General features: G+C 52.2%; 43 protein-coding genes, 3 tRNA genes and 1 riboswitch (1 of these 47 running past the window's edge). Of the genes, 22 read left to right on the top strand and 24 right to left on the bottom strand.

All coding sequences use genetic code 11. The features are described from left to right. The first annotated feature begins 62 nt into the window (after positions 1 to 62). Complete coding sequence (locus ACO0LM_RS16575; protein ID WP_423038359.1) at positions 63 to 6,149, top strand: hypothetical protein; 6,087 nt, start codon at positions 63 to 65, stop codon at positions 6,147 to 6,149. 573 nt (positions 6,150 to 6,722) lie between these two features. Here the strand turns inward: ACO0LM_RS16575 and ACO0LM_RS16570 are convergent. The 3 genes from ACO0LM_RS16570 to ACO0LM_RS16560 all read right to left on the bottom strand — a co-directional run bounded on the left by ACO0LM_RS16570 (position 6,723) and on the right by ACO0LM_RS16560 (position 8,224). Further along, positions 6,723 to 6,798, bottom strand: a tRNA-Asn gene (locus ACO0LM_RS16570). 76 nt (positions 6,799 to 6,874) lie between these two features. Beyond that, positions 6,875 to 6,950 (bottom strand) — tRNA-Asn (locus ACO0LM_RS16565). 59 nt (positions 6,951 to 7,009) lie between these two features. Further along, on the bottom strand, positions 7,010 to 8,224 hold the full coding sequence (locus tag ACO0LM_RS16560) for an aromatic amino acid transaminase (RefSeq protein WP_423038358.1): 1,215 nt from the start codon (positions 8,222 to 8,224) through the stop codon (positions 7,010 to 7,012). 98 nt (positions 8,225 to 8,322) lie between these two features. Here ACO0LM_RS16560 and uvrB point away from each other — a divergent pair, with 98 nt between their 5' ends. Continuing rightward, entirely contained in the window at positions 8,323 to 10,428 is a 2,106-nt protein-coding gene (gene uvrB / locus ACO0LM_RS16555; RefSeq protein WP_422990533.1) for an excinuclease ABC subunit UvrB, read from the top strand. A 9-nt stretch (positions 10,429 to 10,437) separates the two neighbouring features. After that, positions 10,438 to 10,935 (top strand): DinB family protein, encoded by a 498-nt coding sequence (locus ACO0LM_RS16550; protein ID WP_422990531.1) that lies wholly within the window; start codon positions 10,438 to 10,440, stop codon positions 10,933 to 10,935. 44 nt (positions 10,936 to 10,979) lie between these two features. Here ACO0LM_RS16550 and ACO0LM_RS16545 read toward each other — a convergent pair whose 3' ends face one another. Then, positions 10,980 to 12,284, bottom strand: a complete 1,305-nt coding sequence (locus ACO0LM_RS16545; protein WP_423038357.1) for a GGDEF domain-containing protein — start codon at positions 12,282 to 12,284, stop codon at positions 10,980 to 10,982. Between the two features lie 336 nt (positions 12,285 to 12,620). On the opposite strand from ACO0LM_RS16545, the gene ACO0LM_RS16540 reads away from it, so the two are divergent. Together ACO0LM_RS16540 and ACO0LM_RS16535 are read left to right on the top strand one after the other, a co-directional pair. Continuing rightward, on the top strand, positions 12,621 to 13,202 hold the full coding sequence (locus ACO0LM_RS16540) for a DJ-1/PfpI family protein (RefSeq protein ID WP_423038356.1): 582 nt from the start codon (positions 12,621 to 12,623) through the stop codon (positions 13,200 to 13,202). 58 nt (positions 13,203 to 13,260) lie between these two features. After that, complete coding sequence (locus ACO0LM_RS16535) at positions 13,261 to 13,605, top strand: ribbon-helix-helix domain-containing protein (protein ID WP_423038365.1); 345 nt, start codon at positions 13,261 to 13,263, stop codon at positions 13,603 to 13,605. 97 nt (positions 13,606 to 13,702) lie between these two features. Here the strand turns inward: ACO0LM_RS16535 and cphA (ACO0LM_RS16530) are convergent, their stop codons facing one another. Together cphA (ACO0LM_RS16530) and cphA (ACO0LM_RS16525) are read right to left on the bottom strand one after the other, a co-directional pair. Further along, positions 13,703 to 16,273, bottom strand: a complete 2,571-nt coding sequence (gene cphA, locus ACO0LM_RS16530) for a cyanophycin synthetase (protein ID WP_423038355.1) — start codon at positions 16,271 to 16,273, stop codon at positions 13,703 to 13,705. A gap of 240 nt (positions 16,274 to 16,513) precedes the next feature. After that, positions 16,514 to 18,691: a cyanophycin synthetase gene (gene cphA, locus ACO0LM_RS16525; RefSeq protein ID WP_423038354.1), complete on the bottom strand. Its 2,178-nt coding sequence runs from the start codon at positions 18,689 to 18,691 to the stop codon at positions 16,514 to 16,516. Positions 18,692 to 19,286: 595 nt separating this feature from the next. Between cphA (ACO0LM_RS16525) and ACO0LM_RS16520 the strand changes: the two genes are divergently transcribed. Further along, positions 19,287 to 21,407, top strand: a complete 2,121-nt coding sequence (locus ACO0LM_RS16520) for an ABC transporter ATP-binding protein (RefSeq protein WP_423038364.1) — start codon at positions 19,287 to 19,289, stop codon at positions 21,405 to 21,407. 4 nt (positions 21,408 to 21,411) lie between these two features. Then, complete coding sequence (locus tag ACO0LM_RS16515; protein ID WP_423038353.1) at positions 21,412 to 21,882, top strand: DUF1854 domain-containing protein; 471 nt, start codon at positions 21,412 to 21,414, stop codon at positions 21,880 to 21,882. A gap of 9 nt (positions 21,883 to 21,891) precedes the next feature. Here ACO0LM_RS16515 and ACO0LM_RS16510 read toward each other — a convergent pair whose 3' ends face one another. The 3 genes from ACO0LM_RS16510 to ACO0LM_RS16500 all read right to left on the bottom strand — a co-directional run bounded on the left by ACO0LM_RS16510 (position 21,892) and on the right by ACO0LM_RS16500 (position 25,175). After that, positions 21,892 to 22,407, bottom strand: a complete 516-nt coding sequence (locus tag ACO0LM_RS16510; RefSeq protein WP_423038352.1) for a GNAT family N-acetyltransferase — start codon at positions 22,405 to 22,407, stop codon at positions 21,892 to 21,894. A 174-nt stretch (positions 22,408 to 22,581) separates the two neighbouring features. Continuing rightward, positions 22,582 to 23,346 (bottom strand): exodeoxyribonuclease III, encoded by a 765-nt coding sequence (gene xth, locus ACO0LM_RS16505; protein WP_423038351.1) that lies wholly within the window; start codon positions 23,344 to 23,346, stop codon positions 22,582 to 22,584. A 320-nt stretch (positions 23,347 to 23,666) separates the two neighbouring features. Further along, positions 23,667 to 25,175, bottom strand: a complete 1,509-nt coding sequence (locus tag ACO0LM_RS16500; RefSeq protein ID WP_423038350.1) for a leucyl aminopeptidase — start codon at positions 25,173 to 25,175, stop codon at positions 23,667 to 23,669. A gap of 50 nt (positions 25,176 to 25,225) precedes the next feature. Here ACO0LM_RS16500 and lptF point away from each other — a divergent pair, with 50 nt between their 5' ends. From lptF to ACO0LM_RS16480, 4 genes are all read left to right on the top strand, one after another. Next, the gene (lptF, locus tag ACO0LM_RS16495) at positions 25,226 to 26,359 is read left to right on the top strand and encodes an LPS export ABC transporter permease LptF (RefSeq protein WP_423038349.1); all 1,134 of its coding nucleotides are present in this window, start codon (positions 25,226 to 25,228) and stop codon (positions 26,357 to 26,359) included. After that, positions 26,356 to 27,489, top strand: a complete 1,134-nt coding sequence (lptG, locus tag ACO0LM_RS16490) for an LPS export ABC transporter permease LptG (protein ID WP_423038348.1) — start codon at positions 26,356 to 26,358, stop codon at positions 27,487 to 27,489. The genes lptF and lptG overlap by 4 nt, the downstream gene beginning before the upstream one ends. Further along, complete coding sequence (locus ACO0LM_RS16485) at positions 27,489 to 27,857, top strand: sirohydrochlorin chelatase (RefSeq protein ID WP_423038347.1); 369 nt, start codon at positions 27,489 to 27,491, stop codon at positions 27,855 to 27,857. Before lptG ends, ACO0LM_RS16485 begins: the two co-directional genes overlap by 1 nt. Before the next feature lie 86 nt (positions 27,858 to 27,943). Beyond that, positions 27,944 to 28,708 (top strand): substrate-binding periplasmic protein, encoded by a 765-nt coding sequence (locus tag ACO0LM_RS16480; RefSeq protein ID WP_423038346.1) that lies wholly within the window; start codon positions 27,944 to 27,946, stop codon positions 28,706 to 28,708. A gap of 58 nt (positions 28,709 to 28,766) precedes the next feature. Here the strand turns inward: ACO0LM_RS16480 and cobA are convergent, their stop codons facing one another. From cobA to ACO0LM_RS16445, 7 genes are read right to left on the bottom strand one after another with little or no spacing between them, the layout of a single operon-like run. Further along, positions 28,767 to 29,486, bottom strand: coding sequence for a uroporphyrinogen-III C-methyltransferase (cobA, locus tag ACO0LM_RS16475; protein WP_423038345.1), 720 nt, complete (start codon positions 29,484 to 29,486; stop codon positions 28,767 to 28,769). A 28-nt stretch (positions 29,487 to 29,514) separates the two neighbouring features. Continuing rightward, positions 29,515 to 30,831 (bottom strand): sulfate adenylyltransferase subunit 1, encoded by a 1,317-nt coding sequence (locus tag ACO0LM_RS16470; protein ID WP_423038344.1) that lies wholly within the window; start codon positions 30,829 to 30,831, stop codon positions 29,515 to 29,517. Beyond that, entirely contained in the window at positions 30,831 to 31,766 is a 936-nt protein-coding gene (gene cysD / locus ACO0LM_RS16465; RefSeq protein WP_423038343.1) for a sulfate adenylyltransferase subunit CysD, read from the bottom strand. The genes ACO0LM_RS16470 and cysD overlap by 1 nt, the downstream gene beginning before the upstream one ends. Before the next feature lie 11 nt (positions 31,767 to 31,777). Beyond that, on the bottom strand, positions 31,778 to 32,491 hold the full coding sequence (locus ACO0LM_RS16460) for a phosphoadenylyl-sulfate reductase (protein ID WP_423038342.1): 714 nt from the start codon (positions 32,489 to 32,491) through the stop codon (positions 31,778 to 31,780). Continuing rightward, complete coding sequence (locus tag ACO0LM_RS16455; RefSeq protein WP_423038341.1) at positions 32,488 to 33,009, bottom strand: DUF934 domain-containing protein; 522 nt, start codon at positions 33,007 to 33,009, stop codon at positions 32,488 to 32,490. Before ACO0LM_RS16455 ends, ACO0LM_RS16460 begins: the two co-directional genes overlap by 4 nt. A gap of 17 nt (positions 33,010 to 33,026) precedes the next feature. After that, a complete protein-coding gene (locus ACO0LM_RS16450) occupies positions 33,027 to 34,733 on the bottom strand; it encodes a nitrite/sulfite reductase (RefSeq protein WP_423038340.1) in 1,707 nt (568 codons plus the stop codon). 49 nt (positions 34,734 to 34,782) lie between these two features. Beyond that, positions 34,783 to 35,556 carry a sulfite exporter TauE/SafE family protein gene (locus ACO0LM_RS16445; RefSeq protein ID WP_423038339.1) on the bottom strand — a complete coding sequence of 258 codons (774 nt, stop codon included), beginning with the start codon at positions 35,554 to 35,556 and terminating at the stop codon, positions 34,783 to 34,785. 462 nt (positions 35,557 to 36,018) lie between these two features. Then, positions 36,019 to 36,234, top strand: a riboswitch (FMN riboswitch). 324 nt (positions 36,235 to 36,558) lie between these two features. Here ACO0LM_RS16445 and ribB point away from each other — a divergent pair. From ribB to ACO0LM_RS16430, 3 genes are all read left to right on the top strand, one after another. Continuing rightward, complete coding sequence (ribB, locus tag ACO0LM_RS16440) at positions 36,559 to 37,188, top strand: 3,4-dihydroxy-2-butanone-4-phosphate synthase (RefSeq protein ID WP_423038363.1); 630 nt, start codon at positions 36,559 to 36,561, stop codon at positions 37,186 to 37,188. A 45-nt stretch (positions 37,189 to 37,233) separates the two neighbouring features. Then, positions 37,234 to 37,446: a hypothetical protein gene (locus ACO0LM_RS16435; RefSeq protein WP_423038338.1), complete on the top strand. Its 213-nt coding sequence runs from the start codon at positions 37,234 to 37,236 to the stop codon at positions 37,444 to 37,446. A gap of 277 nt (positions 37,447 to 37,723) precedes the next feature. After that, positions 37,724 to 38,647 (top strand): methyltransferase domain-containing protein, encoded by a 924-nt coding sequence (locus ACO0LM_RS16430; RefSeq protein ID WP_423038337.1) that lies wholly within the window; start codon positions 37,724 to 37,726, stop codon positions 38,645 to 38,647. Between the two features lie 117 nt (positions 38,648 to 38,764). On the opposite strand, the gene ACO0LM_RS16425 is transcribed toward ACO0LM_RS16430, so the two are convergent. Further along, on the bottom strand, positions 38,765 to 39,316 hold the full coding sequence (locus ACO0LM_RS16425; protein ID WP_423038336.1) for a hypothetical protein: 552 nt from the start codon (positions 39,314 to 39,316) through the stop codon (positions 38,765 to 38,767). Positions 39,317 to 39,441: 125 nt separating this feature from the next. Between ACO0LM_RS16425 and ACO0LM_RS16420 the strand changes: the two genes are divergently transcribed. Beyond that, positions 39,442 to 40,386: a peptidylprolyl isomerase gene (locus ACO0LM_RS16420; protein WP_423038335.1), complete on the top strand. Its 945-nt coding sequence runs from the start codon at positions 39,442 to 39,444 to the stop codon at positions 40,384 to 40,386. Between the two features lie 99 nt (positions 40,387 to 40,485). Here ACO0LM_RS16420 and ACO0LM_RS16415 read toward each other — a convergent pair whose 3' ends face one another. From ACO0LM_RS16415 to aat, 5 genes are all read right to left on the bottom strand, one after another. Further along, positions 40,486 to 40,827: a hypothetical protein gene (locus tag ACO0LM_RS16415; RefSeq protein ID WP_423038334.1), complete on the bottom strand. Its 342-nt coding sequence runs from the start codon at positions 40,825 to 40,827 to the stop codon at positions 40,486 to 40,488. A 138-nt stretch (positions 40,828 to 40,965) separates the two neighbouring features. Next, positions 40,966 to 42,009 (bottom strand): aldo/keto reductase, encoded by a 1,044-nt coding sequence (locus tag ACO0LM_RS16410; RefSeq protein WP_423038333.1) that lies wholly within the window; start codon positions 42,007 to 42,009, stop codon positions 40,966 to 40,968. A 57-nt stretch (positions 42,010 to 42,066) separates the two neighbouring features. Continuing rightward, the gene (locus ACO0LM_RS16405) at positions 42,067 to 43,113 is read right to left on the bottom strand and encodes a quinone-dependent dihydroorotate dehydrogenase (RefSeq protein ID WP_423038332.1); all 1,047 of its coding nucleotides are present in this window, start codon (positions 43,111 to 43,113) and stop codon (positions 42,067 to 42,069) included. Positions 43,114 to 43,199: 86 nt separating this feature from the next. Then, positions 43,200 to 43,931, bottom strand: a complete 732-nt coding sequence (locus tag ACO0LM_RS16400) for an arginyltransferase (RefSeq protein WP_422987536.1) — start codon at positions 43,929 to 43,931, stop codon at positions 43,200 to 43,202. Beyond that, positions 43,928 to 44,644: a leucyl/phenylalanyl-tRNA--protein transferase gene (gene aat / locus ACO0LM_RS16395; protein ID WP_423038331.1), complete on the bottom strand. Its 717-nt coding sequence runs from the start codon at positions 44,642 to 44,644 to the stop codon at positions 43,928 to 43,930. Before aat ends, ACO0LM_RS16400 begins: the two co-directional genes overlap by 4 nt. Positions 44,645 to 44,832: 188 nt before the next feature. Between aat and ACO0LM_RS16390 the strand changes: the two genes are divergently transcribed. Continuing rightward, positions 44,833 to 46,035: an ammonium transporter gene (locus ACO0LM_RS16390; RefSeq protein ID WP_423038330.1), complete on the top strand. Its 1,203-nt coding sequence runs from the start codon at positions 44,833 to 44,835 to the stop codon at positions 46,033 to 46,035. 94 nt (positions 46,036 to 46,129) lie between these two features. On the opposite strand, the gene ACO0LM_RS16385 is transcribed toward ACO0LM_RS16390, so the two are convergent. Beyond that, positions 46,130 to 46,699 carry an NUDIX hydrolase gene (locus ACO0LM_RS16385; protein ID WP_423038329.1) on the bottom strand — a complete coding sequence of 190 codons (570 nt, stop codon included), beginning with the start codon at positions 46,697 to 46,699 and terminating at the stop codon, positions 46,130 to 46,132. A gap of 127 nt (positions 46,700 to 46,826) precedes the next feature. On the opposite strand from ACO0LM_RS16385, the gene ACO0LM_RS16380 reads away from it, so the two are divergent. Then, positions 46,827 to 46,903: transfer RNA gene (locus ACO0LM_RS16380), tRNA-Met, on the top strand. Positions 46,904 to 47,168: 265 nt separating this feature from the next. On the opposite strand, the gene ACO0LM_RS16375 is transcribed toward ACO0LM_RS16380, so the two are convergent. After that, the gene (locus ACO0LM_RS16375; protein WP_423038328.1) at positions 47,169 to 47,339 is read right to left on the bottom strand and encodes a hypothetical protein; all 171 of its coding nucleotides are present in this window, start codon (positions 47,337 to 47,339) and stop codon (positions 47,169 to 47,171) included. Positions 47,340 to 47,550: 211 nt separating this feature from the next. Here ACO0LM_RS16375 and ACO0LM_RS16370 point away from each other — a divergent pair, with 211 nt between their 5' ends. From ACO0LM_RS16370 to rimP, 5 genes are all read left to right on the top strand, one after another. Beyond that, entirely contained in the window at positions 47,551 to 48,222 is a 672-nt protein-coding gene (locus tag ACO0LM_RS16370; RefSeq protein ID WP_423038327.1) for a lysozyme inhibitor LprI family protein, read from the top strand. Between the two features lie 172 nt (positions 48,223 to 48,394). Next, positions 48,395 to 48,784, top strand: a complete 390-nt coding sequence (locus ACO0LM_RS16365; protein ID WP_423038326.1) for a VOC family protein — start codon at positions 48,395 to 48,397, stop codon at positions 48,782 to 48,784. A gap of 547 nt (positions 48,785 to 49,331) precedes the next feature. Further along, positions 49,332 to 50,429: an SMC-Scp complex subunit ScpB gene (gene scpB, locus ACO0LM_RS16360; RefSeq protein ID WP_423038325.1), complete on the top strand. Its 1,098-nt coding sequence runs from the start codon at positions 49,332 to 49,334 to the stop codon at positions 50,427 to 50,429. 139 nt (positions 50,430 to 50,568) lie between these two features. Continuing rightward, positions 50,569 to 52,269 carry a pseudouridine synthase gene (locus tag ACO0LM_RS16355; RefSeq protein ID WP_423038362.1) on the top strand — a complete coding sequence of 567 codons (1,701 nt, stop codon included), beginning with the start codon at positions 50,569 to 50,571 and terminating at the stop codon, positions 52,267 to 52,269. Between the two features lie 298 nt (positions 52,270 to 52,567). Beyond that, positions 52,568 to 52,728, top strand: partial view of a ribosome maturation factor RimP gene (gene rimP, locus ACO0LM_RS16350; RefSeq protein WP_186949349.1) — the start only. Its footprint extends 325 nt past the window's final position; the window shows 161 of its 486 coding nt (coding positions 1-161); its start codon is at positions 52,568 to 52,570; its stop codon lies beyond the right edge, outside the window.

Here is a 52,728-nt window from a genome sequence, read left to right as displayed (position 1 = left end):
ACGAAACACTGACAGTCAACAGCGCAGGCGCCAACAACTTCATCGGCACACTGAACCTGCCAATGGACACAGGCTCTGCTGGTAAAGTCATCATCACAGGCAACACCAACCTGAACCTGGGTTCTACAACAAACGTTGTCAGCTCCGTAGGCACGATCGAATCCGTCAACTACCAAGGCGGCATCCTGCAAGCAGCAGGTCGTCTGGCTACTGTTGATGCATCCGCCTTCACTGGCAACCTGCAGATCAACCTCGGCAACGGCATCTTCACCACGGGTAAAGCAGACACATCTGGTCAAACCCAAGACGTCTCCATCATCGGCGGCAAAGGTGCTGACACCTTCATCCTGGCTGACACCGTCGAAGCGGGCGACAGCATCACTGGCGGCGACGGCAACGACACCCTGATCGTGGTCAATGGCGGTAACGTCACAGCCACCTCCAGCGTCGTCACCAAAGTTGAAGCAGTGCAAATGTTGTTGAACGGCGTTACACAATCCCTCGACTTCAGCAAACTGCCAGATGTCACAGGCGTATTGGTTCGCAACGTCTCCAACACCAATTTGCTCGCACCACTGGATTCCGCACCAGTCACTGGTATTGATCAGTTCAACCTGAACAAACTGACAGTGGTCCAGGGCACAGCGATTACTGTTCAGCACAGTGACACAGGTTCCAACGGCATCACCCAAACAATCATCAATGCCCGTCTGGCCACAGACACAGGTACCAGTGACACCATTGGCGTGACCATCAATGATGGTAAAAACTTGGATCCACGTTTCAACTTCACCCTGTCCACAGGCGCGGCTGAAAACGTCATCATCACAGATGCTGATTCTGAATCCAACACCATCGCCCTGCAAAGCGTTGCTGCACACACAGGCACCATCACCATCGGTACAGCAACAGGAACCGGCGTTGCAACTGGCTTCATCAACTTTGATACCACCACTGCTGGCGCCAATGGCGGCCTGAACCGTCTCGACGTTTCCACAGGCGTACAAGTTCCTGGCGCACTGAGTGTCCTGACAGACGGCTCTGGCGTACAAGACCTGTCCCTGACAGCGGGTCAAGTCAAACTGGTTGCTGGCACGATCGACGCTTCTGCAGAACTGGCCAACGTGACTATTCGTGTATCGACTAGCTCCGCTGTGAATGGCGCACAAAAAATCACCATGGGTGCCGGTAACGACACCGTGATCTTCGATAACATCCAGGACACACGTGCTGGTCTGTCTATCTCCGACACCGTAGCCGGTGGCGCAGGTACAGGCGACACCCTGGTGATCGACGGTGATTTGACCGGTGCCAGCCTGGGCGACACCATCGCTCTGGGCGCGTCTGAATGGACCAACGTATCTGGTTTCGAAACCATCCGTCTGGTCGGTACTTCCAACAACGCTGGTACAGCAGGTGCTGGTAACTACCGTCTGACATTGACTGATGCCCTGATCGCTGCCAACAACAACGGCGGTGTACTGGCCATCGTGAATGACAACGACACAGCCAATGACACAGGTGCAGCAGCTGGTACAGCTGACACAGCTGGTACAGGTATTGAAAGTGCAGTTGTGATCGACGCCCGTACCCTGAGCGCGACTAGCCGCTTCAGCTACAACGGCGAAGAAGGTGCATCCCGTACAGCCGACCGCATCATCTTCACTGATGCCAACTTCAATGGCTCCCACGCTATTGACGGCGGTGCGGTGGACAACAACACGAGCAACTTTAGTCAAAAGAACGACGACGTCATCGAACTGCGTAATGCAACCAACGCATCCATCGGCGACTTCAACGGCATCAAAAACATCGGTAACATTGAACTGACCAACGACACAGCCATCACCCAAGTGTCCCAAATCCAGTTGAATGACACCATCGTTGGTGCTCTGGTTGACAGCTACCAAGCTGCTAACACTACAACCCACCTCGAACGTCTGACGATTCGTGCCATCGACAACTTCAACGTTGCGAACGCAACTGTTGGTGTATCCATCGATGCCGGTGCCTTGACAGCACAATCTTCACTGGACGTCACACTGGGCCGTGGTGCCAACTTCCTGAGTCTGGGTGCAGGTGCTGACCGCGTTGTGTTGCTGGGTAACTATGTTGCCGGTACTTACAACGTGACAGAAAACGGTGTTGCTCTCAATACAGAAGCTACAGCAACAGGCGTGGCACGTATCGTGACAGACACCATCAATCTGGGTGCAGGTAACGATACATTGGTCACTTACGGTGCGCTCAACCTGGCTGGCGCTACCTTGTCCGGTATCGAAAACATCACAGCGAACTCTGCTGTTGTGATCACTGCTTCTCAGTACGCTGCACTGGTGGCTGCGCGTGCTGCATTGAGCTTGACTGGCCCGGTGCTGACGTTCTCTGGCGCGGGCCCACATCAACTGACGATTGTGGATGATGTCGCCGGTGCGAATAACATTGATTTGTCCCTGATCTCTGTAACAGGTGGCGCACTGGTCTATGATGTGACTTCGTCTTCGAATGCGACAGGTGGCGGTGTCAACAACATCACGACGTCGAATGCGGTCACGCTTTCTGGTAGTGGCACCGCTAGTTCTGGCACGATAGGTACAAGTCCAACGAATGGCATTGGCAATGGCGGAGCCGCCAACGCTATCGCAGTGACTACAGGTGGTGTATTCAACGGTACGCCCGGCACCAACGATAACTTTACCGCCAATGTGGCCGGACTGGTGGGAACGACCGTCAATGGTAATGGTGGTGACTCCGACACCATCACCCTCTCTGGCGGTGGTACTGTCAATATCGGTGGCGGCAATACCATTACCAATATCAAGACGCTGGCGACCGATAATACGGCAACCAATATTGGTTTCACCGTGACCACATCCGGTATTTCCACCATTAATACGGGAAGTGGCGATGATACTGTCAACCTGAATAACTCTGGCAGTTCCATGTTGGCCGGCAATGTCAATCTGGGGGGCGGTAATAATACCTTGACCATGGAAGGCAAGGCATACACAGGCAGCTTTGTTGCCGGTTCGGGTAGTGATACCCTGAATTTGGTCAATGGCAGCAATATCAGCGCGGCCAATGTCAGTGGTTTTGAAATCGTCAACATCGCCAGCAATGCGTCTGTCACCATGACTGCGGCACAATTTGGCGGCTTTGTCACTATCAACGCACCGGCGACGGAGACGGTCACCTTCACGACTGCTGCTAATTTCAGCGGCAACGCTAATGTGGAAAATTATGTGCTTGCCAACGGCAGCAACACCTTTACTGCGGCAAGTGGATTGGGATTGCTGATTGGTGGTGCGGGTAACGATACCTTCAATGCCAGTTCAGCCATTGTCAATGCTGCCACCACGATTCTCGGCAATGCAGGTACCGATACCCTCAATGTTGACGCTATTACTGCGGCTTTGAACATGTCTACCAAAGTAATAGGTGTAGAAACAGTGAATGTCACTGGCGGTACCAATGCTGCATGGACAGTCACCAACGAAAACGGTGCTGGCGTGACTTTGAACTTCACCAAGTCTGCTGCTACGCCAATCAGTAATATCACTCTTGGTTCTGGTGGCCAGACTCTGAATATTTTGGGTACGGGCACAGGTTCAACGACTATCACTGGCGGTTCCGGTGTCGATACCATCAATTTGTCGACTACCGCAGCCGGGGCAGATGTGATTACAACTGGTTCGAATATCAATGCCATTGATACTGTCAATAATTTCAAGGCGGTTGGTGCAGACAGTTTCAGTACCGGGATTCAGGCGACATCTCTGGTTAACCTGACGATAGCCAATGCCGACACCAGCAATCTGGCAGCGGCGATTGCCACGGCAGCGACAGCGGCGAGTGCGGGCCTGGCTAACACAGGCCAGGCGTATACCATTGTCGTCAACAGCGGTACGGCAGCGGGTACCTATGCTTTCCAAAATTCGGGCGGCAGCACAGGTTCGGTTGATGCGAGCGACTTTCTCATCAAACTGGGAGGGACGACAGGATCTATCGTTGTCGGTGATTTTGGCATTCCCAATACCGTTTCTGTCACTGCTGGTGGCACTTTTAACGGTGTTCCGGGGGCCAATGACCTGTTCACGTCCAGCATTCCTGGCCTGAATGGCACGACCATCAACGGGAATGCGGGAGATACCGATTCCCTGACTCTGACCACGGCGGGTACTGTCAACCTCAATAACGGCAACACAGGTGGCATCATCGGCAATGTCAAGATACTGAACCTGGCCAACGGCACCAATACCATCACCTACAACAATTCGGCGGGCTTCACCACCATCAATGGTGGTACGGGCGACGATACCTTTATCCCCAATACGGCTTTGTTGCCCATCGTCGTTAATGCTGGCCTAGGTACTGACACCATCGTGCTGACAGCCGCCTATGCTGCTACCGCATCCGGTTCGGGAACTTTTGCGGCGAATGTCACTGGTTTCGAAAAATTGCGGCTTACCAGCGTCACCAATCAGACCGTAGACTTGCAGACCCTGGGTAACTATAGCGACGTCACTTTCTCTGGCGCGAATGGACTGACATTGAGCAACTTGCCCAGCAATGGCAACATCACGCTGAATGGCTCGGGCACGGCCTTTACCATTTCCAATGCGGCGTTTGCAGGTGGTGTCAATGATATCGTCAACCTGACACTGACAGATGCCAGCACTTCCGCTATTGCCTTTGCCACCACCGGTATTACGGCATCCGGCGTCGAGACTTTCAATATCACCACCGTTGATGGTCAGGCCACGCCTACAGGTTTCTTCCATGACACGTTGACCATCCTCGGTAACTCGGTCAAGAACATCTATGTCAGCGGCAATGCAGGCCTGACCATGCCAGCAAGCAGTACCTCGCTGATTAATGTTGATGCCAGCGGTATTACGCTGGGTGGCTTTACCTGGACAGCCAATGCCCTGACAGGCACGGCGACTGTCAAAGGTAGTGCCACCGGTACCAATACCGTCAATATGAACTCTGCCACGGCGGGTGTTAACTACACTGGTGGTAGTGGTAATGACAACGTGACGATCAACGCCACTGTTTCCAGCACAGCGTCTTTAGGTAACGGCAATAACAGCCTGGCCCTGAATGGCGTCACCATCCTTGGTACTTATACCGCTGGTAATACTGGTACAGATAGCCTGGCGTTCTTCTCCGCCATCCCTGACCTCAGCAATGCCACCATCACCGGCTTTGAAAACCTGACGGTGACCAATAATGCCAATATCACGGCAACGATCGCCCAGATGTCGCAATTTACCGGCACCGTCAATGCATCAGGAGTTGAAACCCTGAACCTGACAACGTCTGGTACTTTCAATGCCATCAGCACGATAGAAAAGTACAACCTCGCCAACGGTACCAATAACTTCACCTCGGCCAACGTGGCCGTTAGTGTCATTGGTGGCACGGGTACGGATGTATTCAACTTTACTGCCAACCAGATCGTCAACTTCCTGACTACGGTGGATGGCGGTAATGGCGCGGACACACTCAACATCGGCGCTACCACAACCCAGAACATTGATCTGAGCACCAAGGTCGCCAATATAGAAATCGTCAACGTGGCAGGCAGTACAGGTACAGCCAGCTTTACCAATGTGGATGGTGCCGGCGTCACGCTGAGCTATACCAAGAGCACGGGCGACAACACTATTACCCTGGGTAGCGGTGGCCAGACTCTGAACCTGCTGGGTTCCAGTTCTGCTTCAACCACCATCACAGGTGGTGCAGCGGTGGATACCATCAACCTGCAGTTCTCAGGTTCTGGTTCTGAAACGCTGATAGAAACTGGTGCCAATATGTCTAACAAGAATCAGGTAGACATCGTAGGCAACTTCAACTCGACAGGTACGGATTACTTCAAGACCGGTGTCAACGCGGCGACTCTGGGTGTCGATGTCATTACTACTGCCACCACGGCCAACTATCTGACGGTAATAGCCGGTGACCTGGCTGCCCTTCTCAATAGCAGTGGCCAGGCTTACCTGATAACGATACAGGGCGGTTCGGCAGCAGGTACTTATCTGTTTCAGAACACCGGTTCAGATACCAGCCAGTTTGACAGTACCGACTTCTTTGTGCAATTGACGGGCACGGTTGGTACTATTTCGATTGGTAATCTGATTGCGTAAAAGGAGGGTGGCCTTACCATTCGGTTAAACGTATTTTTAATGATACGAACAGAATAGAATTTAAAAAGAGCAGGTTTAGAAAGAACTTTCACAGCCCGGTCGCATTGTTGATCGGGCTGTTCTTCTTTCTGGAGAAAAATGAGCTTGCCGCGCATTCGGTTCCTGGAAGTGGGGGGGCAGATAAATTGACAGGGTCACTTTGACAGCTCACTTCAGTAAGCAAACGAATGGGCATGCAATCATGCAGGAAAAAACATCTGATCAAGAAATGATGTATGGCTAAGATCGTAAACAGCTTCCAAGTTAAAGAAGGGTTTTTCTTTTTGATGCTTATCTTGAAGGCGTTACCTGGAAGGGAAGGGATGGGAGGCTTGTACAATTTTTGGGGCCCGGAGATGTACCTTAACCGGTAATTTTGTAGTAGCCGCTATCTGAATTGCCTACCTGATTTTACGCCGCGTACATAAAAACAAAGCTTTGAATTCTGACAGACTGGCTGTGCCATGGGTCATGGCGGAAAAAGGGCGGAAAAAAAAGAGTTACTGGCCTGGGCAAGTAACTCTTTCCTAAATTTGGCTCCCCGACCTGGACTCGAACCAGGGACCTGCGGATTAACAGTCCGTCGCTCTACCAACTGAGCTATCAGGGAATAGAAGATTTGATCATCTTCGTTAAACTTTTTTGTAGTGATTTTTTATTAAGTTCACTACTTACTTCAAATTCTGTGGCTCCCCGACCTGGACTCGAACCAGGGACCTGCGGATTAACAGTCCGTCGCTCTACCAACTGAGCTATCAGGGAACAGAGACAAAGATTATATGCGCCGGACCCGTGTTTGTCAACACTCTGGCCAAATCGAATTACAAAACCTGGGTAATCGCCGCTATGACATTGTCGATATTTTTGCTGTTGAGGGCGGCTACGCAGATGCGTCCGGTATCAACGGCATAGATGGAATTCTTGTCACGCAACTGGCCAACCTGTTCTTTTGTCAAACCAGAATACGAAAACATGCCACGTTGCTGGATGACGAAGTCAAAGTTGTGGCCGGGGGCCTTGTCCTTGAGCTTGCTGACGAAAGCAGTACGCATTTCGCGTATGCGTACACGCATGCCTGCCAGTTCTTCTTCCCACAACTGGCGCAGTTCTGGCGTTGCCAGCACGGTTGCCACGACCTGGCCACCATGGGTAGGCGGGTTGGAGTAGTTGGTACGGATCACACGTTTCAATTGTGACATGATGCGGGCAGCTTCTTCTGCACTGGATGCCGCAATGCTCAGGGCACCGACACGTTCGCCATACAGCGAGAAAGACTTGGAGAAGGAGTTGGACACAAACAGGGCACCGCCAGCTTCAGCAAAGCGGCGCACAACCTTGCCATCGGCTTCTATACCGTCACCAAAGCCCTGGTAAGCCATGTCGAGGAAAGGAACCAGATTGCGTGTGCTGACGACTTCAATCACTTGTGTCCATTGATCATCGGTCAGGTCGGCACCGGTAGGGTTATGGCAGCAGGCGTGCAACAGGACGATGGAGCCTTCAGGCATGGATTTCAATGCGGAAAGCATGCCGGCGAAGTTGACGCCACGGGTGCTTGCATCGTAATACGGGTAGGCATTGACCTTGAAACCGGCTGATTCAAACAGGGCACGGTGGTTTTCCCAGCTTGGATCGCTGATCCAGACTTCAGAATTCGGGCTGAAACGCTGCAAGAAGTCAGCGCCCAGCTTCAGGGCGCCTGTGCCACCGATAGCTTGTGCGGTAATCGCGCGTTTTTCCTTGACGACGGCGCTGTCTGCGCCGAACACCAGTTCCTGCACTGCTTTATCATAGGCAGCCAGGCCTTCGATAGGCAGATAAGTGCGTGGGGCGAATTTTTCCATCAAAATAGCTTCGGCTTTTTTGACGCATTCCAGTAATGGCACCTTGCCATTATCATCATAGTATACGCCTACGCCCAGGTTGACCTTGGCGGCGTTCTGGTCAGCATTGAAGGCTTCGGTGATGCCCAGGATAGGGTCGCGGGGGGCCATTTCTATGGCAGAAAACAGGGAGGAAGAAGCAGGAGCAGTCATCGTGATAATATTGAAAGAGTTGTCGTTGCCGACAGTAAAGGTTGGAATGAGGCAGATCGCATAATACAGCCACCTATTTTAGCAAAGGTAATCGCATCATGGCGGTAGCACCAGTCAATTCAGTGGCTTTGTCAGAACAGCTGGACGAAGCAAAATTTATCAGTTTCCCTGATTCCCCTTATCAGTTGTATCAATTGTTCCAGCCGGCGGGTGATCAGCCAGCGGCAATTGCGCAATTGGTTGAGGGAATCAGTGACGGTTTGTTTTTTCAGACACTGCTGGGGGTGACGGGGTCGGGTAAGACCTATACGATGGCGAATGTCATCGCCAGAACCGGCAGGCCGGCGATTATTTTTGCACCTAATAAAACCCTGGCGGCACAGTTGTACAGTGAGTTCAGGGAATTCTTTCCACGCAATGCGGTAGAGTATTTTGTCAGTTATTACGATTACTATCAACCAGAAGCGTATGTTCCGCAGCGTGATTTGTTTATTGAGAAAGATTCTGCCATCAATGAACATATAGAACAGATGCGTCTGTCCTGTACCAAATCACTGATGGAAAGGCGGGATGTCATCATTGTGGCAACTGTGTCAGCCATCTATGGTATCGGTAACCCCAGCGAATACCACAAGATGATTTTGACGCTGCGCGCCAAGGACAAGGTCAGCCAGCGCGATGTGATTGCCCGTTTGATACAAATGCAGTACAAACGCAATGAAGTTGATTTTGGGCGCGGCACCTTCCGCGTGCGTGGTGACACGATCGACATATTCCCGGCAGAACATGCCGAGATGGCTGTGCGCGTGGAAATGTTTGATGATGAAATAGAAAACCTGCAATTGTTTGATCCGCTGACCGGGCGTATCAAGCAAAAGATACCGCGTTTTACGGTTTACCCCAGCTCGCACTATGTGACGCCACGAGAAACGGTCTTGCGTGCCATTGACACCATCAAGGAAGAGTTGCGTGAGCGCCTGGATTTTTTCCGTCGTGAAAACAAGCTCATCGAAGAGCAGCGCATAGAGCAGCGCACCCGTTTTGACCTGGAAATGATGGCAGAGATCGGGTTCACCAAGGGCATTGAAAATTACTCGCGCCACCTGAGTGGTGCCAAGGCTGGTGAACCACCGCCAACCCTGGTGGATTATTTGCCGGCAGATGCCCTGATGTTCCTGGATGAATCACATGTACTGACGGGGCAGTTGAATGGCATGTACAACGGCGACAGGGCGCGCAAGACCAACCTGGTGGATTATGGTTTCCGCCTGCCGTCGGCGCTGGACAATCGCCCATTGAAGTTTGCCGAATTCGAGAGTAAATTGCGCCAGACCGTATTTGTCTCGGCCACCCCGGGTGATTATGAAGACAAGCATTCTGACCAGACGGTAGAGCAGGTGGTCAGGCCTACTGGCCTGGTGGACCCGGAAATCGAAGTACGTCCGGCCCTGACACAGGTCGATGATCTGATGAATCAGATTATCGAACGTGTAAAAAAAGAGGAGCGGGTACTGGTTACGACCCTGACCAAGCGCATGTCGGAACAGTTGACCGAATTCCTAGGGGAAAACGGCATCAAGGTGCGTTACCTGCATAGCGATATTGATACCGTCGAACGGGTAGAGATTATCCGTGATCTGCGTCTGGGTACCTTTGACGTGCTGGTCGGCATCAACTTGCTGCGTGAGGGGTTGGATATTCCTGAAGTGTCATTGGTGGCGATACTGGATGCGGACAAGGAAGGTTTCCTGCGCTCTGAACGCAGCCTGATCCAGACCATAGGCCGGGCAGCGCGTAATTTGCATGGCAAGGCTATTCTGTATGCCGACAAGATGACGGATTCCATGCGGCGTGCCATAGGCGAAACTGAACGCCGTCGCAACAAGCAGTTAGCCTTTAACCTGGCCAATAATATTACCCCGGTTGGCATACGCAAACAGATCAAGGACATCATCGACGGCGTCTATAACCCGCAAGAAGCGCGGGAAGAGCTGGCGGTGGCACAAGAGCAGGCGCGTTATGAAGTCATGAGCGAGAAACAGATCAGCCGTGAAATAAAGCGCCTGGAAAAACTCATGCTGGATCATGCGAAGAACCTGGAATTTGAAAAAGCAGCACAGGTAAGGGATCAGTTAGCGCATGTCAAACAGCAATTGTTTGGGGCCGGTGGGCATGATTCTCTGGAACCGATTATCGTAAAATAAATGATGACTATGAATGCCGTTACCTTGAATGCACTTGCAAGCTTCCCGCAGCAGTTGGAGGCACATTATTCACTTATTCCGGAAGGTTTTCAGCATTGGGCTCCTGCATCCTGGGATGGCGTGCCCAGCGAGCCGTTTACTGCCATTGAACAAGTCTGTCACATCAGGGATATCGAGATAGAAGGGTATCACCTGCGTTTTGAACGCACGCTCAATGAGCATCATCCCTTGCTGGCATCGATTGATAGTGAACCCCTGGCCAAAGAACGTGATTACGCCAGTCAGGACGTGGCTGAGGTATTTGCTGCATTTCGATCAGCCAGGCTAAAAACTATGGCTATCATCCATGATTTGCATGATGAACAGCTGCATCGTACTGCCGAATTTGAAGGCTACGGGCCGTTGACTTTGCGTAGCCTGATTCATTATCTATGCAGCCATGATCAACAGCACCTGGCTGGATTGCAGTGGCTGCTTGGCAAGATAGAGGCGTCGCGGGGCAGATAGCAGGTAAATCATTTACCGAAATTATTTACCCGAAATTATTTACTCTAAATACGGACCTGATTCCGCCCACCTTCCTTGGCCAGATATAACATCGCATCTGCCTTTAAAAACATTTCATTCTCGGTCTTGCAGGCGGGGAAGTCGGCGACACCGCCGCTGAAGCTGAAATTCTTATATTCACGGGGTTTGACTTCAAACGTGATTTTGCCAAAAGTCTCGCGCATGGCGTCCAGCTTTTGTTTGCCCTGTTCCAGCGTACTGTCCCAGAACACGACGACAAATTCTTCACCGCCAAAGCGGCTTAACAGGTCGCGTTCGCCCAGTTGCGCAGACAAGACCAGAGACAGGCGTTTGATGACGATATCACCGAAATAATGGCCCCAGGTGTCATTGATGGTTTTGAATTTGTCGATATCGATGATGCCATACGCCAGTGGTTTGTCTTCCTTGGTAGCGCGGCGTATCCATTCCTGGGCTTTCTTTTGCAGGCCTACTTTGTTCAGCAGACCGGTAGCACGGTCGCGGCTGATCAGGTCTTTGCTGGCGCGGATTTTATTAATGCGGTTGACTAACTGACGGGTCAGGACATCGGCATCATTTGGCGTCAGTATTTCATCAAAACCGCTATCCAGTGCGTGGCGGGCGAGGGCTGGGTTCTGGCTGCTTTGCAGCAGTATGATTTCACGGCCAGGATCAAATTCTATGTTTTTCTTCAGCACGCGAACCAATGCCTCGGTCTGCAGGTACTGCGCTTCTTCTATCAGTACCACATCCGGTTGTACTTCCTTGACGCGCACATGCAGCGAGCGGGCATCCTGATAATGCAACAATTCTATCTGGTTGGCCGCCAGCAAGTCGATATCGAGCATAGGCTTGTCGCCAAGATAGACAACGGTATTCGATTCACCCCGGTTATTCTGGGCAAAAATATTGAACAGTTTGTCGACCAGCACTTCATTGGCAATCGGTTTTTCTGCATAGGCCAGGCAATTGCTGTTGACCAGTTTTTGTTGCAGCAGGAAACGTTCACCCTGACGTACCGTTTGCAGAAAGATGTAATTTTTATCGGCAGGCAGGCGTTGCAGCAAATCACCGAGGAACATGGTTTGACGACGATTGTGCTGCATGTCGTCCTGCATGTTGTAAAGCACATCCAGGTCAATCACAAACAGATTGTTACCTTCGGAACTTTGCACCGCCATGACGAAGTCGCTCATCTGGACAAAAAACAGGATGTCGAAATCGTATTTGTGCGCACACAGTAATAATTCGTTTTTGTTGTCCTTTATGAAAAAGGTCTGTGTGAACAGCATTACCTGATTCTTATACAATAATTCCACTTCCGCCATTTTGTCTCCATACGAGTGGTGCTGTGCTTTTGCTGTTCATGCAAGATCAATTTTATACGAGTTCTTGTCATCTTCTGAACAAAGGCTGAGCAATTATGTCGGATAAGGCAATTATGTAACGTAATGAAGGCATTCAAAGCTTAATTTGCGGTTTAATATGTATTAAATGACAACTGCGTCGCCCGTACACTGCCTCGGCTTATCGTACCAGGAGGAAGTGGTGATTTTTCTGGGGGCGAACGGAGGTCTTTTTGCATGTGTAGTAACCCGTCATTACCACCTTGCACTGAATTTGCTCAACAATCAGTTTCCATTTATACATAATCAGGAGACATCATGGCTGCCAAGAAAATTCTTATGCTGGTGGGTGATTTTGTGGAAGATTACGAGGCCATGGTGCCTTTCCAGAGCCTGCTGGCCGTTGGGCATCAGGTTCATGCAGTTTGTCCGGACAAGAAGGCGGGTGATTTTGTCGCCACCGCTATCCATGATTTTGAAGGGCAGCAAACTTATACCGAAAAACCCGGCCATCGCTTCACCATCACCCATGACTTTGCCAGTGTGAAGGCGGAGGAATACGATGCGCTGCTGATACCAGGTGGCCGCGCGCCTGAATATTTGCGTTTGAATCCGCAAGTGATTGCCATCGTCCAACATTTTGCACAGGCGAATAAACCCATCGCTGCGGTATGCCATGGAGCCCAGATTTTGGCTGCGGCCAAAGTGCTGGAGGGTGTCAAGTGTTCAGCTTACCCGGCCTGCCAGCCCGAAGTCGAAGCAGCTGGCGGCCATTACGCCACTATTGCCGTGACGGAAGCGGTGACTTATAAAAACTTCGTGACTGCCCCAGCGTGGCCTGCTCACCCTGCCTGGATAGGGCAGTTCCTGCAATTGCTGGGTACGGAAATCAAATTGTAAATCTGGCATTGACGTATAATCATTGAGTAGACTTAGCTGATGACATGCGGGAGGGATGATGTGTGAGATCTTTGTAAAAGCCGATCCGGCCCTGTACGAATCCAAGGCGCGTTCCATACGCCTGCATGGTGTCGTTACTTCGATACGTCTTGAAAAACTGTTCTGGCAAGTCTTGCAGGAAATCGCCGAGCGCGATGGCATGAATATCAATCAGCTCATTACCAAGCTATATGATGAATTGATGGCGTATCGCGGCCAGATCGATAATTTTTCATCTTTCCTGCGGGTTTGCTGCCTGCGCTATACGTCGCTGATGCTGGATGGCGAAATCGTCAACGACAAGCACTTGCCACTGGCCGGTTTGCGCAATACAAAAAACGGCAGCAGCGGCTTCCTGATCTGAGGTTGTAAGTTTAAAAAATAAGCTTAAAAAATAAGCTTAAAAAAATGCCGGACTGGCTTGACCAGGTCCGGCATTTTTATTGGTACATGTTTGAAACTCAGCCAGCAGCAACACGCTGGGCAATATGCTCCAGCGCTTCTTCTACCTGATCGATAAGGATCAGGCACAGGTCGCCTGCTTCCAGTCTGTCCATCGCCAGGTCTATCGCGATGAATTCGCCGGTGATTTCATCAACGCGTGAGGTCTTGCTGGCATTCGCCAGACCGGCGCGCAAGAGGGCGATGACTTCGCCGTCGGCACGGCCACGCTGACATTGATCCTGGTACAGGACCACGTCATCAAACGCTTCACCGAGGATTTCGGTTTGCTGGCGGATGTCCTGGTCCCGACGGTCACCGGCACCGCTGATGACGACAGAACGGCGTTTGGCTGGCATGGTTTCTACCGCACGCACCAATGCCAGAATAGCGTCCGGATTATGGCCATAATCGGCAATCAGGGTCGCGCCACGGAAATTGAATACATTGAAACGACCGGGCGCATTGTCGGCTTCATTCGCAAATGTTTTCAGGCCGGCGCGTATGCTGTCCCAACTGATATTCACGGCCCAGGCGGCGGCCACCGATGCCATCACGTTTTCTACCTGGAAGCCTATGCTGCCATTGCGGGTGATGGGAATATCGGACAGCGGAATGCTGTGACGGGTTTTGCCTTCAGCGGCGACCAGATGGCCATTTTCAACATAGACGGCACGTCTGCCCTGGGCACGGTGGGCGGACATGACGGGGTGCTGGTGATCGGCTGCAAAGAAGATGACAGGAGAAGGGCAGTTGGATGCCATGTTGGCCACGATGGGGTCAGCCGCATTCAGCACGGCATAGCCATTGTCAGCCACGTTTTGCACGATCACGCGTTTCAGTACAGCCAGGTCTTCAACTGTGGTGATGTAGTTCAGGCCCAGATGATCGCCAGAGCCGATGTTGGTGACCACCGCCACCTGGCAACGGTCATACGCCAGGCCTTCGCGCAAGACACCACCACGGGCAGTTTCAAAGACGGCCGCATCGACATCCGGATGTGACAAGACATTGCGGGCACTACGCGGGCCGCTGCAATCGCCGCTGTCTATCTGGCGGCCAGCTACGTACACGCCATCCGTATTGGTCATGCCTGTGCGCAAGCCGCTGGCGGTCAGCAGGTGGGCGATCAGGCGTACGGTAGTGGTTTTGCCATTGGTGCCGGTGACGGCAATAATCGGTATGCGTCCATCCTCATGGTCATCAAACATCGATGCGATAATGGCTTCACCGACCGGGCGGCCCTTGCCAAAGGACGGTGACAAGTGCATGCGCAAGCCCGGTGCAGCATTGACTTCGACGATGCCACCGTTTTGCAATTCTATGGGTTTCAATACGCTGTCGCAGACCAGGTCCACACCGCAAATATCCAGGCCGACCATGTGTGCCGCAGCGACAGCACGTGCGGCGACTTCCGGATGCACATCATCGGTGACATCGGTAGCGGCCCCGCCCGTCGACAGGTTGGCATTGTTGCGCAAGACAACGCGCTGGCCTTTGGGTGGGATGGAATCGGCTTCAAATCCTTGTTTCGCCAGGCTGGCGAGGGCAATATCATCGAAGCGTATTTTGGTCAGGGAAGTGGAATGACCGCTGCCACGGCGCGGGTCTTTATTGACCTGTTCCACCAGTTCCCGGACGGTTTTCTTGCCATCGCCAACCACTTGTGGCGGGTCGCGGCGGGCGGCGGCAACCAGCTTGTTGCCCACCACCAGCAGGCGGAAATCATTACCGGGCAAGAAGCGTTCAACCAGGATGTCATCACGGAATTCACTGGCGGCATGAAAACCGGCATCCAGTTGTTCACGGGTGGTCACGTTGACGGTCACGCCTTTACCCTGATTGCCGTCCTTGGGTTTGACGACCACCGGCAGGCCAATTTCCTGCGCGGCTTTCCAGGCATCGTCAGGGTCGGATACCGAACGTCCCAGCGGCACAGGCACGCCAGCTGCATGCAGCAATTTTTTGGTCAGTTCCTTGTCTTGCGCAATGGCTTCGGCAATGGCGCTGGTGCCATCCATTTCGGCGGCCTGTATCTTGCGCTGGCGGCTGCCCCAGCCAAAGGCGACCAGGCTGCCATCGGTCAGGCGGCGGTACGGGATATTGCGGGCCACGGCGGCATTCACGATGGAGCCGGTTGACGGACCCAGGCGCACATCTTCATCCAGTTCACGCAATTGATCCAGCGCGGCGGTCAGGTCAAAGGCTTCGTGTTTCAGCGCTGCCTGTATGAGTTTTTCTGCCAGTTCCACAGCCAGGCGGCCCACTGCTTCTTCGCTGTATTCGACCACTACCTGAAAGACGCCGGCTTCCAGGGTTTGCGTGGTGCGGCTGAATGTGACCGGGCAACCGGCTTCTGCCTGCAGACCAAGGGCGGTCAGTTCAAATACATGGGCCATGGGGATGGCGTCATCATGACCAGTGGGCTGCAAGATGCTCAATTCAGGGAACAAGGCACGCAAACGGTCTTCAAATCCGTTCAGGCCAGCAATTGACAGCTCTTCCTTGGTGCAGGTAACAATCGCTTCTATGGCCGTATGGTGGCTCCAGAGATTGGGACCGCGCAGGGCACGGATGCGTGATACTTCCATAAAACTTAGTCCTGTTGAAAAAGGCGTCAAACAACGGTGCGCTGCGTTTCAGCATACTGGCTTTTTACAAGCCAGGGATCACATCGTCAGAGAAATAGTAAATAAGCAGCAAATAAGTAGCAAATAAGCAGAAAATTCTAAGAAAATACGTCAATAATTATTTGTGCCAGTGTTTTTGTGACCACCTGGCACGGTATGTCTGAATGCATCACTGCGCGTCACTCCGCTTTACTCATTGACTCAATATGCAGGTTTCTGGCTGGAGTCAAAAGTCCGCAGTCCGGCACCTATCAATTCTGGTGTGATATGCAGGGCCCAGGCTGCGGCGACTGCTGCCAGTACACTTTCCAGTTGCGCGACCTTGGCGGGTTTCAGTGAGCTCAATGGCAGCAGGGCAGATTCGTTTTTTCCATCCGCCAGGACGATATGTTGATCACGCAAAAACACCACGCGCTCACCCAGGGCACGATGCTTGACGATGGCTTCCAGTTCCGGGTCCAGGCCGTAATAAATCACCTTGCCGTCACATAGTTCTGCCAGGTCCACCACAGCAGGGTCAGTCGCATTCAATACCGCTACACCATCCGGCAGGATGACATCAACCTGGGTGCGGATGATCTTGCGCATCTGGTCCGGGCTGTCGATGTAGTGGTCGGCCAGGTCGGCATAACCTTCGAGATCGGTGACGACACCGACGGCGCATTTGTCATACGCCAGACCGTCAGTGAGTATGGTTTTGGCATTGGTTTCAAACACCGCAGCCTGTACCGAGCGGTTGATCAGCAAACGCTGGCCGGCTTCCCAGTTGGCGCAATTGCCGTCGGTGACCAGACGCTTGTTCAGGTACAGGCCCTGGGCGCAGGCGACTCCGGTTTCCTTGCCGCTGATATGGATCAGTGCACCGATCAGGCGGGCTATCAGGCTGCAGCCTTTGGTACCGGCAACGCCGACGATGCTGATGCGACCGGTTTCATCCGGTGCAAACAAATGATTGATGATGGCCTTGCCAACCGGACGGCCTTCGCCATTTGCCGGTTTGATGTGGGCCAGCAGGCCGGGGCTGGCGTTGACTTCGATAATCGCTGCACCCTGCTCCAGCATGGGGCGGGAAATATCTTCTGCAACCAGATCAACACCGGCAATATCCAGGCCGATGATACGCGCCGCCAGCGTCGCGGCGTAAGCAATCTCGGGATGTATCTGGTCGGTGACATCCAGTGCGACGTTACCGTTAGGCTGTATCAGGACTTTTTGTCCGGCCAGCGGGATGGAATTGGCATCCATGCCCTGGCGTTTTAATTCCAGTATGATTTCTGCGCCGGCGGCAGGGTCCAGTGCATTCAGCGGGCAATCTTCAGTGGTGCCACGGCGTGGGTCGATGTTGATCTGGCTATCAACCAGTTCGGTGATATTCGATGTGCCATCGCCAGTCACCCACAGCGATTCACCTTTGCCAACCGCGACCACCTGGTTACCGACTACCAGCACGCGATGCTCGTCACCAGTGACAAAACGTTCGACGATGACGCTTTTGCTTTCACCCTTGCGGGCTGCCAGTTCATAGGCAGCAATCACGTCTTCCTTGCTCATCAGGTTTAATGAAACACCACGGCCATGGTTACCGTCATACGGTTTGACGACGACCGGCAGGCCGATATCCTGTGCTTCTTCCCAGGCTTCTTCGGCACTGCGCACCAGTGAACCTTCAGGCACCGGCACACCGCAGGATTGCAGCAGGGTCTTGGTCAGGTCTTTGTCGCTGGCGATGCTTTCAGCAATCGCACCGGTACGATCGGTTTCAGCCGTCCAGATGCGACGTTGTGCAGCACCGTGGCCCAGTTGCACCAGGTTGCCATCGGTCAGGCGTATGGAAGGAATGCGGCGCTCGGTCGCGGCATCAACGATGCTGGCGGTGCTCGGTCCCAGGCAGCGGTCATCAACCAGTTCACGCAACTCGGTCACTTTTGCTTGCACGTCAAAGGGCTGATCTTCTATCGCCGCCATCAGCAAATCACGTCCGATTTGCAGGGCAGCGCGGCCAACCTGCTCTTCACGGGTGCGGAATGCCATTTTGTAGACACCGGCCACATTGGTAGAGCGGGTCTGGCCAAAACCGGTACGCATGCCCGCCAGGTTTTGCAATTCCAGCGCGACGTGTTCAAGGATATGGCCTGACCAGGTGCCTTCGCGCAGACGTTCAAGAAATCCGCCGCGCTCACCGACACCACAGCGATGTTCTATGATGCCTGGCAACCAGGCAGTCAGGCGTTCGTACAGGCCGGGAATCTTATTCGATGGAAATTCTTCTAGCGCACCAATATCCAGCACTGCTTCTATCACAGGGCGGTAAGTCCAGATATTTGGGCCACGCAAGTGTGTTGCGCTAAGAATGCGGATGTCTTTCTTGTTTGTTGTCATGTATGTAAACTTTTATAAGCCTGGTTATACAGACCAGATCTTGTCATTTTTTGCAGGACTTGCATAAAATCGCGCCTATGCGTTGCTGCACTTGTTACAGCTTGCCGTAACATTTTTCCTGAGTCCAATTGTAGAGCTTTTCTTCGTTTCCCTGAATGAACTACTTTTCCGCAAGAAATTCTTGCTAAAGTAGTAATGGCGCTTGGTATATCGTATTGAAAGCGAATTGGAAAGGCACGCTTGCTGATATACTTGCGCGCCAGCGCAAAAGCAGTTCATCCTCTTGATCAGATTTACCTGATTATTTTTCTTTCGATAGAATACCGTAAATTGCTGCTTCCGTGACATGGCTTATGCCTGAAACGGAAACCAAGTTATCCCTTTTGCTAAAAAATATGTCCTGATTTTGTTCAGGACCAGCTCTTGAGCCGGAGTTCGTTTCACGATGACCACAACACAATTCAATCCCGAGCAGCCCGTTCTGTCGCTACCTGCGAGCTGGCAAGCCGAATTGAGCAAACAGATCGCACAAGGCGAAAACGTCTTGACCACCCTTGAGGTTGACCTCGACAGCAAACTTCGCTTTCGCAAAGGCATGCTGGTCCTCACTGACCGCCGTTTACTGACAAAAGCACCTGACGTCACTGACTGGCAGGAATGGGAATTTCGCCAGGGCTTGCAATTAAGTCATCACGATCATGCCGGCGTCGGTCATCTGGAATTGACAGATGAGCAGGGCTTGCTGGCCAGCTGGCGTTTTACCCTGGGCCAGAACCTGCATGCAATACGCCTGCTGGATCAGTTTAAGGAACAGTTGCAAAGTCATGTGACCGGCAAGTCGGTGGTACGTGCCGAGCAAAATATCTGCCCTAGTTGCAAGGCTGTGCTGGAGCCAGACCAGGATGAATGCCCGGTCTGCACCAAGGTCATCTATACGCCGCCATCCACCTGGACCTTGTTGCGCCTGTGGCGCTTTGCCCATCCTTACCGCCTGCAACTGTCCATTGGTTTTACCCTGATGTTGCTGGGTACGGCAGCGCATATGATCCCGCGCTACCTGACCAAGCCATTGACGGATGAGGTATTGATCCCTTACCAGAACGGTCAATATGTCGATCCTAAACTGGTGATGATTTACATCGGCGGTCTGCTCGGTTCAGCCGTGGTTGCCTGGCTGTTAAGCTGGGGCAAGACCTATATCCTGGCCCTGGTGTCCGAGCGCATAGGGGCGGATTTGCGTACTGCCACGTATGAACATTTGTTGAAACTGTCGCTCGAATATTTTGGTGGCAAACGTACCGGTGACCTGATGTCGCGCATAGGCAGTGAAAGTGACCGCATCTGCGTTTACCTGTCCCTGCATCTGCTGGATTTTGCGACCGATGTATTGATGTTTTTCATGACGGCGGTGGCGCTGTTGCAAATCAATACCAAGCTGGCCCTGGTGACCTTGCTGCCTTTGCCCTTTATCGCATGGATGATCCATCTGGTGCGTGACAAACTGCGTACCGGCTTTGAAAAAATAGACCGGGTCTGGGGTGAAGTCACGAACGTGCTGGCCGATACCATACCCGGCATACGCGTGGTCAAGGCCTTTGCCCAGGAAACGCGCGAAGCAGGTCGTTTCCGTGAAGCGAACAAACATAATCTGGCCGTCAATGACAAACTCAACAAGGTGTGGTCATTGTTTTCACCGACAGTATCCTTCCTGACTGATCTGGGCATCCTGGTAGTCTGGGGCTTTGGTATCTGGCAGGTATCGCGTAATGAAATTACCGTCGGTGCGCTGGTGGCCGCTGTTGCCTTTATCAGCAATTTCTATGGCCGTATTGATTCCATGAGCCGCATCGTTTCTGTGACGCAGAAGTCGGCGTCGGCAGCCAAGCGTATTTTCGACATCCTTGACCATGTATCAAGCGTGCCTGATCCGCAAAATCCGGTGAAGGTAAAAGAAGTCAAAGGCCAGATAGAATTGCGCGAAGTCGGTTTTCGCTATGGTAACCGGGCGGTGAATCGCGGCATCAATCTGAACATCAAGCCGGGTGAAATGATCGGCCTGGTGGGACATAGCGGTTCTGGCAAAAGTACGCTGGTCAACCTGATCTGCCGTTTCTACGATGTATCCGAAGGGGCGATTTTATTGGATGGTGTGGATATACGTTCGTTTGCCGTATCAGATTACCGCAGCAATATTGGTCTGGTATTGCAAGAACCTTTCCTGTTCTTCGGCACCATTGCCGAAAATATCGCTTATGGCAAACCGGCTGCAAGCCGTGATGAAATCATTGCCGCAGCGCGTGCTGCGCATGCCCATGAATTCATACTGCGTTTGCCGCAGGGCTATGATTCCATGGTCGGTGAACGTGGCCAGGGCTTGTCGGGTGGTGAGCGCCAGCGTATTTCTATTGCCCGTGCCTTGCTGATCGATCCGCGTATTTTGATCATGGATGAAGCCACCTCTTCCGTCGATTCACAAACAGAAAAAGAAATCCAGAAAGCGCTGGATAATCTGGTACAAGGCCGTACCACTATCGCCATTGCCCACCGCTTATCGACGCTGCACAAGGCCGACCGCCTGGTGGTGCTGGACCGTGGCCAGGTTGTGGAAGTAGGCGGCCATGATGAATTGATGGCGAAAGAAGGAGCCTACTACAGACTGTATCAGGCACAGGCGCGGAATGCGGCAGAAAACGTGGCAGAGCTGGCGGAGGATTGAACACATGAGCACCACAAAATTTGAACTCAGCCGCAATGCGTTTGGCAAACTCATCCTCACCAATGAAGCCGGTGAAGTATTTGAAGGCGTCAGCCCGGTCAGGGCATTTCCTATCCAGTCGCCATTGATCAGCATTTCCATGGTATTGAGCGATGGCCGCGAAGTGGCGTGGATAGATCAGCTTGACGATTTGTCGGAAAAATCCAGGATACTGGTACTGGAAGAGCTGGAAGGGCGCGAATTCATGCCCGAAATCAGCCGCATTGCCAGCGTCACCAGCTTTGCCTTGCCCTGCACCTGGAAAGTCAACACCGACAGGGGCGAGACAGAATTTGTGCTGAAAGGCGATGAAGACATCCGCCGTATTGGCCGCGCATCCTTACTGATTACCGATAATCACGGCATACAGTTTTTGATACGTGACATGTTTGAAATAGACAGGCATAGCCGCAAAATTCTGGATCGCTTCCTGTAATACATCCAGCTAGCCGACAAATTCGTGTGTGTAGAGCTTGGTGTCTTTCGTTTCACCAGCCAGTACCACAACGGCTTCCAGCACAAAGCCCAGGTTTTGTAGCAATTTGTTCGAGTTGTCATTCGTGGGCGAGGTGATGGCAGCCAGTGTCGACAACTGCAAGTGATTGTGCGCATAATCGACAACGGCCCTGGCGGCTTCCCTGGCATAACCCTGGCCCACATACTGCGGCAGGAAAGCATAGCCGATGTCGATATTTTTCAGGGTTTCGCGTTTTACCAGACCGCATATTCCCATGGGCTGCGCATCGTCTTTGCGTTCAACCACATACAGACTGAAGCCATTCTTTGCCTGGCTGGTCAGCGGCCCATTGATGATGGCTTCCTTTGCCGCTTCCACTGTACGTATACCCTTGTCGTGGATATTCTCGATGAAGCTGGGGTCATTGATCAGCGCTAGATAAAAGTCCGCGTCATCGATGGTCATGACTCTTAAATTCAATCTTTCCGTGCTGAGTATCTGCATTTTATTCCTGGAATCTAGTGTAGTGTTGCACTCTTCTTGCCACTTATAAAATGCGCCTTTTCCGCCGATACTGCGTCAAAAATCCTCGCAATACCTCTGTATTGCTGCGGTTTTTTCCTTGTCTCAACGAAAAATTCGCGATTTTATAAGCGCCAATCTGCGTGCAGCACTACACTAGCCAATCGTCGCAATCACCGGCGCATGATCCGATGGTTGCTCCCACTTGCGTGGTACGCGGTCGATGACGCAGGATGTGCATTGTTTTGCCAGCTCTGCCGACAACAGGATGTGGTCTATGCGCACACCTTTGTTCAGGCGGAAGCCCAGTGCACGGTAATCCCACCAGCTAAAGGATTTTTCTGCCTGTTCAAACTGGCGGAAGCTGTCTGTCAGGCCCAGGGCAATCAGGTTTTTCAGGGCAGTTCTTTCTTCTGGTGACACCAGGTTCATGCCTACCCAGGCGGCTGGGTCATGCACATCGCGGTCTTCGGGAGCGATATTATAATCACCCAGCACGGCAAGTTTGGGGTGGCGTGTCATTTCTTCCCTGATCCAGTTTTCCAGCGATGCCAGCCATTTCAGCTTGTACTGGAATTTATCGGAATCCGGCGCCTGACCATTCGGCACATAGGCGCAAATGATGCGCACGCCCAGTATGGTGGCCGCAATGATGCGTTGCTGTTCATCTTCAAACTGAGGATTGTTTTTCTGCACATCTGCGATCGGGTGTTTCGATAAAATCGCCACGCCGTTATAGGTTTTTTGTCCGGTAAAGGCGACCTGGTAACCGGCGGCTTCTATCTCTGCCTGCGGAAATTTGTCATCTGTCAGCTTGGTTTCCTGTATGCACAGGACATCGACAGGATTGGTTTCCAGCCACTGCAAGACTTGCGGCAGCCTGACCTTCAGGGAGTTAACGTTCCAGGTAACTAATTTCATGTTTTTATCGATTGTGTTGATGCGTTTTAGTCGCGCATCCGGATTAATGTGGCTGTGCTGACACAGCTTGTCTAAGCATTATTATACGGTTTCTATTTAAATGAGAATAAATCAGAACGGCCACCCTGTAGATGCCGGACTGGTTAGCATGTTACCTTGGTTATTGTGTTTTATTTACAAAACAGAAAGGCCCCTGTCTGGAAAATTCCAGCCAGGAGCCTTTTGTTTGTTTCTAAGCTTGCTTCTAAACTTATTTCTAAGCTTATTTCTGAACTATATTGCCGCTCTTAAAGCCATGTCTGCATGTAATGCAGTATAGATCAGCCTGCGCGGTTGATCAGGAAAGTGGTCAGCAAAGGCACTGGGCGACCAGTGGAGCCTTTGGCTGCGCCAGATTTCCAGGCCGTGCCAGCGATATCCAGATGCGCCCAGGTGTATTTCCTGGTGTAGCGTTCGAGGAAACAGGCTGCGGTGATACTGCCACCGGCTGGGCCGCCAATATTCGCCATATCGGCAAAATTGGATTTCAGTTGCTCGTTATAGGCTTCTTCGATAGGCATGCGCCATGCAGTATCACCAGTTTGCTTGCCTGCTGCCAGCAATTCTGCTGCCAGTTTGTCGTGCGCGTCGTCATGGCGCGTGAACAGGCCGGAATTATGGTGACCCAGGGAAGTCACGCAAGCACCGGTCAGGGTTGCCACGTCAACGACAGCTGCCGGCTTGAAGCGTTCGGCATAGGTCAGGGCGTCACACAGGATCAGGCGGCCTTCGGCATCCGTATTCAGGATCTCGATGGTTTGGCCAGACATGGATGTGACGATGTCGCCAGGGCGGGTTGCGCTGCCGGATGGCATGTTTTCGCAAGTCGGGATAACGGCGAAGACGTTCAGCTTCAACTTCATTTCACCGATGGCGCGCATGGTACCCAGTACCGAAGCCGCACCACCCATGTCGTATTTCATTTCATCCATGCCGGCACCGGCTTTCAACGAGATACCGCCAGAGTCAAAAGTGATGCCTTTGCCCACCAGAACTACAGGCGCATCCTTGGCTTTGCCGCCGTTGTGCTTGAGTACGATGAACTTCGGTGGTTCTACCGTGCCATTAGTCACAGACAGGAAACTGCCCATTTTGAGGGCTTGTATCTGTTTGCGGTCCAGCACTTCCGCAACCATTTTGTAATCGCTTGCGATTTTCTTGGCAGTATTGGCCAGGTGGGTAGGGGTGCAGATATTCGGTGGCAGGTTACCCAGTTCCTTGGTCAAGTCCATGCCATTGGCCAGGGCTTCGCTTTGCGATAAGGCATTTTTGGCAGCCGTGGCTTCTGCCGCAGTGACTGCAAATGCGACTTTCTTGACGCCAGCAGTGGATGTATCTTTCTTGCTTTTCAGTGCATCAGCACGGAAAATGCTTTCGCGGAAGGCCAGCACGGCGCTGCGGATGGACCAAGCAATGTCACGATCCTTGACCGCCGGCAGGGCCAGAACGGCGTCATTGGCACCCAGACCCGCCAGTGTACGGGCCGCAGCCTGTACTGCCTGATTGAAGGCTTTATCGCTGACTGCGGCGGCTTCTTCACCCAGGCCCACCAGCAATACGCGTTCTGCAGCAACATCAGCGATGTTGCGCAACAACAGGGAAGTACCCGCTTTTCCTGTAATATCACCAGATTTAAGGGCTGCGGCGATGTCGCCAGCCTTGTCCAGACCTGCTGCTGCAGCGGAAAGTTTCTTGTTTTCGAATACACCGACCACGATACAGCCGGTTTTAATTGCCTTATGGGCAGTCGAGGCACTTTTTGCGTCGATTGTTTTTATGCTAAAGTCCACGTATTACTCCTCTTGGTAAGTCTCGTAAAACAGATATTATAATCCTACTCATGATTTTTCAGCGCGCGCTTCGACGTGAATTAAACAGTGCCGCAGGCGCGGTCTTCACTACATTGTTCACCATCACGATCTCCGTGATGCTCATTAAAATCCTTGGACAGGCGGCAGGAGGTAAAGTTGCGTCGTCCGATGTAGTGGCCCTGATCGCCTTTACTGCCCTCATGAATATGCATATCCTGCTGTTGCTGACGGGCTTTATTTCCGTGTTGCTGGTAGTGACCCGCAGCTATCAGGATTCCGAAATGGTGGTCTGGTTCGCCTCTGGCCTGAGCCTGACGCAATGGATTGCGCCGGTGGTACGTTTTGGGGCTCCCCTCATCATCCTGACCGGCTTACTGAGTTTTATCGTCACCCCCTGGGCCAACCAGCAAAGCGTGGAATTTCGCGAACGTTTTGAAAAACGCTCGGATATCGCCAAGGTAGCGCCCGGCAAGTTCCAGGAATCCGCCTCGTCTGACCGGATTTTCTTTGTTGAAGAAGTGGCCGGTGACCTCAGCAAGGTCCAGAATATCTTCATCAATACCTATAAGGATGGCCGTTCCAGCATCGTTGTTGCCAAGGAAGGCATGATAGAAATCGACAAGCTGGGCGACAAGTTCCTGGTCATGAGCCAGGGGCGTCGTTATGATGGCGCGCCGACGGCCCCGGATTTTCAGATGATGCAGTTTGAAAAGTACGGTGTGCTGGTATCCAGCCAGAATGCCAGCGTGGCCAGTGACAAGTCAGCCAAGTCCATGCCGCTGACGGCCTTGTTGGAAAATCTCGACAGTACCAAGATGGGTGAATTGTTGTGGCGTATTTCGCTGCCGGTGATGTGTTCCGTATTGTTGTTGCTGGCGATTCCACTGGGTTACGTCAATCCCCGTGTCGGGCGTTCAGCCAACCTGATCGTGGCCTTGCTGCTGGTGGTGATGTACCTGGCCATCACGAATATATTGCAGGCGCTGGTGGTGCAGGAACGCAGCAGTTTTGGCATGGCGTGGTGGCCGCACCATCTGGTGGTGTCCTTGCTCGTCGTCGGTTTGTTCTTATGGCGTTTGAAAGTCAATAGCCGCTGGCATCCGCTGGTGTTGTGGTCCCGCTGCAAATCGAGTTTCCGTGGCAAAGAAAAGTGTCCAGCATGAAAATTTTACAAAAATATTTTGGTACGGAAATCCTGCGTGCCGTGTTATTCGTCATGCTGGCACTACTGGCCCTGTTCTCGTTTTTTGATCTTGTTAATGAGTTGCAATCTTCTGTCAACAAGGGCGGCTACCAGCTCAAGCATGCGGTCTTGTATGTCTTGCTGGGATGGCCGGGCTATATCTATGAGTTCATGCCGATTGCGGTTTTGATCGGCACCATTTACGTGCTGGCACAGTTTGCTTCCAATTCCGAGTTCACCATCATGCGTGCATCCAGCATGTCGAGCATGATGGCTGGCAGCATCTTGTTGAAGATAGGTATGCTGTTTGTCTTGCTGACCTTCTTGTTTGGGGAGGTGATTTCCCCGGTATCCAGCAAATTTGCAGAAAAGGTCAAGCTTAATGCCATCGGTGAGGCACTGGCGCAGGAGTTTCGTACCGGTTTGTGGACCAAGGACCTGGTGCGTGAAAACGGCCTGACCGGTGACGTGATCGGTTCATTGTTCCTGAACGTCAAAGAGATACTGCCAAATCGTCATTTGAAAGGCGTCAGAATATTTGAATTCGACAAGAATTTTCACCTGTCCCGCGAAGTGACCGCGACTGATGCCGAATACCTGGGCAAGAACACCTGGCGCCTGTTTGACGTGACTGAGACATCCTTCCCCAAGACACTGACGAGTGAGGACATCGCTGCAGTGAAAAGCCAAAAGCTCGATAGCCGTGACATCGTGTCAGAAGTCACACCGGATATTTTATCCGTATTGTTTGCCGACCCTGACCGCATGTCTGCCACCGACCTGGCCGCATTTACCAAGCACCTGGCGGACAATAAACAGGATGGGGAACGCTATGAAATCGCCTTTTGGAAAAAGATCACCTATCCGTTTGCAGTCCTTGTGATGATGGCACTGGCCCTGCCTTTCGCCTACCTGCATGTCAGGAGCGGTGGCGTCAGCCTGAAGATATTCAGCGGTATCATGATAGGTATGGTGTTCTACCTCATCAATGCCTTGTTTTCACATGTGGGCTTGCTCAATACCTGGCCGGCACCAGTGACGGCGCTGGTACCCAGCGTACTGTTTTTGGTGATTGCCGCCATGGGTTTGCGTTACGTGGAAAGAAATTGATGGCTGAGAAATCTGCAATGATCCTGTTCGCCCATGGTGCACGTGACCCCAGATGGGCGCAGCCTTTCCAGCGACTGCAAAAAATGACGCAGGAAAGTTTGCCGGACATCACCGTGGCACTGGCTTTTCTGGAATTTATGCAGCCCTCGCTGCCCGAACTGGTGGCCAGCCTGGTGACAGAAGGATGCCGTCAAGTCACGTTGGTGCCTATATTTTTGGGCCAGGGCGGCCACGTTTTACGCGATTTGCCAATACTGGTGGACGAACTGCGGACCAGCCACCCGGCACTTGAGGTCAGGCTCGTGAATGCTGCGGGTGAAGATGAAAGCGTTTTGTCAGCTATCCGGGATTATTGTCTGAAAGCTTGATAGCGCCTTGTTTTTCGTGCCGCTGGCTGGCATGAGTGATTGCGATTTTCTGCCACACCTACGCTGAACCCAGGGACACTATGCACATGACATCGCTGAAACTGGTACTGCGCTTGCTCTTATTTGCCTTGTTGAACTTGGCGATGCCTGTCAGCCATGCCGCTCAGGTACTGGCAGTAGGTACCGAATTTGCAAACGTATTTGAGCGCAGTGCTACCGGTGAATATACCGGTCTGGGCGTGGACATCCTGCGTGCGCTGGCGAAGCAGAACGGTGACGATATCCGGTTTGAAATCTATCCCTGGGCCAGGGCGCAATGGATGGTTGAAAATGAACAGGCACAAATACTCGTAGGTCCATACAAAACCAGCGAAAGAGAAAGCAAATTCATCTTTGCAAAAAGAGCCTTTTATCGCGACCTGATGGTCCTCTACGTGCGTAAAACTTTTGAAGTGCACTGGGATGGCAATTACACCGCTATTCCTGGTCACAGATTGGTGGTCATCAATGGCTGGGTATATGGTTCGCAATTTGAAAGTCAGCGTGCCAGTATTAAGCCGGTGCTGGCCAATACGCTCACCAATGGTTTGAACATGCTGGTGGCAAAAAGAGTGGATTTTCTGGCTGCCAATATACGTAATGCGGAAGCCACCATGAAGGCCATGGGCGTCAACAATGAACTACTGATGCTGGAACCGTATATGGACATGCAGGACGGGTATTTGGTGTATTGCAAAAACGCAGCCTGTGAGCAACTGCGCAATCACTATGATGAATTGTATGAACAGTTAAGATCAGGTGGCGCTTTGCAAGCAATGGCGCGCAAGCTCGGTGTCAGATTGCCGCCTTGAAATAAGCGGCCAAGTCTTACTCAGGACGACTTACTTCGGACGATTTACTTCGGACGATTTACTTCGGACGACTACGCGCACGCATTGCTTCACCCATCATCACCAGCACAGGCCCGGTACTGCCGGGTAAGCCATGGGCCAGGTCATTCAGGCTCATGGCCTGACTGCATTCATCCGGGCGGCTGCAATTTTCAATGATGATGACCGGCAGATTGCCAGGAAAATTGGCTGCCAGCATACGTTGCGCAGTCAACATGGCTTCCTTGCCGCCCATATACTGTACCAGAGTGTCACATTCAGGTATGCGGGTGTCGGCGCTTTCACCGGGAGCCGTGCTGGATGTGAACAGGGCCACGCTGCGGGCGATGCCGCGTTTGGTCAGTGGCTGCCGCACACTGGCGGCAGCGGCCAGGGCCGTGGTAATGCCGGGAACGATTTCATAGGCGATACCGGCTGATTCCAGTGCTGTCAGTTCTTCGTCGGCCCGTCCGAACAGCATCGGGTCGCCGCCCTTGAGGCGCACCACCAACTGATAGCTGGCGGCAGATTCCAGCATCTGTTGATTGATATGCTCTTGCGCAGCAGAGCGTTGCCCGCTGCGTTTGCCTACCGGGATTTTGACTGCCTGCGGGCACAGGTCCAGCATTTCAGCCGTGACCAAGGCATCGTACAGCACCACGTCTGCTGCGGCCAGCAGGCGGGCACCTCGTACGGTAATCAAATCTGCAGCGCCAGGGCCAGCGCCGATCAGGTACACCTTGCCTGTTGCTGTATTCACTGCTGTGCTCACTGCCGAATTCACCAGTTTATCCAAGACGTATCATGCCGGCAGCAACGGTTTGATGTGTCACTTCATCGATGAGGATGAAAGCACCGGTGGAGCGCAGGTTGCGGTAATCATCCGCAGCCAGCGCCTGGGCAACGTTCAGCGTCACGGTCGCAATATCATTCAGTTTGAGGCTGTCTGCGGGACGGCGTTCCTGGGTATTGATGTCGAGCAGGGTGTCGATGGCAGTCACTCTGGCAGCAATTTGTCGGGTGGTATGTTTCAACCAGTATTTGCGACGGATATCCAGCGCATCTTCTGACAACCAGCACAAATCGGCATTCACGGTTTTCAGCAGGGTTGCCGGGCGATCTACACCTACCAGCATGTCGCCACGCGAAATATCCACGTATTCATCCAGCAAGATGGTGACCGACTGACCGACGACTGCGGTATCAAGCGACGCATCCAGCGTCAGGATGTCTTTGACGGTGGCCGTCTGGCCACCAGGTTGCACCAGCAATTTGTCGCCCTTGCTGACTTTACCTGCTTCGATGCGGCCCATATAACCACGGAAGTCATTTGCTTCATGGCCATTGTGACGTGCGACCAGTTGTACCGGGAAGCGGAAAGGCTCGTCATGGCAGGCGTCATACACACTCAATGACTCCAGCAGTTCGATCAGGGTTGGCCCTTTGTACCATGCCAGCTTGTCACTGGCTGTCACCACATTGTCACCGGCCAGTGCAGACAATGGGATAGGACGGATGTCTTTCAGGCCCAGTTGCGTGGCAAATGCCTGATAGGCAGCGACGATGCGGTCATACACGGTCTGGTCATAGTCGATCAGATCCATCTTGTTGACGGCAACGATCACGTGTTCTATTTGCAGCAGATGGGCAATGGTGGAATGGCGTTTGGTTTGCGTCAGCAAATCCACACTGCCATCATCATTCAGTTTGACCTTGGAGACGTCGATCAGGATGATCACCGCATCTGCCGTTGATGCACCAGTCACCATGTTGCGTGTGTATTGCTCATGGCCAGGTGTATCGGCAATGATGAACTTGCGCTTCGGCGTGGCGAAATAGCGATAGGCGACGTCGATGGTGATGCCTTGTTCGCGTTCAGCTTCCAGGCCATCTGTCAGCAACGACAGGTCTATGGTGTCGCCGACGGTGCGCTTGTGTTTGGCGCGCGAGATGGCATCGAGCTGGTCAGCAAAAATACCCTTGCTGTCGAACAGCAGGCGACCAATCAAAGTGCTTTTGCCATCATCCACTGAACCAGCCGTGATGAAGCGCAAGAGGCCACGTTCTCTACCAACGGCGGCAGTCAATTGTTCTACGGCGTTCATTAGAAATATCCTTCTTTTTTACGTTTTTCCATCGAAGCTTCTGATGTCTGGTCATCCATGCGGGTGGCACCACGTTCGGTAATCTGGGTAATCGCGGTTTCGGCGATGATGGCTTCCACCGTTGCCGCATCAGACGATACCGGGCAGGTGCAAGAGATATCGCCAACCGTACGGAAGCGCACGATCTGGGTTTCTACCGTTTCACCGGCGCGTGGCGGTGTCAGGTCAGTCAGTGGTACCAGCAAGCCGTTGCGCGGAATGACCTGGCGTTCATGGGCAAAATAAATCTGCGGTAGTTCCAGTTTTTCACGGGCGATGTATTGCCAGACGTCGAGCTCGGTCCAGTTCGAGATAGGGAAAACGCGCATGTTTTCACCCGCATGAACGCGGGTGTTATACAGGTCCCACAATTCAGGGCGTTGTGCTTTCGGGTTCCATTGACCAAATTCATCACGGAAAGAGAAAATCCTTTCTTTGGCGCGGGCTTTTTCTTCATCGCGACGGGCACCACCTATGCAGGCGTCAAATTTGTGCTCGGCGATAGTTTCCAGCAAGGTTACCGCTTGTGCCGCATTGCGTGAATCAGTTGCCGGGTTGCGCAGGCGTACCGTGCCACGGCGTATCGATTCTTCGACCGAGCCAATGATCAGGCGTTCTTCCAGTTCGGCCACGCGCTTGTCGCGAAAGGCAATCACCTCAGGAAAGTTATGGCCAGTATCGATATGTACCAGCGGGAAAGGGAATTTACCCGGGCGGAAAGCCTTTTCTGCCAGGCGCAGCAAGACGATAGAGTCTTTGCCGCCGGAAAACAGCAGGGCAGGGTTGCTGCATTCAGCCGCGACTTCACGCATGATATGGATGGCTTCCGATTCCAGCCAATCCAGGTGGCGATTACTCGCAGCATCAATAAAATGGTTTTCCACGACAGTATTCATGATTTTTCTTCTCAGACAGCTTGTTTAATTCGGACCAGTTTGCCATCGACTACATGCAGGCCGCATTCTTTTGAATCCGGGTTTTCCCACCACCAGCGACCAGCCCTGACATCTTCACCCGGCTGTATGGCACGGGTACAGGGTTCACAGCCTATGGATGGATAGCCTTTGTCATGCAGAGGATTGTAAGGCACATTGTTGCTTCTGAGATAGTGCCAAACGTCTTCTTCTGACCAATCCGCCAAAGGATTGAATTTTTGCAGGCCATGTGTTGCATCATCTTCTTGTATAGCAAGTTCAGTACGGGTGGCCGACTGGGCGCGACGCTGACCGGTAATCCAGGCCTTGTTGCCTGCCAGGGCACGTTTCAGTGGTTCCACCTTGCGTATGCGGCAGCATTCCTTGCGCATCTCCACGCTGTCGTAAAACGCATTCAGACCATGCTGGCTGACATAGGCTTCGACGGCGGCAGCTTCAGGTTTGAACAGCCTGATTTCGGTGCCATAGGTTTCCTTGACTTTATCCAGCATGCCCAGGGTTTCTGCATGCAGGCGTCCGGTTTCCAGCGAGAAAATGCTGATGTTCAGCTTATTGCGCAAAATCAGGTCAGTCAATACCATATCTTCGGCAGCCAGGCTGGAGGCAAACACGGCTGGTGCGTAGTCGGCAGCAATCTTGTCAAGCGTAGCCTTGGTAGCGGCAAGACGTTCCTGGAAATCACTCATACCGCTGCTCCACTGCGCTCTGCACGACGGAACAAGGGATTCTTTTCATCCCATGAAGTCTGGTATTTTTCAGAAAAATCAGTCAGGCCCTTGATGGCGTCGTGGATATTCTTGTCTTCACGTGTGGCAAAGGCATTGAAACCTACGCGCTGCATGTAAAACAACTGGTCGCGCAAGACATCGCCGATGGCGCGCAATTCGCCGTTAAAACTCAGGCGTGAACGCAAATTGTAGGCGATGGAATAACCACGGCCATCTGAAAATTTAGGAAAATCCACTGCCAGCAGACTAAAGCGACTGATATCTTCTTTCAAATCCTTTGCTTGCTCATCACTGCTGAACCAGACAGCCAGGTCAGTGCGACTCAACAGGCTTTCACGTTGCAGCAACCACACTTTCAGCGGGATGATGACTTTGCCAGGCGGTACGCTGACGGCATCCGGTGTTTCATTTTCATCCAGGCGCAATACGGTCCAGTCGTCGGCTACGATGGTTTTGTCTTTAATAATTTCTCGCATGATGCACTTTCTTAATTTCAGTAGCTGACAGCAGTACCGGCGTCTTCACCATGATGTTCATTGGTACGTATCGGTGTTGCATACACAAATTCCTTGAAGGGCGCGATACCCAGGCGTTGTGCGGTATCGATGAAGCGCTCATTTTCAAGGCGGTCACGCACATACACTTGAATGATGCGGTCTATCACCTCCGGCATTTGGCCAGCTGCGAAAGACGGGCCGATGATCTTGCCTATGGCGGCATTATTGCCTTGCGCACCACCGATGGACACCTGGTAAAACTCGCTGCCGTCTTTGTCCACACCCAGAATGCCGATATTGCCAATGTGGTGATGACCGCAGGCATTGATACAACCGGACATATTCAATTCCAGGTCACCAATATCATGCAAGTAATCAAGATCACTAAACCGGTCCGTGATATCCAGGGCGATAGGGATGGATTTGGCATTCGCCAGCGCGCAGAAGTCACCGCCAGGGCAGCAAATCATGTCGGTCAGCAAACCTACATTAGGTGTCGCCAGGCCATGCGCTTTGGCTTCTTGCCACAGTGAGAACAGGGCAGATTGCTGCACGTCCGACAGAACAATATTTTGCTCATGCGTGACGCGCAGCTCAGAAAAACTATAACGATCAGACAGGTCAGCAATAAAATCCATTTGTCCTGCTGTGGCATCACCTGGCGGGACGCCTGGTTTTTTTAATGACAAAACCACACTCGCATAACCGGCTACTTTATGTGATTTGACATTGCGTTTAATCCAGTTGGAAAATGCTTTGTTATCAGTCTTGTGCTGTTCATAGGTGGCGTCGCTTGCTGGCAAGTTCAAGTACGCAGGCGTACTGAAATACGAGGCTACCCTTTGCAATTCTTCATGCGTCAGCGTACCAGGACCATCTTTGATGTCGGCCCATTCTTCTTCAACCTGCCTGGCAAACACATCTGCACCGATGGCCTTGACGAGGATCTTGATGCGTGCCTTGTATTTATTGTCACGTCTTCCGTGTTGATTATAAATACGCAGGATGGCTTCGAGATAAGTCATCACATGCTGCCATGGCAGAAATTCGCGAATCACACTTCCCAATATGGGTGTGCGACCCATGCCGCCGCCAACCATGACCTTGAAACCGACTTCGCCCGCTTCGTTGTGTACGACGGTCAGGCCAATGTCATGTACCGCGATTGCGGCGCGATCTTCCAGTGCGCCATTGATGGCGATTTTGAACTTGCGCGGTAAGTACGCGAATTCAGGGTGGAAGGTAGTCCATTGGCGCAAAATTTCGGCATAAGGACGTGGGTCTATCACCTCGTCAGCCGCAACACCAGCAAATTCGTCCGAGGTGATATTACGCATGCAATTACCAGAGGTCTGGATAGCATGCATTTCTACACTAGCCAATTCTTCCAGAATCTTGGGCGAATCTTCCAGATTGATCCAGTTGTACTGGATATTTTGACGGGTAGTAAAGTGACCATAGCCCCGGTCATATTCACGGGCAATATGGGCAAATTTGCGCATCTGATTCGACGACAGCATGCCGTAGGGTACGGCAACGCGCAGCATGTAGGCATGCCGCTGATTGTACAAACCGTTTTGCAAACGCAAGGGCAGAAATTCTTCTTCTGTCAATTCATTAGAAAGGCGACGCGCTACTTGATCGCGGTATTGTACGATACGTTCTTTGATGATTTGGTGATCGTGCTGGTCGTAACGATACATCTTTAATTACCCATAAAATACGTGTGTAAGTACGCAATTGCAAACACAGTTAAAAGACAAGTTTGGCGGCAACCAGAGTTAAAGTGGTTGCCAGCAAGCCACGTAAAAATTTTTCAGGGACGGCGCGAGCCGCCATCGAACCCAGCGTGATACCCGGCAGAGAGCCGATCAGCAAGCTGCCCAGCAAGACCCAGTCTATCGAACCCAGCCACCAGTGTCCAAAGGCGGCAATGGCAGTCAATGGCACGGCATAGGCAATATCAGTGCCGGCGATGTGCGCAGCAGACATGCGTGGATACAGCATCACCAGCAAGGTCGCGCCGATGGCACCGGCACCGATGGAAGAAATGGTCACCAGCGTTCCCAGCAAGGCACCAGCTGCGATCGTGGCTATGGCCAGGTTTTTGCCTTGCAATTGCTTTTCTGGGTGATTATTCAACCAGTTCAGCATCTTGCCCTTGAACAGCAGGGCAACCACGGTCAGCAGCACGGAAACAGCGATGGAATAGCGTATGAGTTGACCAATTTCCTTGTCCAGCGTGCCAAAATGCTTGAGAAACAGGGTGGCAACCACAGCTGCTGGCAGGGCACCATAGCATAGCAGGCGGACCACATTCCATTCAACCGTGCCACGCAGGCGATGGGTAAAAGTGCCAGTGGCCTTGGTGATCGAAGCAAAGGCGAGGTCGGTTCCTACCGCGACTGTCGGCGAGACGCCAAACAGCAGGGTAAGCAGGGGGGTCATGAGCGAGCCGCCACCCACGCCGGTCAAGCCGACCAGGGTGCCAACAGCAAATCCCGAAAATATATAGGTTAAAGTCATATCGCCTCGCGCAAAGTAGGTGCATCGTAATGAATTCAGGCTTTATTCCAAACTACTTAGTATTCATTTGCTTATATACGTATTTGATATATACAAAATCACTGACCTGATATTGTCTTTAGTTTAATTCATGAGCTGAACATAAATGATTTAAAAGCCAGGATAAGCAAGAAAGCTTGTGCTTTTGACGTGTTTTTTTTGACTGAATGACACTGAAGCCTGCAAATGGACCTGATATACCGCTTGCAGGACAAGAAGGCCGATGGCCTTTAAGAATGAGCATAGATGTTGCTACGTGGAAATGCCAGCTAAATCAGACAACATTTTTAACAATTGTATTGATCGACGCTCTTGAATGGATAAGCGTTAAACATGACGACAGCAGAATGAGTTGTCAGCCCGGCTATCAGTAAGGGTTTCGATTTTTACGTATAATCAACAAGCCGAATAACTCGGTAGGTTGTACGTCTTCAGGGCGGGGTGTAATTCCCCACCGGCGGTAAATTTGCAGGTATTTCTTGGTGATGACCTGGTCATGCCTTGCTTATCCTGCAGACAAGCCCGCGAGCGCTTGCAGTCAAAGGCAGAATCAGGAAGTCGCTGAAACTGCATGCAAGGTCAGCAGATCTGGTGTGATTCCAGGGCCGACGGTCATAGTCCGGATGAGAGAAGATGCGCCTTATGTAAGAACGTGTTTACGATCTGTAGCGAGCGAGCGTCAGCGGGGTAAGGGTAACAAAAGCGCAGCGCAAAAAGCGGAATGGTCTTAAGACCATGAGCATTTTGAGCAGCGCATGAGCCTCGCGTGGACTCCGATTGCGCACGCGCAGTAAGATCGTAAGCAGGTTCTAAAGCACCTATGGTCACGACCATGGGCGCTCGCGTTTGGCTATTCGTTTTTTGCTCCCTGAAACGTCTTTTGCACATTTACTTTTGCCGGAGCGTTTCATTATGTTGAATACCATCATTACCCATCCTTCTTCCAGTTCTGCTGAACCGGAAATGCTTTCCCTTAGTCCATTTGAACAACGCCTGCCCAGAGCGCTGGAAGACCTTCGTAACGGTCGTCCGGTCTTGCTCATGGATGACTTTGACCGCGAAAACGAGGCCGACCTTATCGTTGCCGCCGAAAAAATCACGCTTGAATCCATGGCCAGGCTGATACGTGATTGCAGTGGCATCGTTTGTTTATGTCTGACTGACGACAAATTGCAGCAACTCGATCTGCCTCCCATGGTCATCAATAATGAAAGTCGCTATGGCACAGCTTTTACCGTGTCAATAGAGGCCAGACAGGGCGTGACCACGGGTGTGTCTGCTGCTGACCGTGTCACCACTATACTGACTGCCATCGCACCTGATGCCAAACCTGAACATCTGGCCCGACCCGGCCATGTCTTCCCTTTGCGGGCTGCACCCGGCGGCGTCCTCAGCCGGCGTGGCCATACCGAAGGTTCGGTCGATCTGGCACAGATGGCGGGCTTGTCCCCCGCGGCTGTCTTGTGTGAATTGATGAATGCCGATGGCAGCATGGCCAAGGGCGAGCAAATCATCGAATATGCAGTCACCCATGATATGGTGGTGTTGACGATCGATGAACTGGCACGCTATCGGGAGCAAGCCGGGGTGTAAAATCGGGGTGTAACAACCATTAAGTTCATCTCAGGAGTGACGGTCATGCCTATGCCAAGGAAAGTGTGCTTGCTGGCAATTTTGTTGACCGTCACGTTGACGCCTGTCGACATGCATGCCGAACCGGCAGCTTGGTACAAATGGCGCAGCAAACTGAATACCCATGTAGTCTGTTCCCAAACCTCGCCCGGCGAGGGCTGGGAACAACTGACTACCGCGTATCGTGATGCCCGCTGCGAAAAGCCAAAGAAAAACTGATGGCGTGTTTCCGCAATTCTTCTTGCACATCGCGGCTTCTTTGCATAAAGTTAATTCATCGGCAAATGGCATGCTTATATCTTTACCATAAGCAAGAACTGATGCCGATTCTTCGTTCAACTCCACGATTCGCTTCTTCATAAGCCAAGGATAATCAGTCTCTCAAGCCGCACGCAAAATGATATAAAAAATTGCTTGTTGCCAGCGAAAATTGACTGTCCTGCAGCACTTCCCAGATGGCAGCCACATCATGAAACCAGGAAACGAAGGAGTTACCATGTTGAACGAACGTGAGGCAGAGAGCTGCTACCTCGGTCAGTTTATTCCCCTGCAGTACCATCACAATATGTTGATGGATTTAAACCGTATGGACAACTTCAAAGCGGCGATACGACGCCAGGTGTTTGAAGGTGCCAAAGTGCTGGAGCTGGGTGGTGGCACTGGCGTGCTGTCCTGGTTTGCCGCGCAGGCTGCGTCCAAGGTGTATTGCGTCGAATTCAACCCGGACATGGTGGATGAAGCACGTCGTTTGCTGGCCATGAACCGCTATGGCGAAAAAGTTGAAGTCATCCATGCCGATGCATTTGAATACCTGCCGCCAGAGCCAGTCGACGTTGTTATCTGCGAGATGATACACGTGGCCATGCTGCGTGAAAAACAGGTAGAAGTCATCGAGAATTTTAAAAAGCGTTATGCCGCCAGGTTTGGCGGCCCCTTGCCTGTATTCATTCCTGAAGCCGTGGTCATGGCGGTGCAGCCCTTGCAACAGGCCTATGATTTTTCTGGTTACCAGGCACCCATTATTCAATTCCAGCAAGCCGGTGTATTTTCCGCCGACACTGTGGAACTGGCACAGCCTGCCTTGTATAGCATCATCGATTTCAACCAGGACAATGAGTTGCAAATTCGCTGGGAAGGCCATTTCACCATAGAGCGCGCAGGCACCGTCAGCGCCTTGCGTTTTGTCACCAAGAATATCCTGGCGGTGTTGATGGAAACTTCCTCCACCATAGACTGGCTGAATAATTATATGGCCTTGCCGGTGGCACAGCCGGTAGCGGTCAAAGAGGGCGATATTCTGCAAGTCAGCTTCCAGTATCGTGCTGGTGGTTCTATCGCATCCCTGCAGAATTCCATGCGTGTGGAAGTCAAATCCACCGCATCGGCACGTGCCCGCCATTTGTCGCTGGCCTATGGTTGAATAGTTTCGGGATATAAAACAGGACTTAGAACCTATTTTCCTAAGTCCTATAAAGAGCCTGCATTTGTCTCATTTTTGTTTATTCAGATGCAGACTCTTTTTGTTTGATGACAAAGCTTATTCTGAAGACCTGTCCTCACTATTTTCTGGATGTGCCAGCGCCTGTTGTATCAATTCTTCATCAGTAATCGGTGGCATTTCATTGAGTTCTTCTGGCGTGGGCTGATCCGCTAATTTTAGTGCATGCTCACCAAGAAATCCCAGAGCTGCCTGCGCTGTTTCTGCTTCATCCGGCGGACCGGCCTTTGCAGTCACGCCGTCGTCGTTCGACAGGTTTTCCAGACTGTCATCCAGATCGTATTCATTGCTGTTCCCTTCCACTGCCAGGGCTTGCTGCAACAAGTCATCGTCTGATATGGGCGGAAGTTCAGCCAGTTCCTGATCTGTTGATTCCTCAATAGCCTCAATAGCCACAACAGAGGAATTTTGAGAGACGGGCAGAGTGCCGCTTGTTACCGGGTCTGACGGAACTTTTGTTTTGCCGGGATTATCTAAATTTTTCAGGTAGGCAGCAAAGTCCCCATTATCTGGAGTGTCATTCTTCATCATTTGCAGTGTTGTTAAGTGGTCGATACAGGCGCCTGTTTCTTGCAGTAGCCGCAGTTTCAAGTCAGTGATTCCACATTCCCGCTATATTTTTGGTATATGGACAAAACTATTTCCTTCGCGTATGGTCTCAAATCCTGAACGTTGCGCTTATTCCTTATTTTCCGCATCTTACCTGGAGTCAAACAATGTCTTTACGTTTTACTGTTCCGCATGCCCGAAAATTAATGATTGCCCATCTGCTTGCCGGGTTCATGGTATCTGGCCTGGCCCAGGCTGCTCCTGTAGTTGCCAAGGTAGCACCGCTTAAATCAAAACAGACGATGGCGGATTTGATCAAGGCTTCCAGCAACACTGACTGGCGCCCTTTGAATCCAGATAATACCCTGTATATGGAACTGGAAAAAGGTCGTGTCGTGATTGAACTGGCGCCGGATTTTGCACCCAATCACGCCCAAAACATCAAGGCTCTGGTGCGTGAAGGCTATTTCGATGGCCTGGCCATCGTGCGTTCACAAGAAAACTATGTCGCACAGTGGGCAGACCCGGATGAAAAGCGGGAAGTGAAAACTGCCAAGCGTCAACTGGCTGGTGAATTTACCGTCAAATACGCATCCAGCCTGCCTTTCACCCGTTTGCCTGATGTCGATGGGTTCGCCCCGCAAGTGGGCCATGCGAATGGCTTTCCCGCTGGGCGTGATCCCAAGGCGGGCACCGCCTGGCTCGCGCATTGCTATGCCAGCGTCGGCGTTGCACGGGGTGCTGAATCGAATAGTGGCGATGGTACTTCGCTATATGTCGTCACCGGCCATGCACCAAGGCAGCTGGACAGAAATATTACCGTGGTCGGCCGTGTCATGCAGGGCATGGAATTATTGACGACACTGCCGCGTGGTAAAGGTAATCTGGGGTTTTATGAAAAAGCCGAAGAGCGCACGCCGATCAAATCCATCAAGATCGCGGCTGACGTACCCGAAGCAGAACGCAGCAAGCTGGAAATCGTACGCACCGATACCGCAACGTTCAAATCCATTGTCGAAGCACAAAGAAATCGTGGAGGTGACTGGTATAAGGTACCGGCAGGCTATATCGATCTGTGCAATGTACCCGTGCCGGTACGCGCACAAAAATAAGCTGTTTGCGATGAGCCCGGCAAGCTAAAGAAAGTAAACAAGAATGTAGGCACAGAAAAATTTCTGGCCTGCATTTTTACTTTGCCACCATGAGCTTGATCAGGCAGTTTGGTCTGGCGCAGTTGCCGGTTTTGCTTTGGCAGACAGGGTCGTGACATCAACGCCGTTTCTCAGTGCTTCCAGTCCAGGTGGTTCGGCGTTAAACCAAAGCCAGCCGGTATCGGTTGCACCGTTGTTGATACTCCATTGCTTGAACCCGCCAGTGATATACACACTGACAAACCCCAGGGCAAGAACAGCAACAATGACGGTGGCAGAGAAAGACGCCATCTTGAACAACGAAGCGCCAGGAAAGGCGCTGTATGAAAATGCCATCAACAAGCCCATAATGGCCAGGATGCAGACGGTAAGCTTGATGATGGTGATACGCAATTGGGACATCTCGGTTCTCCGGTAAAAGGATCAATAGGCGTTTGTTGCAATTGCAATTTGATTCTACGCCATATTCATCGAATTTGCCGGACAATCGACAACAGCCTGTCGTACTGTCCGGCAGACCACCGTTTACCTCTGCATTATTTATTGCCCAGGATTGTGAAACTCTTCATGGATCTGGTTGATTCCCGCTATCAGTTCATCATTGAGACTGACTTCGAGGGCGTCAATGTTTTCTTTCAACTGCACCAGATTCGTCGCACCGATAATGGTGCTGGCGACGAACCAGCGCGAATAGCACCAGGCCAGCGCCAACTGGCTGGGTGTCAGGCCGTTGGCGCGTGCCAGTTCTGCATAGCGCTTGCTGGCAGCGAATACGCTGGCACGCAGGTAGCGTGGGCTCCAGGTAGATGGAAACAGGGTCAGGCGACCAGGGGCCTGGGCATTGTCTATGTATTTGGCGCTGAGTTGACCAAAGGCCAGCGGGCTGTATGCCAGCAAACCGACTTTTTCACGATAACAGGTTTCATCCAGGCCCTGTTCAAAAGAGCGATTCACCAGGCTGTAGGCATTTTGTATGCTGGCGATACGCGGTGCGCCCTGCAGGTCTGCCTGTTTGACAAATTCGCTGACACCCCAGGCACTCTCATTCGACACACCAAAAGCGCGAATCTTGCCTTCCTTCACCAGCGCATGCAAGGCGGCCACGGTATCGGCAATCGCAGTGCAGGGGCGTTCCAGTTCAGGGTTAAACTGCTTTTGACCAAAGATGGGCACATTGCGGCTGGGCCAGTGCAATTGATACAGATCGATATAGTCAGTCTGCAAGCGTTGCAGGCTGGTTTCTACCGCTGCCCGCAAGTTTTTTTCATCGAGATCTGTCTCGCCATTGCGCATCCAGTTCATGCCACGGGAAGGACCAGCGGCTTTGGTCGCCAGTATGACATCACTGCGCTTGCCGGATTTTTTCAGCCAGGTACCGATGTATTGTTCTGTCCTGCCCTGGGTCGCGGCGCGTGGCATGACGGGATACATTTCTGCCGTATCGATAAAATTGATGCCGCGTTCCAGCGCATAATCCAACTGCTCATGTGCCTGTGCTTCGGTATTCTGTTCGCCAAAGGTCATGCTGCCCAGGCAAATCGTGCTGACATTTAATTGGCTGTCGCCTAACAGTACTTTTTTCATGTTTGCTTTTATCTGAACTTATTTTCTTGGTTTATTTGCTTAGCTTATTTGCTTAGCTTATTTGCTTAATCGTATGGTGTCGGCACATTCCTTAACCAGCGCCGGGCCCTGGTAAATCAGGCCAGAATACAATTGAATCAGTGCCGCACCTGCCTGCATTTTTGTTACCGCATCAGCGCCAGAAAAAATCCCGCCCACACCGATGATGGGTAATTCATTTCCTAATTCTGCCTTCAAGGCGCGTATCACGCGATTCGATGCTTCAAACACCGGTTTGCCCGACAGGCCACCCGCTTCTTCTGCATGTGGCAAACCTTGCACCGCGTCACGAGTAATCGTGGTGTTGGTGGCGATGACCCCATCGAGCTTGTGGCGCAACAGGGCTTCGGCTATGGTCTTGATCTGTTCTGCATCGATGTCAGGTGCAATTTTAAGCGCAACCGGCACATAACGCTTGTGCTCGTCTGCCAGGCGCAACTGGGCTTGCTTTAATTGTGACAGCAAAGCGTCCAGCTCGCTGGCACCCTGCAACTGACGCAGGTTCTTGGTGTTGGGCGAAGAGATGTTCACCGTCACATAACTGGCATAGGGGTAGACCCTGGTCAGGCAATGCAGGTAATCATCGGCTGCGCGTTCTATCGGCGTGTCGGCATTCTTGCCTATGTTTAAACCCAGTACACCTTGTTTATCTTGATAAAAGCGTGATGCCTGCACGTTACTGACAAAGGCATCCACACCACCGTTATTGAAACCCATGCGGTTGATGATGGCTTCTGCCTGGGGCAGGCGAAACATGCGCGGCCTGGGGTTACCCGCTTGTGCGCGCGGTGTCACCGTACCAATTTCAATCGATCCAAAACCCAGCGCTGCCAAACCATCAATGCAGGCACCATCTTTGTCCAGACCGGCAGCCAGGCCTACAGGATTGGGAAAGCGCACACCCATGACCGTGCGTGCGTCATCAGCGGGTTTGCGACCAAACATGCCAGCCAGGCCCAGTTTGCTGGCACCTTGCAGCGCGGGTAAAGTCAGGTGATGCGCATTTTCCGGGTCCATTGCAAACAGGGCAGGGCGGACCAGGGAATAAAGAAGTTTCGCGGACATGAAATTATGAGGGGAAGAAAAAGTGAAAAAATAGTGGTGACGAACGTGGAAGATGCAGTGGCCTGCACGAGACGATCAATACAGCGTCATGCCTCGCGCAAGGTCTGCCAGCGTCCCTGCATCAAGGCATCCAGCGGGCGGAAATTGGTTTTGTAAGCCATCTTGGGGCTGGCCGCAATCCAGTAACCCAGATACACATACGGCAGCTTTAACAACCGGGTTTGCTCTATCTGCCACAGCACATTGTAGGTACCGTAAGATGCGGATACATCGTCCGGATCATAAAAGGTATATACCGATGACAGGCCATCAGTCAGCACATCGATAATGCTGACCATGCGCAAGACTTGCTGTTCATCCCTGAACTCCACCAGGCGGGTATTGACCCGGCTTTGCAGTAAAAATTGGGCATACTGGTCGCGGCTGTCATGGTCCATGCCGCCACCGGCATGGCGCTCGCCCTGATAGCGCTGATAGAGCTCATAGTGTTCTTGCGCATAACTAAGGCTGGTGACGCGCGCCGTCAGCTTGCCGTGTTTTTTCCAGGCGCGCCGCTGGCTGCGATTGGTTTCAAATTCCTGCACGCGTATACGCACTGGCGTGCAGGCCTGGCAGTTATCGCAATGCGGTCGGTAGATAAAGATGCCGCTACGCCGGAAACCACTCTTCACCAGTTCTGAATACGCATCCGCATTGATCAGATGTGCAGGCGTTGCCACCTGCGAGCGCGCCTGCAAGCCTTCCAGATAACTGCAAGGGTAGGGCGCTGTCGCATAAAATTGTATGCTGGCGAAAGGTAGTTCGTTAAGTTGGGTCACAGACTGATCTTGTTGGTGATGGTCCAATCGGTAATGGCTGGCAGGGCAGTGGCATGTTCCAGTCGGCGCAAAAACTCGCTGCGTGCAATCGGTTTTGCGCCCAGAGATGCCAAATGTCCTGTCTCTTGCTGGCAGTCTATCATTTTCACGTCATGTTCACGCAAGAAAAATACCAGGTGGCTCAGGGCAATTTTAGAGGCATCCGTGACCCTGGCAAACATGGATTCACCATAGAACATGCGCCCTATGCAAACGCCGTAAGCCCCACCCACCAGTTCCCCGTTCAGCCACACCTCTGCCGAATGAGCATAACCCGCTTTGTGCAAATCACAATAACCGGCCACGATGTCTTCAGAAATCCAGGTGCCTTCCCGGTCCTTGCGTGGCGCGGCACAGGCGCGCATCACCTGTTCAAAGGCAGTGTCAAAGCGTAGCTGCCAGCGGTCATCTTTACTGATCTGGCGCAGGCGCTTTTTCAAGCTGGCGGATACCTTGAAGTCTTGCACTTGTAACACCATGCGTGGATCGGTAGACCACCACAGTATCGGCTGCCCCTCAGAAAACCAGGGGAAAATGCCATTCCTGTAGGCATACAACAGGCGGCTGGCCGATAAATCGGCTCCGGCTGCCAGCAAGCCTGCCGCCCCGTCTTTTTCTGTAAGCGCCGTGCTGGGGTGAGGGAAGGGGCTATCTGCTTCCAGCCAGGGTATCACGTTGCCATTCCATAGTGATGCACCAAAAAAACGCCATTTTTTAGTGCGGGGTGATGCCCCGCTAACTCATCCAAACTTAAATTCTTCATTAAATCAATCACTTATCAATTTGCACTAAATTGGAACGTATTTTGCTTTATCGGTGCGCCATTTATATAAATCTGCACTTTTATTGGGAGAATTTTTGCATGACCGCACAAAATAGTAGCACCGATGCATTGTTTATCTTGTTGGGCGCCATCATGATTCTAGCAATGCACGCCGGTTTTGCGTTTTTAGAATTAGGTACAGTACGCAAGAAAAACCAGGTCAATGCCCTGGTCAAGATTCTTGTTGATTTTGCCGTATCCACCATTGCCTATTTCTTTGTGGGCTATACCGTTGCCTATGGCGTACAGTTTTATTCCGGGGCCGAAGTGCTGGTTGCCAAAAACGGTTTTGAACTGGTCAAGTTCTTTTTCTTGCTGACCTTTGCCGCTGCCATACCCGCCATTATCTCAGGTGGTATTGCCGAACGGGCAAAATTTCACCCACAACTGATTGCCACAGCCTTGCTGGTAGGTGTCTTGTACCCTTTCTTTGAAGGTATCGCCTGGAACCAGCGTTTTGGCATACAGGCCTGGCTGAAAATGGCATTTTCTGAAGAATTTCATGACTTTGCCGGTTCTGTCGTCGTGCACGCCTTTGGCGGCTGGGTTGCCTTGCCCGCCGTCTTGTTGCTGGGGGCACGTCGGGGCCGCTACATGAAAAACGGTGCCATTGCCGCCCACCCGCCATCCAGCATCCCTTTCCTGGCGTTGGGCGCATGGATACTGACAGTAGGCTGGTTCGGCTTCAACGTCATGAGCGCACAAACTCTGGACAAAATGAATGGCCTGGTGGCCATCAATTCCCTGATGGCCATGGTTGGTGGCACCCTGGTGGCATTCTTGATGGGCAAGAATGACCCAGGTTTCGTCTATAACGGCCCACTGGCGGGCCTGGTGGCGGTCTGCGCCGGTTCTGATCTCATGCATCCGCTGGGCGCGCTGGTCACCGGTGGCATTGCCGGTGCCATCTTTGTCTGGATGTTTACCTGGACCCAGAATAAATGGAAGGTGGATGATGTATTGGGTGTCTGGCCCCTGCATGGTTTGTGTGGTGCCTGGGGTGGTATCGCCGCCGGCATCTTTGGCATGAAGTCTTTGGGCGGCCTGGGTGGCGTCAGCTTCATGTCGCAACTGCTGGGCACGCTGATGGGTGTGGCGATTGCTTTTGTCGGTGGCTATGTTATCTATGCCAGCCTGAAGAAACTGATAGGCATACGCCTGGACCCGGAAGAAGAGTTTGAAGGCGCAGATTTATCGATACACAAAATCTCGTCCACTGCCGAACGCGAAACCAGTTGGTGATGACGAAAAAAATGGGCGATCAATTCGCCCATTTTTATGCCTGCGCCCGGTTCAATCATGCATATCGGTCACGATTAGCCGCGATTAACCACGATCAGCCATGCCGTATGGGCTTAAAAATATCATGCGCATGCACCTCATATTGCCCACCCTGTTTCACCTGCGCCAGGTTGGCAAAGAAAAATTTCAACGTATGCGTCGTGGTAGGAAAGGCGATGTCTTCCCAGGGGATCTGTTCTTCAGAAAACAGCGCCACTTCCAGGCTTTCCACGCCTGCAGCATAATCCAGGTCAAGCAGGGTGGCGCGATAAAACAGATGCACCTGATGTACATGTGGCACGTTCAGAATCGAAAACAGTTCATGTAACTTGATATGGGCACCAGCTTCTTCGTCTGTTTCGCGCTGCGCAGCCTGTGATGTGGTTTCATTGTTTTCCATAAAACCGGCAGGCAAGGTCCAGAAACCCAGGCGCGGCTCAATCGCACGCCTGCACAGCAAGACCTTGGTCACGCCATCATCTTCCCATACCGGAATAGAGCCAACCACCATCTTGGGGTTTTGATAGTGGATAGTGCCGCAAGCCGGACAGACAAAACGTTCACGGGTGTCATCAGCAGGAATTTGCAAGACGACTGGGGACGCACATTCAGAACAGAATTTCATGAGAAAAAGAGTGGAAATTGGCGAATCCTCAGAGTGTAACACCTGTCCACCCAACTACCGCAATAGTCCGAATCCCATAAAAGGATTGCGCAGAGCAGCAAAACAATGTATAGTTTCATTCTTCAGACGCGGGGTGGAGCAGTCTGGCAGCTCGTCGGGCTCATAACCCGAAGGTCGTAGGTTCAAATCCTGCCCCCGCAACCAAGTATTCAAGCCCTTGATCAGGAATGATCAAGGGCTTTTTGCTTTGCTGGTGAAATAGCATTTCCCGTAGGCGCGATCAGTGCAACGTAGTCGCACGCATGTTAAGTGCCAAAATTCCAATAGCTATCTCAAAACAATGTCTGACACGTCGCACATTTGTCAACCAGGTTTCGTCTGGTGCGACGTGACACTATTCTTCAAGGGTGTAGCTGACTACTACCGTCATGCGTGCGAATGCGCGGGGCTTCGCACGTGGACTATGGCACTACTGTTTCTCTTTGCTACCTTTGCGATAATAAATGACGCCAAGAACAAAAAGGATAATGGGCATGCCGATAGCGACAAAGCCCTGTTCACTGAAATGCTGAACATTTAGCAGGAATAAGATTGCGCCTACGATCATGCCTATCAAACCAGAAGTTTTTTTGCTCCACATTATTACGCGTTCCTTTTTTGCTGCTGATGATTGATCTTATAAAAATTGATAATGCCGTCCAGCATTTTAAGAGGATTTGATCAAAAATTGCGCTTTATATTCCCTGCGCCAGCTTGCTGGTATGCATGGACCGCATCAAGTTTGACACTTGTAATTATCGTATTTTTGAATATGCTGGCAGTTTCCCAGATCGTGTTTTGTGAGGTGCCTCATGAATTTTTGCCGATACCGCATCGGCCTTGTTTTCTGCACGCGCTTGCTGGTGCAGGTAAGCCTTGTGACCAGCTCATCCACTCAGGCGGCCAGCTTTGATTGCGCCAAGGCAAGGACGCCCACTGAAAAAGCTATTTGTGCTGAGCCATCCCTATCCAGTCTCGATACCGAAGTGGGGCAGGCATTCAAGGCGGCGCAGGCTTTGTGGCCTGCGGGAAACTGGAAGGATTTTTTGCGGGCAGAGCAGCGTGAATGGCTGAAGACCCGTGATGCTGAATGCAAGTCTGATGTGACTTGTCTCAAAATGGATTATGGGCGCCGTTTGAAGTTTTTGCGTCATCCTCACCTGAAGTATATGGGACGTTATGTCGTCGGCACATGCCCGGCGAGTGGCAAGTATCTGGATGTGACGCCAAGTTATCCGCAAGATGGGGTGGAGGTCTTGTTGTATCTGTGCCCTAACCCGGCAGGCAATGTGCTCTTGCAGGCCGCTGGCAAAGTGAATCCTAATGGTGAACTGCGTTTTGAAGATGCCGGCTGCGCGCGCAGTCTGCGTTTTGAGCAAGACCTGGTGATTTTATCGAGTGCGGATAAGGGGCGTTGCGCATTGTCGGTGAAAGATGATCGCTTTCAGCGTGATCCTCGCAAATCACCTTATGAAAGCGAATAATTAATCGTCGGTTTTTTTGCATGGGCAAGCGTTTAACCCGCTTATTTAGCGCACTTATTTAACCCGCTTAATTACAGGACGCAGTTTTATAGTTGCCCTCGATTGGAAAAAAATTAGTAAAATGAAATGATTTTCCTGTGCCTTGATCTTCGGCTTGCCAAGGAGGAATACCATGTCCATAGAACTCGACCATGCGATAGTCCCAACGCGGAATAAGCGGGCTTCTGCCAAACTGCTGGCGGAATTGCTTGGCGTACCCTGGGCACCGACCTCTCTGGGGCCGTTTGCTCCGGTGTTTATCAGTGATAGCCTGACCCTGGATTTTATGGATACCGAGGAAGACTTCCCTATATATCACTTTTGCTTTCGTGTCAGCCCGCAGGACTTTGACGACATACTGGGGCGCATACAAGCGGCGGGCATTGCCTACCGCAGTTCGGTGCGTGGCCCCATGGACAGGCAAATCAATACAGAATATGGTGGCAGCATGATTTACTGGAATGAGCCTGATGGACATCAGTGGGAAATGCTGACGGTTAGTTATGCGCGCCAGCCGGGTTGAAGTGGATATGAATTGGTGGCTGCATGATTTATTGTAATAAATATACTTTTATTTGATGTGGCTCAACCGATAGTGAGAGTGGTATCTCAATCCTGTCGTGCAAATTTTTCCAATGCGTGTTAATCTCGCGCCTCACGTTTTGGCGTGGGGTTGCAAGAGGGCTTGTGGTTGGCTCTTTGGTGGTGGGAGTGTTCAGGCAGACAGGCGTCAGGTTTATCGCGCCATTGCCGGGAGCAGCTAATTTACCGCTGCTGATCTGGAATTCATTAAAAAGCCACGTCACATCGTGGCTTTTTTATTATTTGATGACGATATTTTTGATTGTCTGTGAATTTCTGGACTACAATCCAGTGTCTACTAATTTTAGGGATTGCGCGCCGTTTGATTCAGTGCGCGACCGATCAGTCCCTACTCGCCCGCATGAAGGGCGTTGCTGCCAGGTTGGTGGCAACATAATTTATTTAATACAAAACTGGTGTGGGTCGAAGCAGCTGTTTTTTCAGTTGCTTTGCTGCATAACATCAACTAAACCCGTGTAATTATTTGCATGAATACTGCTGAGGCAAAACGAGTCCTCGAAACAGCCTTGTTATGCGCGCCTGAGCCGCTAACGGTCAATACCATGAAAAAGCTGTTCCAGGATGCGGACGATCAAGGTGATGTGGTCGGCGCAGATACCATCAAACTGATGCTGGAAGGTTTGCGTAACGACTGGTCGGATAAGGGCATAGAACTGGTGGCACTGTCTACCGGCTGGCGCTTTCAGAGCAAGCCGGAAATGCGCGCCTATATCGACAGGCTAAACCCGGAAAAACCACCGAAGTATTCAAGGGCTACGCTGGAAACCCTGGCTATTATTGCCTATAGGCAACCGGTTACCCGTGGTGATATTGAAGAAATCCGTGGTGTGACCGTGGCTTCGCAAATGATCAAGACGCTGGAAGACCGCGGCTGGATAGAAACCATAGGCCATCGTGATGTGCCGGGACGTCCATCCCTGTTTGCCACGACCAAGCAGTTTCTGGATGATCTGGGTCTGTCGTCGCTGGATCAACTGCCGCCTTTGCAGCAAGTGACCAAAGATGCGGTGGAGGAAGAGGCACCTGAACTGACAGCGCTGGATGAAGGCATGTTTGCCGCAGTGAATGAGGCGGTTGCTGAAAACGCGGCTGATAGTGCAGGAGCGGCCATCGTTGAAACCGCCGTTGCCGATATGGTGGCCGGCGCTGACGTGGTATCAAGCAAGCTTGCACCCGATGAAGCTGTGCCTGATCAGGTGGAGACAGCATCAGAGAGGGTATCAACTGCGGTTGTTGATGACGCTGCCGATGCCGATGCTGCGCAAAGCCAGCAAACATTGGCCGCGCAGGAGGTTGTCACCGATGCTGTCGTTAGTGCGGCAGAAGCGATATCCGCACCAGCGGCAGAATCAGGTCCAGTTGTACAAGAACAAGCAGTAGAGCAAGCTGCCCCTGCACAAGAGGTGGCAGAAGTAGTGGTCGAGGCATCCGTCATGGAGCCCGGCGAAGAATTGAGTGATGTTGGGGGTGAAGCTCAAAACGTCACAGAATTGCGTGATCAGGTGGCTGATGTAGCAGCGCCGGATAGTTTACCAGGCGCGGCAGACAGCCAGTTGCCTCCATGAGAACCAAAGAATGAATCCAATGAATCCTGAAGATGTGAATGCTGACCAAGCAGATAGTGGTGCGGGCGCAAATGATAATGGCCCGGCTGGTGCCGATGAAGCGAAGCCTGCCAAGCGCGGTGTACGTGGTCCGCGCAATATGCGTCGTTCCCGACCGAAGACCGAAGGCGCAGAGGCAGCAGTAGAAGCCGCCGGTGACGAAGTGCCTGCATCCGCAGAAGCAGCTTCAGGCGAGGCCCCGGTAAAGAAAGCACGTGCCCCCCGCGCCCCAAGAGCGCCGCGCGCCCCGCGTGCCGTCAGCGCAGAAGCAGGCGAAGACAAACAGCCCGTGGCTGAGCAGGCAGTGCCTGTGGAAGCAGGTCAGCAGACAGAGCGCAGTGAACGTGCAGAACGTCCGCCACGTGGCGATCGCGCAGAGCGCGGCGAACGTCCGGCCCGTGGCGACAGGGCAGAGCGTGGTGACCGCGCCGAACGCGGCCCGACCGAGCGCGGCCCGACCGAACGCGGCCCACGCCAGAATGCGGCCCATGCCGCCAGCAAATCCAAGCGCCCGCAACAGCAGGCACGCGGTGGCCGGCCGACAGGCAATAATGCCGATGATGTGTTTTCTTTTGTGACGTCTGAAGCGTTTGATGTCTCATCGCTGGATGACGCCAAAGCTAAAGGCCGTGCCAAGCCAGTGCGCCGTGACCTGACTGCGGATGATGATGCGCCTAAATTGCATAAAGTATTGGCCGAAGCTGGCCTGGGTTCGCGCCGCGACATGGAAGAACTGATCGTCGCTGGCCGTGTATCCGTGAATGGTGAACCGGCCCATATCGGCCAAAGAATTCTGCCGACTGACCAGGTGCGTATCAATGGCAAGCCCATCATGCGCAAAGTCAGTAAAAAACCGCCACGCGTACTGATTTATCACAAACCGGCTGGCGAGATTGTCAGTAATAGTGACCCTGAAGGCCGTGCTTCGGTATTTGAAAGCCTGCCGACCATGAAGGTGGGCAAGTGGCTGGCAGTAGGGCGCCTGGATTACAACACCGAAGGTTTGCTGCTGTTCACCACATCTGGTGATCTGGCTAACCGTCTGATGCACCCGCGTTATGGTATCGAGCGTGAATACGCCGTACGTACCCTGGGTGAACTGGAAGAAGGCATGCGTCAGCGTTTGCTGGCAGGTGTCGAGCTGGAAGATGGTCTGGCGCAATTCTCCAAAATTACCGATGGTGGTGGCGAAGGCGTCAACAAATGGTACCGCGTCATTATTGGCGAAGGCCGTAACCGTGAAGTCCGCCGCATGTTCGAAGCAGTTGGTCTGACGGTGTCGCGCCTGATACGTACACGTTATGGTGCCATGACTTTGCCAGCGAATCTGAAACGTGGCCGTTGGGAAGAGCTGGAAGAAGATGCAGTACGCAGCCTGCTGAAAATCAGTGGACTGGAAAAAGTGGGTGGCGACAAGCCGGCACCAAAAACCGGCAAACCGTTTGGCAATAAACCCCCAGGTTTTGGTACTGGCCCATTTAGCCAAAAGCAAGTCGGCTTCCCTATGTCCAGTGGGCGTGGTGAAAGTGGACGTGGCGAAGGTGGCCGTGGCGAATACGGTGCAGGTCGTGGCGGTAGCGGTGCCAACGGCAACAAGGCGGGCGGCAATGCTGGTAATAACGCCGGTAATAACGCCGGTAATAATGCCAATGGCAAAAAACGCAGCCGTCAGCCAGACCCTATGCAGACCGCATTGGGCTTCCCTGATGCTGGGCAGCAACGTCGTGGCCCGACCTCGCGCGGAAGTGGCCAGGCCATAGGGCAGGGGATCGCGGCGCGCAGGCGTTCTCGCGGTGCCTGAGCACCTGCTTTTGCCCTGTTTTGTGGCAGATGGTCGTGTTGAAATTACCTCGTTTTCCATTGCGACGAGGTAATTTATCGTTTATAATCTTGTAGTTAGCAGAATTTGCCTTTATTGATTTCAAATCTTGGCGCTACAAAAAAGATGGGCAGTAGCCCATTTTTTTTTGGTTTTCCCGATTATCGGTTTGATGTGGCAGTCGCGGAGCGACGCCCGTTGCGTGAGTTTTGCCGGTTTTTTGGTGGTGCATGCTGACCTGGTTTGTGAAATGTGAAGCAGTGTTTTTCGGAGAATAAGTTTGGCTTTGTTGGATTTGATAGAGAAAACCGTCAATGGTACCGGATACGATCTGGTGGACTTTGAGCAGGCCGAGCGCGGTCTGTTCCGGGTTTATATTGATTTTTTACCGGAAGACCTTGAGCGCGGCAATATCACGGTGGAAGACTGCGAAAAAGTCAG

Origin of the sequence: Undibacterium sp. Di26W (assembly GCF_049340265.1) — a bacterium.
Classification (GTDB): domain Bacteria; phylum Pseudomonadota; class Gammaproteobacteria; order Burkholderiales; family Burkholderiaceae_D; genus Undibacterium.
Note: the sequence above shows the minus strand (reverse complement) of the source record. Positions and strands in the feature narration are given on the sequence as shown.

Bases quoted from the DNA above. Each gene is read 5' to 3' on its own strand.
- ACO0LM_RS16575 (WP_423038359.1), top strand. From the start codon at position 63: ATGGACACAGGCTCTGCTGGTAAAGTCATCATCACAGGCAACACCAAC.
- ACO0LM_RS16560 (WP_423038358.1), bottom strand. From the start codon at position 8,224: ATGACTGCTCCTGCTTCTTCCTCCCTGTTTTCTGCCATAGAAATGGCC.
- uvrB (WP_422990533.1), top strand. From the start codon at position 8,323: ATGGCGGTAGCACCAGTCAATTCAGTGGCTTTGTCAGAACAGCTGGAC.
- ACO0LM_RS16550 (WP_422990531.1), top strand. From the start codon at position 10,438: ATGAATGCCGTTACCTTGAATGCACTTGCAAGCTTCCCGCAGCAGTTG.
- ACO0LM_RS16545 (WP_423038357.1), bottom strand. From the start codon at position 12,284: ATGGCGGAAGTGGAATTATTGTATAAGAATCAGGTAATGCTGTTCACA.
- ACO0LM_RS16540 (WP_423038356.1), top strand. From the start codon at position 12,621: ATGGCTGCCAAGAAAATTCTTATGCTGGTGGGTGATTTTGTGGAAGAT.
- ACO0LM_RS16535 (WP_423038365.1), top strand. From the start codon at position 13,261: ATGTGTGAGATCTTTGTAAAAGCCGATCCGGCCCTGTACGAATCCAAG.
- cphA (WP_423038355.1), bottom strand. From the start codon at position 16,273: ATGGAAGTATCACGCATCCGTGCCCTGCGCGGTCCCAATCTCTGGAGC.
- cphA (WP_423038354.1), bottom strand. From the start codon at position 18,691: ATGACAACAAACAAGAAAGACATCCGCATTCTTAGCGCAACACACTTG.
- ACO0LM_RS16520 (WP_423038364.1), top strand. From the start codon at position 19,287: ATGCTGGTCCTCACTGACCGCCGTTTACTGACAAAAGCACCTGACGTC.
- ACO0LM_RS16515 (WP_423038353.1), top strand. From the start codon at position 21,412: ATGAGCACCACAAAATTTGAACTCAGCCGCAATGCGTTTGGCAAACTC.
- ACO0LM_RS16510 (WP_423038352.1), bottom strand. From the start codon at position 22,407: ATGCAGATACTCAGCACGGAAAGATTGAATTTAAGAGTCATGACCATC.
- xth (WP_423038351.1), bottom strand. From the start codon at position 23,346: ATGAAATTAGTTACCTGGAACGTTAACTCCCTGAAGGTCAGGCTGCCG.
- lptF (WP_423038349.1), top strand. From the start codon at position 25,226: ATGATTTTTCAGCGCGCGCTTCGACGTGAATTAAACAGTGCCGCAGGC.
- lptG (WP_423038348.1), top strand. From the start codon at position 26,356: ATGAAAATTTTACAAAAATATTTTGGTACGGAAATCCTGCGTGCCGTG.
- ACO0LM_RS16485 (WP_423038347.1), top strand. From the start codon at position 27,489: ATGGCTGAGAAATCTGCAATGATCCTGTTCGCCCATGGTGCACGTGAC.
- ACO0LM_RS16480 (WP_423038346.1), top strand. From the start codon at position 27,944: ATGACATCGCTGAAACTGGTACTGCGCTTGCTCTTATTTGCCTTGTTG.
- ACO0LM_RS16470 (WP_423038344.1), bottom strand. From the start codon at position 30,831: ATGAACGCCGTAGAACAATTGACTGCCGCCGTTGGTAGAGAACGTGGC.
- cysD (WP_423038343.1), bottom strand. From the start codon at position 31,766: ATGAATACTGTCGTGGAAAACCATTTTATTGATGCTGCGAGTAATCGC.
- ACO0LM_RS16460 (WP_423038342.1), bottom strand. From the start codon at position 32,491: ATGAGTGATTTCCAGGAACGTCTTGCCGCTACCAAGGCTACGCTTGAC.
- ACO0LM_RS16455 (WP_423038341.1), bottom strand. From the start codon at position 33,009: ATGCGAGAAATTATTAAAGACAAAACCATCGTAGCCGACGACTGGACC.
- ACO0LM_RS16450 (WP_423038340.1), bottom strand. From the start codon at position 34,733: ATGTATCGTTACGACCAGCACGATCACCAAATCATCAAAGAACGTATC.
- ACO0LM_RS16445 (WP_423038339.1), bottom strand. From the start codon at position 35,556: ATGACTTTAACCTATATATTTTCGGGATTTGCTGTTGGCACCCTGGTC.
- ribB (WP_423038363.1), top strand. From the start codon at position 36,559: ATGCTTTCCCTTAGTCCATTTGAACAACGCCTGCCCAGAGCGCTGGAA.
- ACO0LM_RS16435 (WP_423038338.1), top strand. From the start codon at position 37,234: ATGCCTATGCCAAGGAAAGTGTGCTTGCTGGCAATTTTGTTGACCGTC.
- ACO0LM_RS16430 (WP_423038337.1), top strand. From the start codon at position 37,724: ATGTTGAACGAACGTGAGGCAGAGAGCTGCTACCTCGGTCAGTTTATT.
- ACO0LM_RS16420 (WP_423038335.1), top strand. From the start codon at position 39,442: ATGTCTTTACGTTTTACTGTTCCGCATGCCCGAAAATTAATGATTGCC.
- ACO0LM_RS16415 (WP_423038334.1), bottom strand. From the start codon at position 40,827: ATGTCCCAATTGCGTATCACCATCATCAAGCTTACCGTCTGCATCCTG.
- ACO0LM_RS16410 (WP_423038333.1), bottom strand. From the start codon at position 42,009: ATGAAAAAAGTACTGTTAGGCGACAGCCAATTAAATGTCAGCACGATT.
- ACO0LM_RS16405 (WP_423038332.1), bottom strand. From the start codon at position 43,113: ATGTCCGCGAAACTTCTTTATTCCCTGGTCCGCCCTGCCCTGTTTGCA.
- ACO0LM_RS16390 (WP_423038330.1), top strand. From the start codon at position 44,833: ATGACCGCACAAAATAGTAGCACCGATGCATTGTTTATCTTGTTGGGC.
- ACO0LM_RS16385 (WP_423038329.1), bottom strand. From the start codon at position 46,699: ATGAAATTCTGTTCTGAATGTGCGTCCCCAGTCGTCTTGCAAATTCCT.
- ACO0LM_RS16375 (WP_423038328.1), bottom strand. From the start codon at position 47,339: ATGTGGAGCAAAAAAACTTCTGGTTTGATAGGCATGATCGTAGGCGCA.
- ACO0LM_RS16370 (WP_423038327.1), top strand. From the start codon at position 47,551: ATGAATTTTTGCCGATACCGCATCGGCCTTGTTTTCTGCACGCGCTTG.
- ACO0LM_RS16365 (WP_423038326.1), top strand. From the start codon at position 48,395: ATGTCCATAGAACTCGACCATGCGATAGTCCCAACGCGGAATAAGCGG.
- scpB (WP_423038325.1), top strand. From the start codon at position 49,332: ATGAATACTGCTGAGGCAAAACGAGTCCTCGAAACAGCCTTGTTATGC.
- ACO0LM_RS16355 (WP_423038362.1), top strand. From the start codon at position 50,569: ATGCGTCGTTCCCGACCGAAGACCGAAGGCGCAGAGGCAGCAGTAGAA.